Here is a 41,737-nt window from a genome sequence, read left to right as displayed (position 1 = left end):
AACTTTTTGGGTTCGTCCCCTGGCCGCCGGGGATCAGGCCGTCACACGCCCGCGGGCTCCGGCTCCTCGGAAGCCGACGTCGGCTGAGCGGGCAGCTTCGCCTGCCGCTTCGCCTCGCGCTTCTTCGCCCGGCGCTCCTTGCGCAGTTCGAGCATCGCGTAGAGCGTCGGGACCAGGAGCAGGGTCAGCAGGGTCGACGTGATCAGACCGCCGATCACGACCACCGCCAGCGGCTGGGCTATGAAGCCGCCCTCGCCGGTGACGCCCAGGGCCATCGGGAGCAGGGCGAAGATGGTCGCCAGGGCCGTCATGAGGATGGGGCGCAGCCGGTGGCGGCCGCCTTCGACGACCGCCTCGACGACGCCGTAACCCTGCCTGCGGTACTGGTTGATGAGGTCGATCAGCACGATCGCGTTCGTCACCACGATGCCGATCAGCATCAGCATGCCGATCATCGCGGGGACGCCCATCGGGGTGCCCGTCGCGACCAGGAGGCCGATGGCGCCGGTGGCCGCGAAGGGGATGGAGACCAGCAGGATCAGCGGCTGGACCAGCGAGCGGAACGTCGCGACCAGCAGCATGAAGACGATCGCGATGGCCGCCAGCATCGCCAGGCCCAGATTCGCGAACGCCTCGTCCTGGTCCTCGGAGACACCGCCGATCGCGGCCGTGGCGCCCTCCGGGAGGTCCAGCGAGTTGATCTTCGACTGGAGGTCCGTGCTCACCGCGCCGGTGTTGTCGCCGGTCGGCCGGGCCGTGATGGTGGCCGCGCGCTGGCCGTCGATACGGGTCATCGACACCGGCCCGTCGACCATCCGGACCGTGGCGATGTCGGACAGCTTCACCGGGCCGAGGCGCAGCGCCTTCAGTTCGGCCAGCGTCTCGGCCGGCTTCGCCGACCTGATGACGACGTCGCGCTCGGTGTCGTCCAGGGTCGCCTTGGCGGCGGTGGTGCCCTTGACCGCCTGGGCGACGGCCGCGCCGAGGGTGGTGTCGTTGAAGCCGGCCGCGGCGGCCTTGTCGTTGGCCCTGACCGAGATCCGCGGCACGCTCTGCGCCAGGTCGCTGGTGACGTCGGTGACGTCGTCCAGACCGGCGACCGTCTTGCGGACCTCCTCGGCGGCCTCGCGCAGCACGCCCGCGTCGGCGGCCTTCACGACCACGCTGAGGTCCTGGCTGCCGAAGCCGTCACCGGCCGCGATGGTCGTCGTACCGATGCCGGACAGCTTCTTCAGGCCGTCCTCGATACGGCTCTGCACCTCGTCGTACGACGCCGAGTCCTCCAGCATCACCTGGTACGAGGCCTGGTTGGTGTCCGTGCCACCGCCGAAGGCCGCCATGAAGCCGGACGAGCCGACGGTGACCTGGTAGTCCTTCACGCCCTCGACGGAGCCGAGCAGCTTCTCGACCTTCTTCGCCTGCTCGTCGGTCGCCGCCAGGCTGGTGCCGGGCTTCAACTCCTGCTTAACGGTGAGGACTTCCTGCTCGCCCTGGTCGAAGAAGTTGGTCTTCAGCAGCGGCGCCATGCCGAACGTGCCGATGAGGATCACGATCGCGAGCGCCACGCTGGTGAGACGGCGGCGGGTCGCGAAGCGCAGGACGGGGACGTAGAGGCGCTGGAGGCGGCTCTTGGCCTCCTTCTCCTCAGCCAGGCGGCGGGCCTCGTCGGCGTCCTCGGGCGTGCCCTTGGGGGCGCGCAGGAACCAGTACGACAGGACGGGTACGACCGTCAGCGAGACCAGCAGCGACGCGAGCAGCGCGGCCGTCACGGTCAGGCTGAACGAGCCGAACAGCTCGCCCACCATGCCGCCGGTCAGTCCGATCGGGAGGAAGACGGCGACGGTGGTGAGGGTCGAGGAGGTGACCGCGCCCGCGACCTCGCGGACCGCCTTGAGAATGGCCTCCTCGCGCTCCTCGCCGTAGCCGAGGTGCCGCTTGATGTTCTCCAGGACCACGATCGAGTCGTCGACGACCCGGCCGATGGCGATGGTGAGCGCGCCGAGCGTCAGCATGTTGAGCGACAGGTCGCGCGTCCACAGGACGATCAGGGCCAGCACCACCGACAGCGGGATGGAGACCGCGGTCACCAGCGTCGAGCGGATCGACGCCAGGAAGACCAGGATGACGAGGACCGCGAAGAGCAGGCCGAGCCCGCCCTCGGTGGTCAGACCCGAGATGGACTTGGAGACCGCCGGGCCCTGGTCGCTGACGACCGTGATCGTGGAGCCGGTGCCCAAGTCCTTGCGCATGTCGGTGAGTTGGTCCTCGACCGCGTTGGAGATGGCGACCGCGCTGCCGTCCTGGTCCATGGTGACGCTCACGGCGAGGCTGGGCTTGCCGTCGGTGCGGGTGAGGGAGTCGGCGGTGGCCTGCTCCTGCTCGACGTCCGCCACGTCGGCGAGGCGCACCGGATCGCCGCCGGCCTCGCCGGTGACCATCAGGTCCTGGATCTGCTTCAGGGAGGTGAAGCCGCCGCCGACCTGGACGGTGCGGTTGTTGCCCGCCTCGTCGAAGGAGCCGGCCGGGACGGTCGCACCGCCCGCCTGGAGCGCCTGGGACAGGGCCTGCGAACTGAGGCCCGCCTTGGCGAGCTTCGCCTCGTCCGGGGTGACGGTGACCTGGAGGTCGCGTACGCCGTCGACGGTGACCTGTCCGACGCCGTCGATGTCCTTCAGGTCCGGTACGACGGTCCGGTCGAGCCGGTCGGCGAGGGCCTGCTGGTCCTGGTCGGAGGTGACGGCGAGGACAACGGTCGGGATGTCGTCCGTGGAACCGGCGACGACCTGCGGGTCCACATCGTCCGGGAGCTGGACGCGGGCGCGGTTGACGGCCTGCTGGACGTCGGCGACGAGCTGCTTGGTGTCATTGCCGTAGTCGAAGGAGGCCATGATCAGGGCGTTGCCCTCGCTGGCCGTGGAGGTGACACCGGTGATGGCGTCGACGCCTTCGAGCGCGTCCTCGATGGGTTCGACGACCTGCTTCTCGACCACGTCCGGGGACGCGCCCTGGTACGGGGCGAGCACGGACACCATGGGAAGTTCGATGGAGGGCAGCAACTGCTGCTTGAGCTGCGGGATCGCGATCGCTCCGAAAGCGAGCGCGACGATCGACATCAGCCCTATGAGGGCCCGTTGCGCGAGGCTGAATTTTGACAGCCAGGACATGGGTCAGCGTCTCTCTTCTGTGGCCTGAGCGGAGGAAGGGGCGCATGTGAGCGCCCACCCCTACACCCTGAGCCATCGCCGGACGGTGATCCGTCGACCCTGGGTCCCGTTCCTTATCTCTCGCCTACTCCGGCCGCAGTACGACCGGGCGGCAGTCACTCCACCCTTGGACGTACCAGCCCCGACTCGTACGCGATCACCACGAGCTGGGCCCGGTCCCGGGCGCCGAGCTTGGCCATGGCCCGGTTGACGTGCGTCTTCACGGTCAGCGGGCTGACTTCGAGGCGTTCGGCGATCTCGTCGTTAGAATGCCCGCCGGCGACCTGCACCAGCACCTCGCGCTCGCGCCCGGTGAGCGCGGCGAGGCGTTCGGCGCGGGCGGGGTCGCGCTCGTCGTCCGCCGCGTCGCCCTGGGCGAGGAAGCGGGCGATCAGGCCCTTGGTGGCGGCCGGGGACAGCAGCGCCTCACCGCCGGCCGCGATCCGGATCGCGTTGAGGAGTTCCTCGGGTTCGGAGCCCTTGCCGAGGAAGCCGGAGGCGCCCGCGCGCAGCGACTGCACCACGTAGTCATCGACCTCGAACGTCGTCAGGATCACCACCCGGACCTGCGCGAGGCTCGGGTCGGCGCCGATCATGCGGGTGGCCGCGAGTCCGTCCGTACCCGGCATGCGGATGTCCATCAGGACGACGTCGGCGCGCTGTTCCTTGGCCAGCCGCACCGCCTCCGCACCGTCGGACGCCTCGCCCACCACCTCCATGTCGGGCTCGGAGTCGACGAGCACACGAAAGGCGCTGCGGAGCAGCGCCTGGTCGTCGGCGAGCAGGACACGGATGGTCATACGGAGTCCTTCGCTGGGCTGGTGCGGGTCTTGACCGGCAGGATCGCATGCACACGGAAACCGCCGCCGTACCGGGGACCGGTGGTGAGGGTGCCGCTCAGGGCGCTGACCCGCTCCCGCATCCCGATCAGCCCGTGTCCGCCGCCGGCCTCGGGGGCGTCGTCCTCCCCGGCGCCGTTGTCGAGCACCGTGATCTCGATGTTCTCTCCCACGCGTACGACGCTGACCTCGGCCTTGGCCTCGGTGCCGGCGTGCTTCTGCACATTGGTGAGGGCTTCCTGGATGACGCGGTAGGCGGCCAGGTCGACGGCGGCGGGCAGCGCGGTGCCGTGGTCGGCGCGGGCGACCTCGACATGCAGTCCGGCGCTGCGGAAGGTGCCGACGAGTTCGTCGAGCCGGACCAGGCCGGGCGCGGGTTCGGTGGGCGCCTCGGGGTCGTCGGACTGCCGCAACAGGCCGACGGTGGCGCGGAGTTCGTTGAGTGCGGAGCGGCTGGCCTCGCGTACGTGGGCCAGGGCCTCCTTGGCCTGGTCGGGCCGCTTGTCCATGACATGGGCGGCGACTCCGGCCTGCACATTGACGAGCGCGATGTGGTGGGCGACCACGTCATGCAGGTCCCGGGCGATCCGCAGCCGCTCCTCGGCGACCCGGCGGCGGGCCTCCTCCTCACGGGTGCGCTCGGCCCGCTCGGCGCGCTCCCGTATGGCGTGCACGACCGCACGCCGGCTGCGGACCGCGTCGCCGGCGGTGGCGCCGATGCCGGTCCAGGCGAGGACGCCGAGGTTTTCCTGGGCGTACCAGGGGAGCGGTCCCGCGAGCATGGCGGAGCCGGTCAACACGGTCATGGTGAGCAGGCCGACGCGCCAGGTGGTGTGCCGGTCGGTGCGGGCGGCGACGGTGTAGAGCGCGATGACCGCGGACATGGCGACGGGGGCGCGCGGGTCGCCGGTGACGGACTCGATGAGCGCGAGGGCGCCGGTGAAGGCGAGGACCGTCTTGGGGGCGCGGCGGCGGAAGACCAGGGCGGCGGCGCCGAGCGTGATGAGGACCAGGCTGAGGGCGTCGGGGCTGCGCAGGCTCCAGGTGACGCTGTCCTTGCCCCGTGGGTCCACGAAGGAGCCGGCCACCATACAGGCGAGCACGGCGGCCGCGAGCGCCGCGTCGAGCGCCAGCGGGTGCGCTTGGAGGTGACGCCGGGCACGCTCGATGGTGGTCACGCTTGTCAACGGTACCGGCGTCGGTACCGAGGTCGCTGGGGGCTCCGCCCCCAGCCCCCCGGGCCTGTGCCCACCCGCCACCCGACTCGGTCGGTCATGAGGTGAGCACCTCAGCCCGGGATCAAGCCGTCGTCGCTCAGCATCTCCCGGACCTCCTCCAGTGTCGCGTCCGGGGACGGCAGGATCAGTTCTGAGGGTTCCAGGGACTCGTCCGGCAGGGGTTCGCCCAGTTCGCGGACCTTCTGGAGGAGGGCGTGGAGAGTGGCGCGGAAGCCTGGGCCGTCGCCGCTCTCCATCTCCTGAAGGAGTTCGTCGTCCAGCTTGTTCAGCTCGGTGAAGTGGCTGTCGGCCAGCCTCACCTGCCCCTCCCCCATGATCCGTACGATCATGTCGCCCTCCGTATGGCGATTACTGCTTGTCGAAGCGCGGGGTGTCCTGTGGCTGCTGCTGGGACTGCGACTGGTCCTTGCCGCCCTCGATGGCCTGCTGCGACGAGGAGCCGCCGGCCAGCTCGGCCTTCATGCGCTGCAGTTCCAGCTCTACATCCGTACCACCGGAGAGGCGGTCCAGCTCGGCCTGGATGTCGTCCTTGTGCATGCCGGACTGGTCGTCGAGGGCACCGGAGGCGAGAAGCTCGTCGATCGCGCCGGCGCGGGCCTGGAGCTGTGCGGTCTTGTCCTCGGCACGCTGGATGGCCATGCCGACGTCGCCCATCTCCTCGGAGATGCCGGAGAAGGCCTCGCCGATCCGGGTCTGGGCCTGGGCCGCGGTGTAGGTGGCCTTGATGGTCTCCTTCTTCGTACGGAAGGCGTCGACCTTGGCCTGGAGGCGCTGGGCTGCCAGGGTGAGCTTCTCCTCCTCGCCCTGGAGGGTCGCGTGCTGCGTCTCGAGGTCCGTCACCTGCTGCTGGAGGGCGGCACGGCGGGACAGCGCCTCGCGCGCCAGGTCCTCGCGGCCGAGGGCGAGCGCCTTGCGGCCCTGGTCCTCCAGCTTGGTGGACTGCGACTGGAGCTGGTTGAGCTGCAACTCCAGGCGCTTGCGCGAGGTCGCCACGTCGGCGACACCGCGGCGGACCTTCTGGAGCAGCTCCAGCTGCTTCTGGTACGAGTAATCGAGGGTTTCGCGCGGGTCCTCGGCCCGGTCAAGGGCCTTGTTCGCCTTCGCGCGGAAGATCATCCCCATACGCTTCATGACACCGCTCATGGGCTTCGCGCGCCCCCTTCTGACGGACTACATCCAGCTCCTGCGACAGAACCCACAGTACGGGCCCTGCTTCTATTACCGCACTGTTCGGGGACGGATGCGCTCATCCCCAAGGACGACTGCGGTCGGCCCCGCTCCGGCGTAGGGAGTAGGTGACCCCTGAGAGCGACCCCCGAGAGCAGCGCCCCTTCTGTCCCCACTAATACGACTGGTGTTGCGGGATCGTTCCCCGTGGGGCTGGGGTCCATGCCCGGGACCCCGTACCCTTGGGTTTTGTGTTCCGTAGCCGTGCCAAGGATGAGAAGGCCGCGAACGCCGACAAGGCGTCGCTGACCGACTCCACTCAGACCCGTGACCCGCAGGCCCCGAAGGGCAGGCCCACTCCCAAGCGGAGTGAGGCCCAGTCCCAGCGCCGCAGCGTCGCCAATACGTCGATGACCCGCAAGGACGCCGCCAAGCGTCAGCGCGAGGATCGCCGTGCCGCCCTGGACAAGCAGCGCCAGGCGCTGGCCGGCGGTGACGAGCGCTATCTGCCCGCGCGTGACAAGGGGCCGGTGCGCAAGTACGCGCGGGCCTTCATCGACTCGCGGTTCAACGTCGCGGAGTTCTTCCTGCCGATGGCGGTGATCATCCTCGTGCTGAGCATGGTGCGGGTGGCCTCGCTGCAGAACATCGCTCTGCTGCTGTGGCTGGTCGTGATCGTGCTGATCGTGCTCGACTCGATCGCCACGGGCTACCGCCTGAAGAAGGGTCTGGCCGAGCGCTTCCCGGACGAGAACAAGCGCGGGGCCGTCGCCTACGCGCTGATGCGCTCTCTCCAGATGCGCCGGCTCCGGCTGCCGAAGCCGCAGGTCAAGCGCGGGGAGCGGCCCTGACCGGCACGGCTTCGTTCTCGGGGGGCGCGGCGGATGCCTGGCTGAGCAAGCTGGGCGGGCTGCGTGACGTCGTACGCCAGGAGCTGGTGGCCCGCCAGCTCGACGAGCAGATAGCCGGCCGGTTCCCGGTCGGACAGAGGCTGCGTGTGCTCGATGTGGGGATGGGCCAGGGCACGCAGGCGCTGCGGCTGGCCCGGGCCGGACATCAGGTGACCGGGGTCGAGCAGGATCCGAAGATGATCTCCGTGGCGCGGGAGGCCCTGTCCGCCGAGCCGGAGGGAATCCGGGAGCGGATGCGGATCGTCCAGGGCGACGGCCGTGACACCGGCGTGCATTTCCTCCCGGGCAGTTTCGACGTGGTGTTGTGTCATGGCGTGCTCATGTACGTCGACGAGCCCGACCCGCTGCTGGCGGGGCTGGCCCGGATGCTCGCCCAGGGCGGTCTGCTGTCGCTGCTGGTGCGCAACGCGGACGCGCTGGCGATGCGGCCGGGCCTGTCCGGCGACTGGGCGGGCGCACTGGGCGCCTTCGACACGGTGTCCTACCGGAACCGGCTCGGGCTCGACGTCCGTGCGGACCGGCTGGACGCGCTGACCGGGACGCTGGCCGGGATCGGGGCGCCGCTGCACGCCTGGTACGGCGTGCGGATCTTCACGGACACGGCTGCGGACGGGGCCGGGACGCCCGGCGACATCGACGCGCTGCTGGCCGTGGAGGAGCGGGCTGGGCGGACGGATCCGTATCGGCGTGTCGCCGCGCTGCTGCATCTGTGCGGGGTGCGGGGCTAAGCGCGCCGGTCGGGGTGCCACGATGGGCCGTCTGGCGTCTGCGGCTCCGTCGTGGCTGGTCGCGCCCACGCGGCGGTAGCCGCAAATCGAAACAGCCCCGCGCCCCTTTGGGGCGCGCTGCCGCCAGGCCCTCAGCCCGTTCGGGTCAACAACGGGAGCCGGACAATCACCCCGACGCGAGACTCGGGGCATGGACGCTTCTCGTATTCGTGCCCTGCGGCTCGTCGCCGCGCTCGCTTGCTCGCTGGCGCTCGTCTCCGGTTGTTCCGACTCCGGGTCGTCCGGGTCGTCGGAGTCGGAGAAGACCACCAAGCAGGCCGCCGTGCCGGCCGTGGACAGCGAGTTGCAGGACGACTACACGAGGGTGATCAAGGACGTTCTGCCGTCGGTCGTGCAGATCCAGGCCCAAAACGATCTGGGCTCCGGGGTGGTGTACGACAACCAGGGCCACATCGTCACCAACGCGCATGTCGTCGGGGACGAGAAGACCTTCCAGGTGACGACCGCCAACAGCGAGGACGTGCTGACCGCCAGGCTCGTCTACGCGTACCCGGAGCAGGACCTCGCCGTCATCAAGCTGAACGACGTACCGGACGGTCTCAAGGCCGCGAAGTTCGGGGACTCCGCGAAGGTCGAGGTCGGGCAGATCGTCCTCGCGATGGGCTCGCCGCTCGGGCTGTCGTCGAGCGTGACGCAGGGGATCGTGTCGGCGACCGGACGGACCGTCAGCGAGGGGCAGTCCGGCGGCGGTACGGGCGCGACCATCGCGAACATGGTGCAGACGTCGGCCGCCATCAACCCCGGCAACAGCGGCGGCGCCCTGGTGAACCTCGACGGCGAGGTCATCGGCATCCCGACGCTCGCCGCCACCGACCCCAACGTCGGGGACGCCGCGGCGCCCGGCATCGGGTTCGCGATCCCCGCGTCGATGGTGAAGACGGTCGCCGACCAGATCATCAAGGACGGCAAGGTGACGGACTCGGGCCGGGCCGCGCTCGGCATCACCGGCCGTACGGTCGTCGACGCCGACTACCAGGTCGCCGGGGTCGCGGTCGTCGCGGTGACGAACGGCGGGGCGGCCGACCAGGCGGGCCTGGAGGCCGGGGACATCATCACCCAGCTCGGCGACACCGAGATCACCACCATCACCTCGCTGTCGGAGGCGCTGGCCAGGCAGAAGCCGGGTGACAAGACGACGGTGACGTTCACGCGCAACGACGCCGAGAAGACGGTGGATGTGACGCTGGGTGAGCAGTGAGGAGGGGCGGCCGGTGTACGGTCGCCCCTCCCCCGTCCGTCTTACGCGTCCGCGGCGTGCAGGCTCATCGGGCCGTAGATCTCCGTGGCGTCCTCGAACAGGCGCACCTGGTCCGCACCGCCGGCGAGCAGGTCTTTCCAGTACTCGCCGAGCCAGGACTCGGCGTCTCCCTGCGTGGTGAACTCCTCGGGCTGCACCGCGGGCTGGACCTCCGCGCCGTCGGCCTTCTCGAATCGCCACGTCCATAGGGCCATGTGCGCCTCCCGTGTTTGAGCGGTTACGGAGCAGAAGCGTATGCGGTTGTTCGTTGTCTGCGGCTCGGTGGGGGCTTGTCGCGCAGTTCCCCGCGCCCCTTAACGGCGTCTCCGTCACGCAAGATCAGCAGAGACCGGCGAAAATCAACTTCGTGGACGTGACTCTGCTCGGTACCGGTGCCCCCGCGGGGCTGCCCCGCCCCGACTGTCCCTGTGCGGTCTGTGCTGCCGCGCTCGGGCCGGATGCGCGGGCGGCTACCGCGTTGCTCGTGGACGGGGTGCTGCTGATTGATCTGACGCCCGGTGCGGCGTTTGCGGCCGCTCGGGCCGGACGGTCGCTCGGGGGTGTGCGGCAGGTGTTGTTGTCGCATCCGCATGATGGGCCGGCCGTGGAGGTGCCGGCCGGGGTGCCGGGGCCGGGGCGGGTGCCGGATGGGCGGGAGCTGGCGTTGTTGACGGGGCATCGGGTGCGGGCCGTGGCGATGGACGCGGGCGGTACGGGGTATGCGGTGACCGGGCCGGATGGGCACCGGCTGCTGTATGTGCCGCCGGGCAGTGCGCCGGCCGGGCTGGAGGAGGGGGACGGAGAGGCGTACGACATGGTCGTGGCCGATGTCGTGGGGCGGCCGGACACGTTGGCACGGCTGCGGGCGGTGGGGGCGGTCGGGCCGACGACGGATGTGATCGCCGCGCATCTGGATCATGACGTACCGCCGGGGAGAGAGCTGCGGCGGCGGCTCGCGGCGGCCGGGGCGCGGGCCGTGCCGGACGGGACGACGCTGGTCGTGGGCGTGTACGAGGACGTACCGGATGTGCCGCGGCGGACGCTGGTGCTGGGTGGGGCGCGGTCGGGGAAGTCCGTGGAGGCCGAGCGGCGGCTGGAGGCGTTTCCCGATGTGCTGTATGTCGCCACCGGCGGCACGCGGGACGAGGACAGCGAGTGGGCCGCGCGGGTGGCCGCGCATCGGGAGCGGCGGCCCGGGTCCTGGCGTACGGCGGAGACGTGTGACCTGGTGCCGTTGCTTCAGGCCGATGGGCCGCCGTTGCTGATCGACTGTCTGTCGCTGTGGCTGACGGATGCGATGGACTCCGTCGGGGCGTGGGACGACGCGGTGTGGGCCGACGGGGGTGAGCGGGCCTTGCGGGAGCGGGTGCGGGAGTTGACCGGGGCGGTGCGGGCGGCGCGGCGGACCGTTGTCGCCGTGTCGAACGAGGTGGGGTCGGGGATCGTGCCGGCCACCGCCTCCGGGCGGCGGTACCGGGACGAGTTGGGGCGCTTGAACGCGGCGTTCGCGGGTGAGTGCGAGCAGGTGCTGCTGGTGGTGGCGGGGCAGGCGGTGGTGTTGCGGGGGTGAGCGGGGACTCAGGCCTTGCGGGCGATGAGTCTGTAGGTGGTGGAGAAGCGGGTGCGGCTCAGGGGTGGGGAGAGAGTGCAGCCGCGGGATTCCAGTTCCGTGCGGAGGTTGTCCAGGGGGATCAGATGGGTGTGGCCCGGGTGGGTCTGGGGGCGCCACCGCCTGCCCAGGAGAGCCGCGAGCGCGGACTGCGGGTTGGGGGTCTCGATCACCAGGTGGCCCCCGTGGCGGAGAAGCGTGAGCGCGGCCTGGAGTTCCGCACGGGGATCGGACGTGTGGTGCAGATGGTTGAGGAGGCTGACCACGTCGTAGCGCGCGCGGAGGATGGTCGTGATGTGTGGGTCCGGCAAGTTGCCGACGTAGGCCTCTTCGATGCGGTCCGCCCTGCGTGCCTGCACCACCACCGGGGTGGGGTCCAGTCCGTCGAAGGACGTGTACGGGAAGAGTTCCTGCGCCGTTTCCGGGAAGCCGGCGTCGCGCGTGCCCACGTCCAGCCAGCTCTCCGGCTCGGGCCTCAGGCGCAGCATCGCGAGGGCGGTGAGGCGGTGTTGGCGGCGGGTCGCGGAACAGGGCTTGACATGTTCTTCCAACAACCTGTCCTCGACAGGGCGTTGGGGGTTCTGGAACACGTGCGCGCAGTCCCGGCACTCGTCCACGGCGCTCGTACGGGCGCGGAGCAGTTTCGAACCGCACCATGGGCAGTCGTCGCGGCGTGCGGGTGGCATGGGCGGCTCCCCTGAGGACGTACGACATTCCACTGCAAAACGGAACGTATGGGATCGCGATCTTGGGTGCAATGACGTCGTGTGCGCGTGGTGGCCATGTGGCGCCGTTCCGTTCGATCGGGGCCGGTACTGTTCGGCGAATGAGCTCGCTTAATCTCGACGACTTCACCGATCTGATCGAGCGCCCCGACGGCGGGGTGCGCCGCGATGCGGAGGCGCGCCGGGAGCGTCAGATCGTGCCGCCCGGAGCACTGGGCCGCCTCGACGACCTGGGTGAGTGGCTGGCGGCGGCGCAGAGCGCCGTGCCGGTGCGGCCGATCGAACGGCCGCGGGTGGTGCTGTTCGCCGGCGACCACGGGGTCGCCGAACTGGGTGTCTCCGCGCGGCCCGCGGGCAGCGCCGGAGCGCTGGTGCGGGAGGTCCTGGAGGGCGGTCGGCCGGTCTCCGTCCTGGCCCGGCGGCTGGGCGTGCCCGTGCGGGTCGTGGACATGGCGCTGGACTGCGATCCGGAGACGCTGCCCGACGAGGTCGTACGGCATCGGGTACGGCGGGGCAGTGGACGTATCGACGTCGAGGACGCGCTGACGGCTGAGGAAGCCGAGGCCGCGTTCCGGGCCGGCGTCGCGGTGGCCGACGAAGAGGCCGACTCCGGTACGGATCTGGTGGTGCTCGGCGATGTGAGCGTGGGCGGGACCACGGCGGCCGGTGTGCTGGTCGCCGCGCTGTGCGGGACCGACGCGTCGGTCGTGACCGGGCGCGGAGGGCTCGCCATCGACGACCTCGCGTGGATGCGGAAGTGCGCGGCGATCCGCGATGCGTTGCGCCGGGCCCGGCCCGTGCTCGGCGATCAGTTGCAGCTGCTGGCGACGGTGGGCGGCGCCGACCTCGCCGCCATGACCGGGTTCCTGCTGCAGAGCGCGGTGCGGAAGACGCCGGTGATCCTGGACGGGGTCGTGGCGGCCGCCTGTGCGCTGGTGGGGCAGCGGATCGCGTTCCGGGCACCGGACTGGTGGCTGGCCGCGCACAGCAGCGGGGAGCCGGGCCAGGCGAAGGCGCTCGACCGCATGGCCCTCGAGCCGCTCCTCGACCAGGGCGTGACGGTGGGGGAAGGGGCGGGGGCGCTGCTGGCGCTACCGCTGGTGCAGGCCGCGGCGGCGTTGGCGGCGGAACTGCCGGAGAAGGCCGAGGAGCCCGAAGAGGCCCCGGAGGCCGAAGAGGCCGAGAAGGACGAGGGCGAGTAGGGGAAGGAAGGGGGCAAGACATGTGCCGCAATCGGTAAATTTGCCCCATATCATCCCTCCCTATGGGAGATGCCCGCGTTGATGTGAAGTCGGGATCCAGGAAAGGGCAGGGGGCGGTGGCCTCGCGGCGGGCCGCTGCCTTTGCCGTCTGGTATTTGCGGGTCGTCGCGTTCGTCAACTTCCTCAGTGCGGTGTGGGTGTCCTTCGGGCAGGACCTGCGGCGGCACAACCAGGAGAACTACTTCACGCCGTATCTGCTGACCGCCGGTTTCGCGTCCGGTGTGTTCACGGTGTTCCTGGCGATCACGATGCGGCGCCGCAAGCGGGCCGCGTGGATTCTGAACCTCGTGCTCAGCGGGCTGTTCCTGCTGCTGCTCGTCTTCGCGATGTTCTTCCCGGAGATCCGGCGGCATGCGCAGAACTGGGTGTCACTCGTCCTGACGGCCGCCTTCGTGGCGTCGCTGCTCGTCGGGCGGCGGGAGTTCTACGCCAAGGGCGACCGGTCCAACCCGAAGCTCGCCGCCGCCGTCGCGGTGGGCGGGCTGCTGGTCTGTTCGCTGCTGGCGGCGCTGCTGGTGACGGTCACCAACCAGGCGCACGACGAGCACCGTTCGACGTTCGCCGACCGCTGGTGGTACGGGACGCTGCGGCTCGTCTCGGTCGTCGCCGACGACTCCCGCTTCCCCGGCATCACCAGCCCCAATTGGGTCAACGTCACCATCAACGTGCTCAGCACGCTGCTCATCCTCGCCGTCTTCTACGCCGCCTTCCGCTCCCGGCGCGCCGTCGACCCGCTCACCGAGGACGACGAAGCACGGCTGCGGGCGCTGCTGGAGCGGCACGGCGAGCGTGACTCGCTCGGGTACTTCGCGCTGCGCCGGGAGAAGAGCGTCGTCTGGTCGCCGACCGGCAAGGCGGGCGTCGTCTACCGGGTCGTGAGCGGAGTGGCGCTGGCCTCCGGGGATCCGGTCGGCGACCCGGAGGCGTGGCCGGGCGCCATCGAGCCGTGGCTGGCCCAGGCGCGTGAGCACGGGTGGATCCCGGCCGTGATGGGGGCGAGCGAGGAGGCGGGGACCGTGTACGCGCGGCACGGGATGGACGCGCTGGAGCTCGGTGACGAGGCCGTGGTGGAGGTCGCCGAGTTCACGCTGGAGGGGCGGGCCATGCGGACCGTACGGCAGGCGTACAACCGGGTGAAGCGCGCCGGGTACGTCGTCCGCATCCGGCGGCACGAGGACATTCCGGCCGACGAGATGACGTACCTGCTGGAGCGCGCGGACGACTGGCGCGACGGGGCCACCGAGCGTGGTTTCAGCATGGCGCTCGGGCGGCTCGGGGATCCGGACGACGGACGGTGCGTGATGCTCGAATGCGCCGATGGCCAGGGCGAGTTGAAGGCGCTGCTGTCCTTCGTGCCCTGGGGGCCGCGCGGGCTCTCGCTCGACCTGATGCGGCGGGACCGGGACGCCGACAACGGGCTGATGGAGTTCATGGTGATCGAGCTGCTGAATCGCGCCCAGGAGATCCAGGTCACGCAGGTTTCGCTCAACTTCGCCATGTTCCGCTCGGTCTTCGAACGTGGTGCACGCCTCGGCGCCGGACCGGTGCTGAGGCTGTGGCGGTCGCTCCTCAGCTTCTTCTCGCGCTGGTGGCAGATCGAGTCGCTGTACCGCGCCAACGCCAAGTACCGACCCATCTGGGAACCGAGGTTCCTGCTCTTCGAGAAGAGCGCGGACCTGCCCCGCATCGGCATCGCCGCGGCCCGTGCGGAGGGATTCCTGGAGGCACCGGGACTGCCGAAGTGGATGCACCGCAAGCATCTTCAGACGCGTAGATGAGGTCGTGTACATGAGTACGCTCGCCCGCTGGGCCCGCGCCGAATGGGGACTGCTGTACGTCACCGTGCGCGGGGCGATCGCCGAGCGGCGATGGCGGGCGATTCCGATGACGATCGGTGCCGTGTGCCTGACGGCTGTGCTGCATTTCGTCCACAACCAGTCCTGGGGCTATGGGTTCGTCCAGGACGTGGGGGCCGTACGAGCCGAAGATCCCTTGTGGCTGGCGCTGCTGCGGACTCCGCTGTCGCTGTTCGTGCCCGCGCTGGATCTGCCGGTGTGGGGAGGCCTCGTACAGATCCTGCTGGTGTTCGGGATCGCCGAGAGCTGTCTGGGGTGGTGGCGCACGCTCGCCGTCGCGTACGCCGCCACGCTCGCCGGAACGCTGTACGCGCGCGTGGGCATCGCGCTCGGTCCGGGCGGGCTGCTGGGGCTGCCCGCGTCGGACGCGTATGTCGTGGACACGGGGCCGTCGGCGGCCGTGGTGGGGCTCGCCGTGTTCCTCGGCTGGCGTTACCGGGCGTATGTCACCGCGGGGGTGGTGATCGTGGCGATGGTGGTCGAGGTGCTGGTGAAGGAGAACCTGGCCGGCAAGGAGCATCTGGCGGCGATCGCGGGGGTGCTGGTGCTGTGTGCCGTGTGCGCGGTGCGTGCGGCGCGTCAGCGGCGGTCGGCCGAGCGGGCCGGTTCCACCGGATCGGGTTTGCCGCCGATCCAGTCCTGAATCCTGCGGCTGGGGCCCGCCCAGCGGCGGTCGTGGCGATAGGCACGGCGGAGGGACTTGGCGCGGGCACGGGGGCGGCGGCGGTAGAAGCGCTTGGCCCAGGGGGAACCGGGGCGGGCCAGACGGATCGTGCCGACCACGGCGATGAGCGGGACGATGACGCCGAAGATCGCGGTGCGGACCTTGCCCTTGCTCAGGGCGAGCAGCGAGAAGGCGAAGTTCGTGAGGACGGTGCCGATGACGGTGGAGCGGTTCTGCAGTTCGTCGTCGTCCAGGTCGTTGACGCCGAAGGGGGTGTAGCCGACGAGGACCAGGCCGACGAGGGCGGCGGTCAGCACCACGACCTCCACGCTCTTGCGGCCCGCTTCCGTCCAGTAGACGTCGTCGAGGTGGAGGATCAGCGCGAACTCGTCCAGGAGGAGGCCCGCGCCGATGCCGAAGATCACGGCGGCTAGGGCGGAGCCGAAGCCGCGGGTGCCGCCGGCTACCGCGCCGAAGCCGCCGATGACGGTGAGGACGACGCCGGGGACGACGTGATGGATGTGTACGCCGCCGGCCTCGACGTTGCCGAAGGGGCCCTTGCCTGCGCGGATCAGGCGGGTGATGAGGCGGGTGACGAGGAAGGTGACGACGAAGGCGGTCAGGGCGAGGAGCAGGGGGAGCTTGCCCGGTTCGATGATGTTGTGCTCCAGCCAGTTCCCCATGTGTGACAGTTTGCCCGGAGTTGGGGTGGCTGTCGTGTGGGTGCGGCGTGCGGGGGGTTGCGGGGCGGGTGGGTCGCGCGGCCCGGCGCTGGCGGGGTGCCTCCCCCAGAGGGGGGACCCCCAGCGCCCACCCGTGCCGCCCTAGGCGGCACGAATGCCCGCAGCATGGCGGGCCCGGGCGGCACGAATGCCCGCAGCTGGGCGGCTGTAGCCTTCCCTGATGTCCAGGATCCCGCCCCTGCATGGGCCTCGTTTTGCCTTTGGGACGCTCAGCGTGCTGCCTGTGAAGGTGACGCGGTGGGATCGGGGGGCTGCGCGGGGTGGCATGGTGTGGGCTCCGTCGGTCGGGGGCGTCGTGGGGGGTGCTGCGGCCGGGGTCGGGCTCCTGTTGCTGCTGCTTGGTGCCGCGCCCCTGCTCGCCGCCGTGGCCACCGTCGCCATGCCCGCCGTGCTCACCCGAGGGCTGCACCTCGACGGGCTGGCCGACACCGCCGACGGGCTCGGCAGCGGGAAGCCCGCGGAGGACGCGCTGCGGATCATGAAGCAGTCGGACATCGGGCCGTTCGGTGTGATCACGCTCGTGTTCGTGCTCCTCGCCCAGGTGGCCGCCCTGGCGGAGGCGTACGACGGCTCCTGGGCCCGGGGGGCCTTCGCCGCCGTCGTCTCCGCGACCGTCGGGCGGCTGGCGCTCACGACCGCCGCTCGGGCCGGGGTGCCCGCCGCGCGGCCGGAGGGGCTGGGGGCCGCGGTCGCCGGAGTCGTGCCGGTGCGCGGGGCGGTGCTGGTCGCCCTCGCGGTCACCGGCCTGGCGGCCGGCGTGGGCGCGGCTTTCGGGGCGTACGGCGTCGTCCAGGCGGGTGCCGCCGTCGTCCTCGCCCTTTCCGCTGCCGAGCTTCTGCTGCGGCACTGCGTCCGCCGCTTCGGCGGGGTCACCGGTGATGTCTTCGGCGGGCTCGAGGAGACGGCGGCGACGGCGGCGCTCGTCGTTCTGTCACTGGGCTGATACGAAATCCCGCTCGGCCCTTCGCTCCTACCGCTCCCGTCACTAGTCTCGTCCGCCGAAACCGACAAGTGACCGTCATCGGGGGGACGTCCATGCCGAAACTTCGCCGTACCACGGCCTGGCTCATCGACTTCGCTCTGGTGGTCGCGCTGGCCACCGGGCTCGCCATGCTCACCTTCCACCGGATATCCGCGCTCGTCACCGATGTACCCGAACTCGCCACGCGCAGCGGCTTCGACCTGCTGACCTCACGCGGGGACGTCATCGACGCCTCGGAGAACCTGGGGCTCTCCGTCTGGAACAAGTCGGTGCTCTACGTCGAGCAGGCCTTCGGGCTGCTGATCGTGGTCACCTTCCTGTACCAGTGGGCCTCGTTGACCTTCCTCGGCCGCACCCTCGGCAAGGCCCTGACGGGGCTGAAGGTCACCCCGCGCGCGGGACGCCGGGCCGCGCTGCGGGCCGCGGTCACCACCTCGGCGGACGTCGTCGTGTACGCCCTCGCCTGTGTCCTGCTGATCGAGGGCCAGTTCGTGCTCTCCGTGCTGGTGTGGGCCCTCGCCGTCGCCGTCTTCTTCTGCAACGCCCTGCCCGTCCTCGGCCCCAACTGCCGCTCCCTCGCCGACCGGCTGGCCGGCACGGAGGTCACGGGCCTCGGACTTGGCACGTCCGGGACGCCCCAGCCGGCCATCGGCACGTACGGCAACGCACCCCACGGCTGGTGAGCATCCGGAAGTTGCCATGACGCCACCGACGGGTGAACGCCCGCGGGCAGAGCGAACGCTCATACGCGCGTAGGCTCGGTCCCGGGTGTTCGCCGACAGGGTGAAGGCCCCGGACGAGTCCAACCCTCAGGCCAGGTCTAGGGTCGGCCGACGGGCCCGGTCGACCCACTCCCATCGGCCACAGCAACTTCACATTCGGAAGCGAGATATCACCACCGTGACTGCTCTCACTCTCAGCACCGCCGCGGCGCCCGGCCTGCGGGCCGACGCGATCGTGATCGGTGTCGCCAAGGGCGCCAAGGGACCCGTCGTCGCACCGGGCGCCGAGGCCGTGGACAAGGCTTACGACGGCAGGCTCGCCGGCGTCCTGGAGACCCTCGGTGCCTCCGGTGCCGAGGGCGAGGTGACGAAGCTCCCCGCGCCGTCGGGCTTCAAGGCACCGCTCGTGGTGGCGGTCGGCCTGGGCGCCGAGCCGGAGAAGGACGCCCAGTTCGACGGCGAGACGCTGCGCAAGGCCGCCGGTACGGCCGCCCGCGCCCTGGCCGGATCCAAGAAGGCCGCCTTCGCCCTGCCGCTCACGGACGCCGCCGACGCCGGTGCCGTCGCGGAGGGCGCGCTGCTGGGCGCGTACTCCTTCGACACGTACAAGGAGAACGGCAAGAGCGGCAAGGACGCGAAGAACGGCAAGGCGCCGCTCACCGAGGTCGCCCTGCTCGGCGGCAAGCCCCGCGACAAGGCGTACAAGGCGGCCGTCGAGCGTGCCACCGCCGTCTCCGAGGAGCTGAACCGCGCCCGCGACCTGATCAACACCCCGCCGAACGACCTCAACCCGGAGTCCTTCGCCGCCGTCGCCCAGACCGCGGCCAAGGAGCACGGCATCAAGGCGCAGGTGCTCGACGTGAAGGCCCTGGAGAAGGGCGGCTACGGCGGCATCCTGGGCGTCGGCGTGGGTTCCGCCGCCGGTCCCCGGCTGGTCAAGTTGTCGTACACGCACGCCAAGGCGAAGAAGCACCTCGCGTTCGTCGGCAAGGGCATCACCTACGACTCGGGCGGCATCTCGCTGAAGCCGGCGGGGCACAACGAGACGATGAAGTGCGACATGAGCGGTGCGGCGGCCGTCTTCGGCGCCGTCGTCGCCGCCGCGCGCCTCGGGCTCGAGGTCAATGTCACCGGCTGGCTGGCGCTGGCCGAGAACATGCCGTCGGGCACGGCGACGCGGCCGGGTGATGTGCTGCGGATGTACAGCGGCAAGACCGTGGAGGTGCTCAACACCGACGCGGAAGGGCGGCTTGTGCTCGCGGACGCGCTGTGGGCCGCGTCCGAGGAGAAGCCGGACGCGATTGTCGACGTGGCGACGCTGACCGGGGCGATGGTGCTGGCGCTGGGGAACCGGACGTTCGGGGTCATGGCCAACGACGAGGCGTTCCGTACGGCGATCGTCGAGGCATCGGAGGAGGTCGGGGAGGCGTCCTGGCCGATGCCGTTGCCGGATCACCTGCGTAAGGGGATGGACTCTCCTACCGCTGACATCGCGAACATGGGTGAGCGGATGGGGGGTGGGCTCGTCGCCGGTCTGTTCCTGCGGGAGTTCGTGGGTGAGGGGATCACCTGGGCGCACCTTGATATTGCTGGGCCTGCCTTCAATGAGCAGGGGCCCTTCGGGTACACGCCGAAGGGTGGCACTGGGTCGGCTGTGCGGACGTTGGTGCGGCTGGCGGAGCTGACGGCTTCTGGTGACCTGGGGTGATGTCCGCCTAGCAGCTCGGTCCAGCTTGTTGTGTGGCGACTGCAGGGGCGTGGGGGCTGGTCGCGCAGTTCCCCGCGCCCCTAGGTGCGTCACCTCGCCGTGCGCTGCAAGCGTGTGGCGTCTCACACCCCGGCCCCGCGTCTCGTCCTGTGCTGACAAGTGCGAAGATGGGGCACGGCAGGACAGGGCCCCCACCGAAGGGCCGAAGAGTAGCGGCCGGACACCAGCCGCCTGCCGGTCACCGCAGACCGGCGTACGGCGCACATGCATGGAGGACGTGACGTGGCGAACGACGCCAGCACCGTTTTCGACCTAGTGATCCTCGGCGGTGGTAGCGGTGGTTACGCCGCGGCCCTGCGCGGGGCGCAGCTGGGCCTGGACGTCGCCCTGATCGAGAAGGACAAGGTCGGCGGTACCTGCCTGCACCGGGGGTGCATCCCCACCAAGGCCCTGCTGCACGCGGGCGAGATCGCCGACCAGGCCCGCGAGAGCGAGCAGTTCGGTGTGAAGGCCACGTTCGAGGGCATCGACATCGCCGGGGTCCACAAGTACAAGGACGGCGTGATCGCCGGCCTGTACAAGGGTCTCCAGGGGCTCGTCGCCTCGCGCAAGGTCACCTACATCGAGGGTGAGGGGCGGCTCTCCTCCCCCACCTCCGTCGACGTCAACGGCCGGCGCGTCCAGGGCCGCCACGTGCTCCTCGCGACCGGCTCCGTGCCGAAGTCGCTGCCGGGCCTGGAGATCGACGGCAACCGCATCATCTCCTCCGACCACGCCCTCGTCCTGGACCGCGTGCCGCAGTCCGCGATCATCCTGGGCGGCGGTGTCATCGGCGTCGAGTTCGCCTCCGCCTGGAAGTCCTTCGGCTCCGACGTCACCGTCATCGAGGGCCTGAAGCACCTCGTCCCGGTCGAGGACGAGAACTCCTCCAAGCTTCTTGAGCGCGCGTTCCGCAAGCGCGGCATCAAGTTCAACCTGGGCACCTTCTTCTCGAAGGCCGAGTACACCGCGAACGGCGTCAAGGTCACCCTCGCCGACGGCAAGGAGTTCGAGGCCGAGGTCCTGCTCGTCGCCGTCGGCCGCGGCCCGGTCTCCGCCGGTCTCGGCTACGAGGAGCAGGGCGTCGCCATGGACCGCGGCTACGTCCTCGTCGACGAGTACATGCGCACCAACGTCCCGACCATCTCCGCCGTCGGCGACCTGGTCCCGACGCTCCAGCTCGCGCACGTCGGCTTCGCCGAGGGCATCCTGGTGGCGGAGCGTCTGGCCGGTCTGAAGACCGTTCCGATCGACTACGACGGTGTCCCGCGGGTGACCTACTGCCACCCCGAGGTCGCCTCCGTCGGCATCACCGAGGCCAAGGCCAAGGAGATCTACGGCGCGGACAAGGTCGTCGCTCTGAAGTACAACCTCGCGGGCAACGGCAAGAGCAAGATCCTGAACACCGCGGGCGAGATCAAGCTCGTCCAGGTCAAGGACGGTGCGGTGGTCGGCGTCCACATGGTCGGCGACCGCATGGGCGAGCAGGTCGGCGAGGCCCAGCTGATCTACAACTGGGAGGCGCTGCCGGCCGAGGTCGCCCAGCTCATCCACGCCCACCCGACGCAGAACGAGGCGCTCGGCGAGGCCCACCTGGCCCTGGCCGGCAAGCCGCTCCACTCGCACGACTGACCCTCGGTCGACGAAGCGACGACTCAGACTTCCGCAATTCGTAAGGAGCAACCGAAACCATGGCGGTTTCCGTAACCCTTCCGGCGCTCGGCGAGAGCGTCACCGAGGGCACTGTCACTCGCTGGCTGAAGGCCGAGGGTGAGCGCGTCGAGGCCGACGAGCCGCTGCTCGAGGTCTCCACCGACAAGGTCGACACCGAGATCCCCTCCCCCGCCGCCGGCGTCCTGGCCTCCATCAAGGTCGCCGAGGACGAGACGGTCGAGGTCGGCGCCGAGCTTGCCGTGATCGACGACGGCACGGGTGCTCCCGCTGCCGCCCCGGCCCCGGCGGCTGAGCCCGAGCCTGCCGCGGCTCCCGAGCCCGCCCCGGCCGCCGCTGCCCCGTCCACCGAGCAGGCCGCTCCGGCCCCCGCTCCCACCGCCGAGGCCGCCGCCGGCGCCGGTAGCGCCGAGGGCACGGACGTCGTCCTGCCCGCGCTCGGCGAGTCCGTCACCGAGGGCACCGTCACCCGCTGGCTGAAGTCGGTCGGTGACAGCGTCGAGGCCGACGAGCCGCTGCTGGAGGTGTCGACGGACAAGGTCGACACCGAGATCCCGGCGCCCACCTCCGGCACGCTGCTGGAGATCGTGGTCGGCGAGGACGAGACGGCCGAGGTCGGCGCCAAGCTGGCCGTCATCGGCGTCGCGGGTGCCGCTCCGGCGGCAGCCCCGGCTCCGGCGGCTCCGGCCCCCGCCGCCGCTGCCCCGGCTCCGGCGGCTCCCGCCGCCCCGGCTGCCCCCGCCGCTCCGGCCGCGCCCGCCGCTGCCGCCCCGGCTCCGGTCGCCCCCGCGGCTCCGGCCCCCGTGCCTGCCGCTCCGGCCCCGGTCACCCCGGCCGCTCCGGCTCCCGCCGCGCAGGCCACCGACGAGGGCGCCTACGTCACCCCGCTGGTGCGCAAGCTCGCCGCCGAGAACGGCGTCGACCTGGCCACCGTCAAGGGCACCGGCGTCGGCGGCCGTATCCGCAAGCAGGACGTCATCGCCGCCGCCGAGGCCGCGAAGGCCGCCGCCGCTGCCCCGGCCCCCGCCGCGGCTGCTCCGGCCGCCGCGAAGAAGGCACCGGCGCTGGAGGTCTCCCCGCTGCGTGGCCAGACCGTCAAGATGCCGCGCATCCGCAAGGTCATCGGCGACAACATGGTCAAGGCCCTGCACGAGCAGGCGCAGCTGTCCTCGGTCGTCGAGGTCGACGTCACCCGGCTGATGAAGCTGCGCGGCCGGGCCAAGGACGCGTTCGCGGCCCGTGAGGGCGTCAAGCTCTCCCCGATGCCGTTCTTCGTCAAGGCCGCGGCCCAGGCGCTGAAGGCGCACGCGCCCGTCAACGCCCGGATCAACGTGGACGAGGGGACCATCACCTACTTCGACACCGAGAACATCGGTATCGCGGTGGACTCCGAGAAGGGCCTGATGACCCCGGTCATCAAGAACGCCGGTGACCTCAACATCGCCGGTATCGCCAAGGCCACGGCCGACCTGGCGGGCAAGGTCCGGGCCAGCAAGATCACGCCGGACGAGCTGACGGGCGCGACGTTCACCATCTCCAACACCGGTTCGCGCGGCGCGCTCTTCGACACGATCATCGTGCCGCCGGGCCAGGTCGCGATCCTCGGCATCGGCGCCACGGTCAAGCGCCCGGCCGTCATCGAGACGGAGGAAGGCACGGTCATCGGCATCCGCGACATGACCTACCTGACCCTCTCCTACGACCACCGCCTGGTCGACGGCGCCGACGCGGCCCGTTACCTGACGGCGGTCAAGGCGATCCTGGAGGCAGGCGAGTTCGAGGTCGAGCTCGGCCTGTAAACGCCGCTCCGCTGCAACACATCGATGCCCTTGCCCGGGATTCCCGGGCAAGGGCATCGCCCTTAAGGGGCGCGGGGAACTGCGCGACAAGCCACGAACCACCCGCAGCCGCAGAACAACACAACGCACCGAGCTACTAGGCGCCCGACCCAACCCTCACACCGTGTAAGTCTCGTCTCACCTGCGCTGAAGCAACCCTGTCGGCCCTCCCAGCGGAGCGCACGCGCCTTATTGTCTAAACGTCAACGCGCTTAAGGAGCCCTCATGACCGCGCCCGTCGTCCACTCGCTGCGCGAACAGATCCGCGAGCACATCGTGGAAGGGATCGTCAGCGGGCGCTGGAAGCCGGGCGAGCGGATCGTGGAGCGGCGGATCGCGACCGAGCTGGAGGTCAGCCAGACGCCCGTGCGGGAGGCGCTGCGCGAGCTGGAGTCGCTGCGGCTGATCGAGTCGGCGCCCAACAAGGGCGTACGCGTGCGGAATCTGACCGCCGCCGACCTGGAGGAGAGCTACCCGGTCCGGGCCGGCCTGGAGGCGATCGCGGCCGAGCTGGCGGCGGAGCGGCTGGCGCAGGACTGCTCGGCCCTGGAGCCGCATGTCGCCGCCCTGTACGACGCCGACGCCGCGTCGGACGGCACGGCGCAGGTACGGCACACGGTCGGCTTCCACCGCGAGCTGGTACGGGCGGCCGGGAACTCGGTGCTGCTGCACACCTGGGAAGGGCTCGGCATCGAGGTGTTCACGGCGCTGTCGATCCGGTGGCTGGGGACGGTGCAGCAGTCGTACGCGGAGGAGCACGAGGAGCTGGTGCAGGCGTTCCGGCGCCGGGACCCGCGGATCGCCGAGATCGTGAAGGCGCATGTTCTCGGGTGCGCGCCGCGAGCCTGAGCGCGTCGGCGCTCACATGCATCCCCACCTGCGAAAACTCATCGAAATCACGGCACCCGGTGCCTCCACCGAAGACACCCCGTGCCGACTTTCTCGTGATCAAGAGGTTTTACATCTCAACCCTTTGATCGATCATCGATCAGGGAGTTAGAGTCACCGACGGGCTTCTACAGAGGCCCCACGCCCTGTCCTGCCAAAGACCAAGGGCACCCCCCTTCGACTGAGGAAGGCGGCGACATGACCGACCCCAACGCCATCCAGCCGAGCGAGCTCGACCAGCTCCCGGACCGCGATCCCGAGGAGACCGCCGAATGGCAGGCCTCCCTGGATGCCGTCACCAAGGCTGCCGGGCCGCACCGTGCGGCGTATCTGATGCGCCGCACCCTGGAGCGCGCGGAGGGCAACGGCATCGCGCTGCCCAAGCTGCTCGAGACCGACTACGTCAACACCATCCCCACCGCCGCCGAGCCCGCCGCACCGGGTGACGAGGCGATGGAGGCCCGGATCACCGCCTGGAACCGCTGGAACGCGGCCGCGATGGTCACCCGGGGCAGCAAATACGGCGTCGGCGGCCACATCGCCACCTTCGCCTCCGCCGCCTGGCTGTACGAGACCGGCTTCAACCACTTCTTCAAGGGCAAGGAGGCCGACGGGTCCGGCGACCAGCTCTACATCCAGGGCCACGCCTCCCCCGGCATCTACGCCCGCGCCTTCCTCGACGGCCGGCTGACCGAGCACCACCTCGACAACTTCCGCCGCGAGTCGGGCGGCAGCGGCCTCCCGTCGTACCCGCACCCGCGCCGGCTGCCCTGGCTGTGGGAGTTCCCGACCGTCTCCATGGGTCTCGGTCCGCTCTCCGCCATCTACCAGGCGCGCTTCAACCGCTACCTCACCAACCGCTCCATCAAGGACGTCTCCGCGTCCCACGTCTGGGCCTTCCTCGGCGACGGCGAGATGGACGAGCCCGAGTCGACGGCGGCCCTCGCGCTCGCCGCGCGTGAGGAGCTGGACAACCTCACCTTCGTCATCAACTGCAACCTGCAGCGGCTCGACGGCCCGGTCCGTGCGAACTTCAAGATCGTGCAGGAGCTGGAGGCGCAGTTCCGCGGCGCCGGCTGGAACGTCATCAAGACGCTGTGGGGTTCGGCCTGGGACGAGCTGTTCCAGCTCGACACGACCGGCGCGCTGGTACGACGGCTGCGCGAGGTACCGGACGCGCAGGTGCAGACGTACCAGACCCGTGACGCGGCCTATATCCGCCAGGACTTCTTCGGTGCCGACCCGGCGCTCGCCGAGATGGCGAAGCTGCTCAGCGACGACAAGATCCTGGAGATCTTCCACCTCTCCCGCGGTGGTCACGAGGCGCGCAAGGTGTACGCCGCGTACAAGGCCGCCGTCGAGCACAAGGGCGCGCCGACCGTGATCCTGGCCCAGACGGTCAAGGGCCACACCCTCGGTGAGGGCTTCGCGTCGAAGAACGCCAACCACCAGATGAAGAAGCTGACGGTGGACGAGTTCAAGCAGATGCGTGACCTGCTCGAACTCCCCGTCAAGGACAGCGACTTCGTCGACGGCGTGGTGCCTTACGGCCACCCCGGCGCCGACTCCCCCGAGGTCCGCTACCTCCAGGAGCGCCGCGCCGCCCTCGGCGGTCCGGCCCCGGCCCGCCGTACGCACGCCGTCGCCCCGCTGCCCGCGCCCGCCGAGAAGGCCTTCGCCTCCTTCGACAAGGGATCGGGCAGCCAGAACGTGGCCACCACCATGGCCTTCGTCCGGCTGGTCAAGGACCTGGTCCGTGACAAGGAGACGGGCAAGCGCTGGGTGCCGATCGTCCCGGACGAGGCGCGCACGTTCGGCATGGAGAGCCTCTTCCCCTCCCTCGGGATCTACTCCCCCAAGGGCCAGACGTACGAGCCGGTCGACCGCGACCAGCTGATGTACTACAAGGAGGCCAAGAACGGCCAGATCCTCAACGAGGGGATCACCGAGGCCGGTTCGATGGCCGACTTCATCGCCGCGTCGACGTCGTACTCGACGCACGGCGAGACGATGATCCCGTTCTACATCTTCTACTCGATGTTCGGCTGGCAGCGCACGGCCGACCAGATGTGGCAGCTCGGCGACCAGCTGGGCCGCGGCTTCCTGATCGGCGCGACGGCCGGTCGTACGACGCTGACGGGCGAGGGTCTGCAGCACGCGGACGGTCACTCGCCGGTGATCGCGGCGACGAACCCGGCGGCGCTGACGTACGACCCGGCGTTCGCGTACGAGGTCGCGGCGATCGTCAAGGACGGTCTGCGGCGGATGTACGGCGAGGCGGCGCCGGGTGAGGACCAGAACGTCTTCTACTACCTCACCGTCTACAACGAGCCGCTGCCGCAGCCCGCGAAGCCGTCCGGGCTCGGCATCGACGAGGGCATCGTCAAGGGCCTGTACCGCTTCAACACGGCGGAGTCGGCGGGTCTGTCGCCGGTCGCCAACGCCCCCCGGATCCAGCTGCTGGGTTCCGGTACGGCGATCCACTGGGCGCTGAAGGCGCAGAAGCTGCTCGCCGAGGAGTGGGGCGTCGCCGCCGATGTGTGGTCGGCGACCTCGTGGGGCGAGCTGCGGCGGGACGCGCTGGAGGCCGACGCGGCGCTGCTGCGGGGCGAGGAGCGGGTGCCGTACGTCCGTCAGGCGCTGCACGGCGCCGAGGGGCCGGTGCTGGCCGTCTCCGACTACATGCGCCAGGTCCCGGACCAGATCGCGCAGTGGATCGAGCAGGACTACTCCTCGCTGGGCGCGGACGGCTTCGGCCTCTCCGACACCCGCGACGCCGCCCGCCGCCACTTCGGCGTCGACGCCGAGTCCATCGTCGTGGCCGCGCTGGCCCAGCTGGCGCGTCGCGGCGAGGTCAAGGCGACGGCGGTGAAGGAGGCCCGGGAGCGGTACGGGTTGTAAGCAACCGTAGAGAAGCAGAGAAGGGGGACCGGCACTGGATCAGTGCCGGTCCCCTCACTGCATGATGAACCCATGCGCGCTGCCCGTCTCATCAAAATGGTGCTGCTGCTCCAGTCCCGGCCCTCCATGACCGCCGCCGAGCTGGCGACGGAGCTGGAGGTGTCCGAGCGGACCGTCACTCGAGATGCGCAGGCGTTGTCGGAGGCGGGGGTTCCGGTGTACGCGGATCGGGGGCGGGCCGGCGGGTACCGGCTGATCGGCGGGTACCGGACGCGGCTGACGGGGCTGCACCGCAGTGAGGCGGAGGCGCTGTTCCTGTCCGGCGTGCCGGGTGCGCTGCGGGAGATGGGGCTGGAGGACGCGGCCTCGGCGGCCCGGCTGAAGGTGTCGGCCGCGTTGCTGCCCTCCCTGCGCGACGCCTCCCGCACGGCGGCACAGCGGTTCCATCTGGACGCGCCGAACTGGTTCAAGGAGCCCGAGACCCCCGAACTGCTGCCGGTCGTCGCGGACGCGGTGTGGGACGACCGGCGGATCACCGCCCGCTACCGCAGGGACGCTGTCGTGGTCGAGCGGGAGCTGGAGCCGTACGGGCTCGTACTGAAGGCCGGCGTCTGGTACCTGTGCGCGCGAGCCGCCCCGCACGGCTCTCCCCGGGTCTACCGGATCGACCGGTTCCAGGCCGTCGCGACCGGTGCCGAGCGCTTCGTCCGCGACGAGGACTTCGATCTGCCCGGCTTCTGGGAGGAACGGGCCGAGCAGTTCGCGCGGTCCATCCTGCGTGCGCAGGTGGTCGTACGGCTGTCCGCGGACGGCGTGCGCAGACTGCCGCACGCCGTCGATCCGCTCGCCGCGCGGGAGGCGCTGGAGAAGGCGGACGCGCCGGACTCCGACGGACGGGTGACGGTGACGCTCCCCGTGGAGTCCGAGGACGTCGCTCACACCCAGCTGACGGCGCTCGGTCCGGAGGCCGAGGTGCTGGCTCCCGAGAGCCTGCGGGCGCGGTTCGCGGGGGACGCGGCGCGGCTGGCGGCGCTGTACGACCGATGACGCCGTACCACTCCTGACGCCGTCCCGCCCATAACAATCCGCCTCACTCCACGTGCGCCCCACCCCTCCAGGCACGATGCTTGACCCGTGATGGACGAGACGGAGTTCTGGGAGCTGGTCGACGCCAGCCGTGAGGCGGCCGAGGGCGACCCCGAGGAGCAGGCCGACCTGCTTGTGGAGCGGCTCCTCCAGCTCGACCCGGAGTCGGTCGTGGACTTCGCCCGTCACTTCGAGGCGCGCTACAACCGCGCGTACACCTGGGACCTGTGGGGCGCCGCCTGGGTGCTGCTCGACGGGGCGAGCGACGACGCGTTCGACTTCTTCCGGTGCTGGCTGATCGGACAGGGCCGGGAGTTGTACGAGGGTGCCGTGCACGATCCCGACTCGCTCGCCGATCTGCTGGACGACTTCGACGAGGAGCTCGACGGCGACGGCGAGGAGCTGGGCTACGCGGCCGACGAGGCCTACGAGCAGCTCACCGGGACCGTCGCTCCGGACCTCGGCATCCCGCCCGCGCCCTCGGAGCCCGAGGGCAGGCCGATCGACTTCGAGAACGAGCGGGCGCTGGCCGAGCGGTATCCCAAGCTGTGGGATAGGTTCCGGGACTGAAGGGACAGCGGGCTCACCCGGCGGTGCGCCGGCGTCCCGCGTCCGACGGGATGTACGCCTGTGTCTGCTGGTCCGCCCGCACCGCGTGGTGCATCGGGGCGGCGTTGGCCTGGTCGAGCGCCGACGCGGTGACCGCGGCCGGTCCCAGGACGACGGCCACGACCGCGCAGACCACGGCCCAGGGTCCGCGGGCGGTCCTGGACCGGCCGCCGGTGTTCTCCCTGGCTTCGGAGTGACTGCTGTTCATTTCTTCCCCACCTCCAGTCAGTGCGTGTGCATGACGATAGGAAGGCCGCCTCGGGACAACCCTTGAGACGGCTACGAGAAACCTGTGAGGGTCAGACCTTGACCCGGCCCGTGATCGCCTGCCTAGGGTGGCCCGTCCCGAAGAGGAGCACCCTGCCCATGACCAGCCCCTACGTGCGCGAGATCACGCGCGAGGACCATCTCGCCCACCTTCGGCTGCACCCCGACGCGAGCCATCTCCAGATCCCCGAGTGGGCCGATGTGAAGCCCGGCTGGCTCGGGCAGAGCGTCGGCTGGTTCGAGGGCGAATCGCTGGTCGCCACGGCGCTCCTGCTGTACCGCCCGCTGCCCGGCACCCGGCGCTTTCTCGCCTACCTCCCCGACGGCCCCGACATCGACTGGCGCACCCCGCGGCTGGAGCTGTGGCTGGACCCGCTCGTCGCGCACCTGGAGCGGGAGGGCGCGTTCGCGGTCCGGATCGGGCCGCCCGTGGTCGTACGGTGCTGGGATCCGTCGGTCGTCGCGGCGGGCGTCGCCGATCCCGCCGTACGGCATCTGCGGGAGCTGCCAGCGGCCGACATAGACGGGTTCGCGCTGGACGCCGGGGAGCGGCTGCGGCAGCTCGGGTGGCGGCGGTGCAAGGAGGACGAGGGCAGTGGTTTCGGCCTGGGGCAGCCGCGGTTCGGCTGCCTGATACCGCTCCAGGAGCGCTCGGTGGACGATCTGCGCGCCGCCCTCACCCCGCACTGGGAACAGGCCCTGCAGACGGCCGAGTCGGCGGGCGTCCGGGTCGTCACGGGCACCGGCGGCGACCTGCCCGAGTTCTACCGCCTGTACACCGCGACCGCAGCCCACGACGGCTTCAAGGCCCGCCCGCTGGACTACTTCCAGCGCATGTGGAAGGCCCTGAACGCCGAGGACGGCGACCGGGTGCGCCTCTATCTCGCCGAGTACGACGGCGAGGTCCTCTCCGCCGCCTTCATGATCAACGTCGGCTCCCGGTCCTGGCACTCGTACGCCGCCTCCGGCCGACGCGGCCGCCAACTGCGGCCCAGCAGCGCGCTGTTGTGGCGGATGCTGTACGACGCGTGGGCGGCCAACGCCGAGACGTACGACCTGCGCTCGATCACCCCCACCCTCACCGAGAGCCGGCTGCTCGGCCGGCTGCTGTTCAAGACGGGGGCGGGCGGCATGGCGGTGGAGTACCTCGGGGAGTGGGAGCGGCCGGTGGGCACCCAGGGCAAGGTGCTGCAGCGGGCGGTGAAGGCCTACCTGGGACGCAGGTGAATCAAGCCATTCACCTGCCCTGGAAGGAGGCCGCCGTCTGCCTGATCTGCGGGAGCAGCGCGCTGAGGGCGGCGCCCGGGCAGCTCGTCATGAAGCCGTCCTTGTGGCCCGCGAGGGCGGGGAGCCGGGCGGTCGTTCCGGCCGCGTACCGGCTGAGGCCGTTGCTGGAGACCAGCGGCACGTTCGCGCGGGGGTCGATTCCGGACAGGCCCAGTTTCCAGGCGGCGAGGCGGGCGATCGCGTCGGTCATGGCCTGCGGCACGGGCACGCCCGCCGTGAAGGTGCCGAGGGCGGCGATGCCGGTGGTGCCGTGGTTGAAGCCCTGGGTGTGGGCGCCGGTGACCGGGCGGTCGACGCCGCCCGCGCGGCCCTCGTAGATCGTGCCGCAGCGGTCGACGAGGAAGTTGTAGCCGATGTCGTCCCATTGGCGGGAGCCGGTCTGGCCCGCGTACAGGTGGCGGATGATCCGGGGCGCATCGGCGCAGGCGTAGCCGTTGGGCGAGTCCGTGTGGTGGACGAAGACGGCGACGACCTTGGGGTCGTAGCGCGGCGGCGGCTGGGTACGCCGCGCGCTGCCGTCCAGCCAGGCCGACCTCGGCACGATGTGCGGCTTCGCCGCGGAGTACGGCGTGGTGGCCGGCCGGGCCGCGACCGGCCGTGCGAACGCGGCGCCGGTCCGCTCCACACCACTCGCGCACAGCGCCAGCGCGGCGACCGCGGCCAGCCCGGGCACACAGCCGAGCAGCACCCGGACGGCAGCCGGTATGGGGACGGCGATGTGCGGTGTGCGTACGGCACGGCGTCTTCGCGACCCTCGTGCCCTTCGGAAGACACGCATGACCTCACTGTCGGCCGGATCCGTTCCGCCCGCGATGTGTGCTGTGCCACCTGGTGGAACCATCGTCCGGGTCCGGGACGTTTCTGCGGGTACACGCACGCGTGGCTGGGGGCTAAGGGGCCCTGGAGCGCCCCGAAGGGGCGCGGGGAACTGCGCGACCAGCCACGACGAACCCGCAGACGACCGACGGCCAACGCGGCACAACCCGCGGAGCGCATGGCTGATCACTGGGCCCCTCCCCCGCGTATTAAGGGGTCCGAGAGAAAGGCGGCCTGGTGGACCTGCTCGACATCCTGCTGTTGCTGCTGATCCTGGCCTACGCGGCGTCCGGCTACCGGCGCGGACTGGTGGCCGGCTGTGTCTCACTGGCCGGCTTCGTCGGCGGTGCGGTGATCGGCGTGTGGATCCTGCCGTGGATGGTGGACCTGGCGACGCCGGGTACGACGACGGCGACGATCACCGCCGTACTCACGGTGCTGGTCCCCGCGGTGGTCGGCCATGAACTGGCGGGCCGCCTCGCCCTGCGGCTGCGGCGGGAGCTGGATCAAGGGCCGCTGCGGGTGGCCGACGGAGTGGGCGGCGCCGTGGCGAACTCGGTGGCCGTGCTGATCGTGGCGTGGGTGGCCGCGAGCGTCCTGGGTGCCTCCTCGTCCCCGCTGGTCACCACCGCGATCCGGGACTCGCGGCTGCTCGGGGCGGTGCAGGACACCATGCCCGAAACGACCCCCACCTGGTTCTCCCGGGCCACGTCCGCGCTGACCGAGGCGGGCTTCCCGCAGGTCTTCAACCCGTTCGAGAGCGAGTCGACGGCCCAGGTCGCCGAACCCTCCGGCGACAGCGTCACCGCCAGCGCCACCAACGCCGCCAAGCTCAGCACCGTGAAGGTCGAGGGCGTGGCCGGCACCCAGGGCCGCGAGGGCAGCGGCTTCGTCTACGCGGACGAGCATGTGATGACCAACGCGCACGTGGTGGCCGGCATCGACGACCCGAGCGTCCGGGTCGGCGGGGTCGGGCGGTCGTACGAGTCGCGCGTCGTGCTCTTCGATCCGGACAAGGACGTGGCCGTGCTGTACGTGCCCGATCTGCGCGCCCCCGTCCTGCGGTTCGACGACGAGGCCGCGCGTGGCGAGGCGGCGGTGGTCGCGGGCTATCCGGAGGGCGGCGACCTCAACCTCCAGGCGGCGACCGTCGCCAACCGGGTGCAGGCGACCGGCCAGAACATCTACAACAACGACACGGTCACCCGTGAGATCTACTCGGTCCGCTCGACGGTCCGCCCCGGCAACTCCGGCGGCCCGCTGCTGACCACCGACGGCCGGGTGTACGGCGTCGTCTTCGCCCGCTCCACCTCGGACGCGCAGACGGGCTACGTCCTCACCGCCGACGAGGTCGCGGGGGACGCCCGCCGCGCTGCGGACGCGACGGCACCGGTGGACACGGGCGAGCTGGTCACGACGTAGTCGGGCGGAGCTACCCCAGACTGCGCCCCATGCAGACATCGTCCACGTACTCGCCGGCCAGGAAGAACTCCTCCGGCAGCACGCCCTCCACCGCGAACCCCTCCGACTCGTAGAGCTTGCGGGCCGCGGTGTTGTGGCCCAGGACGCGCAGGGTGATCCGGCGTGCCCCCTGCCGTCGTGCCTCGTCCTGCACGGCCCGCAGCAGCGCCCGCGCGACCCCGGCGCCGCGCGCCTCCTCCGCGACCGCAAGCCCCTGGATCTGGCGGACGTGGGAGTTGCACGCGAGCGGCGTCGGGAACCCCAGCCGGATATAGCCGACGACAGCCCCGTCGAGCTCGGCGACGAGATGGTCGCGCGGCCCGAACCGGTCGTTGTAGAAGGGCTCGTACGGCGGCTGGGGGCGCGGCTGGACGGAGTGCAGCGTCGACCAGGTGACCCGGTCGAGGCGGCCGAGCGTCTCTTCGTCGTCGAGGGTCGCGTGGCGTATGTACGGGACAGGCATGGCGGCCACCCTATGACGGCACCCCGATCCGGCTCTGCCCATGGCCCCGTCCGCGCTTTGTCGCACCCCTACGGTCATGCTGGACCCCATGGAGCGTTCGCGAATCGCGGTGGCCGGTGCGTCCGGTCTGATCGGCAGTGCCCTGGTGCGGTCCCTGACCGCGGATGGCCACGAGGTGGTACGCCTGGTGCGCCACGAGCCCCGGGCGAAGGACGAGGTCCACTGGGACCCGGAGGCACGGCGGGTGGACGCGGCCGGGCTCGCCGGATGCGACGCCGTGGTCAACCTCGCGGGCGCCGGGGTCGGCAGCCGGCGCTGGACGGACGCGTACAAGGCGAAGATCCGCCGCAGCCGGGTGCTGGGCACCTCGGCGCTGGCGGAGGCCATCGCCTCCCTGGACGATCCGCCGCGGGTCTTCGTCAACGGCAGCGCGATCGGCTTCTACGGCGAGACGGGCGACCGACCGGTCGACGAGAGCGCCCCGCACGGGGAGGGTTTCCTGCCCGAGCTGTGCGTGGAGTGGGAGGGCGCCGCGGCCCCCGCGCAGCAGGCGGGCGTACGAACGGTGTTCCCGCGCACGGGACTTGTGGTGTCCGGCAAGGGCGGGGCCTGGGGCAGGCTGTTCCCGCTCTTCAAGGCCGGGCTCGGCGGGCGGATGGGCGACGGACGGCAGTACTGGTCGTTCGTCTCGCTGCACGACGAGGTGGCCGCGATCCGCCATCTCATCGACACCGACGGGCTGTCCGGGCCGTTCAACGTGACCGCCCCGGAGCCGCTGACGAACCGTGAGATCACCGCGGCGATGGGACGCGTGCTGCACCGGCCGACCCTGTTCACGGTGCCCGCGCCCGTGCTGCGGACCGTGCTCGGCGAGATGGCCGGGGATGTGCTGGGCAGCGCGCGGGTGCGGCCGAACCGGCTGCTGGAATCGGGCTTCACCTTCGCGTTCCCGGACATCGAGGGAGCGATCCGCGCCGCACTGTGACGCTTACGGCCCCTTGCTGGCCGTATGCGACCGCTGTGCGACCGTGCCCGGTCGATGCGCGACTTCATTTGGCCGATCAGCGCCCTAACCTCAAGCCGAACTCGGGTATTCCCGGAGCCTGTTGGGGGCATGACGTCTCCACCGGCCGCGCAACCTCGAGGAGGGGCACGTGCTTGAGCCCGCGTACCAGGCGGACGTCGTCATCGTGGGAGCCGGGGTCGCCGGCCTCTCGGCGGCTCATCGGCTGACCAGCGCAGGAGTAACGACCGCGGTCCTGGAGGCCGCCCCTTACGTGGGCGGCCGGATGTCGACCGAGAAGGTCGACGGATTCCGGCTCGACCGCATCGGACAACTGCTGACGATGCCCTCGATGGCATATCCGGACCTCGGCCTCACCCCAGGGCTCGACGCGCTCGTCCTGCGCCCGTTCGCGCCGGGTGTCCTGCTGCACAGCGGCGGAGTGCGCCACCGCGCGGGCGCCCCGGCGAACGGAGGGGGCGCAAGGGGCGCACTCCACGCTGTGCGCGCCCTGGCGAGCGCCCCCTTGCCGAGCTCCGTGCGCGGTCTGGCCGGTGGCGCCTTGCCGACGTCCGCGCCCCTGGGCCGCAGCGCACCGCCAAGCACCTCCCGGAACCGGACGGCCGCCCCGCGCCCCCGGACCGGCGCCCCCCTCGGCACCGCCGTCGACCAGGCCCGCCTCGCCGCCTCGCTCGCCCGGCTCGCGGGCACGCCCGTCGAACGCCTGCTGTCCCGCCCCGAGTTGCCGGCCGCCGAGGCCCTCGCCGCCCGAGGCCTCCCCGCGCGCACGATCGACGGCTTCCTGCGTCCACTGCTCGCCGCCCTGCTGTGCGACCAGGAGCTGACCACGTCCAGCCGCTGCGCGGACCTCGCCCTGCGCGCCTTCGCCGGCGGCCGGCTGTGCGTACCGGAGGGCGGCGCCGAGATGCTGCCCGAGCTGCTGTCCCGGACGCTGCCGCCGGGCACCGTGCACACCGGCGTGCGCGTCACGTCGGTCGCCACGACCTCGGTGACCACCGCCGAGCACGGCGAGTTCCCCTGCCGGGCCGTCCTGGTGGCCACCGACGCCCGCACCGCCGCCGACCTCCTGCCCGGCCTGCGCGTCCCCGGCTTCCACCCGGTCACGGTGGTCCACCACACCACGGACGAGCCACCGGAGACCGGCCCCTCCCTCCTCCTCGACGCCGACCGCGGCGGCCCGGTGGCCCACACGGCGGTGGTCAGCGAGGTCGACCCCACCCGGGCCCCCGCAGGCCGCGCCCTGATCTCCTCGACGCTCCTCGGCACACCCCCACCGGACGCCGACACGGCCGTACGCTCGCACCTCTCCCGCCTCTACGGCACCCCCACCACCCGCTGGGAAACCCTCGCCGTCCACCACACAGCCGAGGCCGTCCCCACCATGAGCCCACCCCACGACCTACGCCGCCCCGTACGCCTCCTGGCAGGCCTGTACGTATGCGGCGACCACCGAGACACCAGCACGGTCCAGGGCGCACTCCACTCGGGCCACAGGGCATCGACGGCAATCCTCACGGACCTGGGAGCAACGGGGTCATTACACAGGGCGGACCCGCAACCGACAACGCAGGCCGCTTAAGAGCGCCCCTTCAGGGGCGCGGGGAACTGCGCGATCAACCACAACGGCGCCGCACCCGGCACACAACAGTCGGAGCTACGGCGCGTGCCCTACCCCAGCGCAGCGACCTTGTCCCGATACCCCCGAACCGGCGCCGCATCCTTATACGGCTCCAACCGCCGCTCAAAGTCCCGCACATACTCCACCGCCCGCACCGACCGCATCTCCGCCGCGGCCCCCGCCGCCTCCGCCCCCAACGTGCACGCCTGATCAAGCTCCCCCAGCCCAAGCCGCGCAGACGCAAGCACCACCCGGCAGAACAACCGACTGCGCGCATACGACGGCGCACGCAACTGCAACGACCGCTCCGCATGCTGAGCCGCCGCACGAAACTGCTGCAGATCCCGATGACAGTGCCCGAACTCATCGGCGAGCTGCGCCTCGTCGAAGAACCGCGCCCAGTGCGGAACCTCATCGCCGGGCCGAGCCGCCTCCAGCGCCCGCTCGGCCCGCACCAGCGACGCCGTACACGCCCGCACCTCACCGAGCACCCCGTGCCCACGCGCCTCGACCGCGTGCAGCAGCGCCTGCACGACGGGCGGCGCGGTCGTCCCGACCCCCTGCTGCGCCACCCGCGCCAGCTGTACGGCCTCCCGCCCGTGCCCGAGATAGACGGCCTGCCGGCTCATGGTGATCAGCACGAACGAGCCGTACGCCCGGTCCGCCGCCGCCTGGGCCAGCCGCAGCGCCTGCACGAAGTACCGCTGGGCCAGCCCGTGCGCGGCGATGTCGTACGACGTCCAGCCCGCGAGCCGGGTCAGATCGGCGGCGGCAGCGAACAGGCGGCGGCCGGTCTGCTCGCCGTATGTGCCGCGCAGCATCGGCTCGCACTCGTGCTCCAGATAGCGCACGAGGGCCTGCCGGGCGTGGCCGCCGCCGTACATGTCGTCCAGGGTGCGGAACAGCTCGCCGACCGAGCGGAGGGCGGCGATGTCACCTCCGGTGACCCGCTGGCCGGGGCCGCGATCGGCCTGGCCGCGCTGGCGGGGCAGGACCGGGCGGCCCTGCGCGGGGACCCGGGCGGGCTGCTCGCCGCGGGCCACCTTGTCGTCGGCGCGGCCGATCAGCCAGTCCCTGCTGGGCACGACGAGGCCGGCCGGGGTGAACGCGATCTTGCGCAGCTCGGCGTGGCTGCCGGAGTCCTTGCGCCACAGCCCGCTGACGATGTCGACGGCCTCCTCGGGGGTACCGGCGAATTCCAGCCCCGCGTACACCGGCGCACAGGCGTCGAGGCCGAGATCCTGGGCGGTGAGCCGCCGCCCGAGCCGCCGGGTGAACACCTCGGCGATCAGTGCGGGCGTCGTCCCTCGGGGCTGCTGGCCGCGCAGCCACCGGGTCACGGATGTCTTGTCGTATCTGAGGTCCAGCCCGTGTTCGAGTCCGAGCTGGTCCACTCGACGGGCGAGACCCGCGTTGGAGAACCCCGCTTCTGCGATGAGCGCGGCGAGCTGTCGGTTGGGAGTGCGCTGCGCGGGTCGTTCCGTCATCTGCGGTACGGTCTCCTGCCTTTCGGGCCTCGCGGAGGCCCTGCGCTGCCCGAAACGCCGGTGAGCAGCCTTTTTGGCCTCTGTGAACGGCGTGAATGTAGCGGAGAGTAAGCACTCCATCACACACTTCGCCGTGTATTCATCCGATCGTGTGAGGATTGCCCGCAGGACTGACGGGCATCGACCGGACGTACAGTGGCGTGGGCGCGTTAAGTGCCTGACACAGCCATCTTTGAGGGAGGCGCTTGCCGTGAGTGGGTTGCGGTTCGTCCGGATGGGATTCGGAGCGGACGCCGTCGAGTACCAGGAGGCGTGGGACGAGCAGCGCCGGGTGCACGCGGCGCGCTTCGCGGACGAGATCCCCGACACCGTGCTGCTCCTGGAGCACCCCCCGGTGTACACGGCGGGCCGCCGCACGGCCGACGACGAGCGCCCCCTCGACGGCACCCCGGTCATCGACGTGGACCGCGGCGGCAAGATCACCTGGCACGGACCGGGCCAGCTGGTGGGCTACCCCATCCAGAAGCTCCCGCGTCCGGTGGACGTCGTGGCGCATGTACGACGCCTGGAAGAGGCCCTGATCCGCACCTGTGCGGAGTTCGGCCTGGAGACCAGCCGGGTCGAGGGCCGCAGCGGAGTGTGGGTCCTCGGCGACCCGGTCGAGCTGCGCCCCTCACTCGGTGGGCTGTCCCTGGACTTCGATCCCCGGCTGCACGACGAGGAGTTCGACCCCCGCCTCAACGGCCCCGAGTACGCCCCCTCCAACGCCGGCCAGCGCCGCGAGGACCGCAAGATCGCCGCGATCGGCATCCGCGTGGCCAAGGGCGTGACGATGCATGGCTTCGCCCTGAACGTGAACCCGGACAACAAGTGGTTCGACCGCATCATCCCGTGCGGGATCCGCGACGCGGGCGTGGCCTCGCTGGCCGGCGAACTCGGGCGGGACGTGACGATCGCGGAGGTGCTGCCGGTCGTCGAACGGCACCTGAGGGACGTACTCGAGAACGCGGAGCTGAAGCCGCGGGAGATCGAGAAGGCGACCGCCTGAGGCCGGGAATCAGCCCTGTGACGATGGGGTTGGCCTCAGAGCAGGGCTGAGTATGCACGGGCGTACGCTGGTGTACGCCGAAGAATCGAAGCTACAGGGAGCCAGTGGTGTCCGCAGTCTCACCGGACGGACGCAAGATGCTGCGCCTGGAGGTCCGTAACAGTCAGACCCCCATCGAGCGCAAGCCCGAGTGGATCAAGACCCGGGCGAAAATGGGTCCCGAGTACACGAAGATGCAGAGCCTCGTGAAGAGCGAGGGCCTGCACACCGTCTGCCAGGAAGCCGGCTGCCCCAACATCTACGAGTGCTGGGAGGACCGCGAGGCCACCTTCCTCATCGGCGGCGACCAGTGCACCCGGCGCTGCGACTTCTGCCAGATCGACACCGGCAAGCCCGAGGCCCTCGACCGTGACGAGCCCCGCCGGGTCGGCGAGTCCGTGGTCACCATGGACCTCAACTACGCCACGATCACCGGCGTCGCCCGCGACGACCTGAAAGACGGCGGCGCCTGGCTGTACGCCGAGACGGTCCGCCAGATCCACGAGCAGACCGCCTCCCGCGAGGCCGGCCGCACCAAGGTCGAGCTGCTCGCCCCGGACTTCAACGCCGTACCGGAGCTGCTGGAGCAGGTCTTCGCCTCCCGCCCCGAGGTCTTCGCGCACAACGTCGAGACGGTCCCCCGGATCTTCAAGCGCATCCGCCCCGGCTTCCGCTACGAGCGCTCGCTCGCGGTCATCACCGCCGCCCGCGACTACGGCCTGGTCACCAAGTCGAACCTCATCCTCGGCATGGGCGAGACCCGCGAGGAGGTCAGCGAGGCGCTGCGGCAGCTGCACGACGCCGGCTGCGAGCTGGTCACCATCACGCAGTACCTGCGGCCGAGCGTCCGCCACCACCCGGTGGAGCGCTGGGTCAAGCCGATGGAGTTCGTGGAGCTGAAGGACGAGGCCGAGCAGATCGGCTTCTCGGGCGTCATGTCCGGCCCGCTGGTCCGCTCCTCGTACCGTGCCGGGCGGCTGTACCAGATGGCTGTCGAGAAGCGTGGCGCGTACGTCGCCTCGCAGGCCGTCTGACACATCGTCACCTGCCTTGCCCCACAAGGCGTGCGACAAGCGTGTGAATTCGCGCACAAGAAACTACCCACCGGTAGCACCGGAATCGACGCGGCTCTGAACGTCCTCGCAGATGGAGGCGTACATCAGGGCCGCGTCAGGGTTTTCGGCCCTCGCATCAAGGTTTCATTGGCGTTTGACCGGTCGGTCACGCCCTGGTAACACCATTCAGTGACGCTCGACTCACGCCACGTACACCCGCATCCGCTGCCATCCCGAGGGGGGACCTCCAAGATGCAGGCCGCGCCCGTTCGCGCCACCGCCATCCCGTCCGTCACCGACGCACTCCGCGCCGTCGAGTCACTGCTGATGAGCAGCGGCCAGCGCACCGCCCGTCGTAACGCCTGGACCTCCGTCCTGGAGGACCGCCGCCGCGCCAAGGACCGGGTCGAGGCGCAGCGCGTCCTGGAGCAGACCCTCGCCGGACGCTCCTGACCCGGCACCCCTGAAGCTCCCCCTCCCCTTCGTTCCGGGCACCGCCGTCGTCCGCGCTCCCGGAGCCACGTAGACTTCGTGGCATGGCGAGGAAGGACACGGCAGCGGATGCTGCGAACCCCGGGCGACTGAAGCAGATCGCTCTGACCTACAAGATGACCCGCAGGGCCGACAAGAAGATCGGTCTTGTACTCGCGGCAGTCGGAATCGTCACCCTCGGTGTCTTCCTCGCGATCGGTTTCTTGATCGGTTACCCCATTTACCTCGGCATCCTGGGCTTCTTGCTCGCCTTCCTCGCGATGGCGATCGTGTTCGGGCGCCGGGCCGAGCGGGCCGCCTTCGGGCAGATGGAGGGACAGCCGGGCGCGGCCGCGGCGGTGCTGGACAACGTCGGCCGGGGGTGGACGACGACCCCCGCGGTGGCGATGAACCGCAGCCAGGACGTGGTGCACCGCGCCGTCGGCAAGGCCGGCATCGTGCTGGTCGCCGAGGGCAACCCGAACCGGGTGAAGAGCCTGCTGGCCGCCGAGAAGAAGAAGATGAACCGCATCGTCGCGGACGTGCCGGTGCACGACATCATCGTCGGCACGGGCGAGGGCCAGGTCGAGCTGAAGAAGGTGCGGACCACCATGCTGAAGCTGCCGCGCGTGCTGACCGGCCCGCAGGTGACGGCCACCAACGACCGGCTGCGCGCCATGGGCGACCTGATGAGCAACATGCCGATGCCGAAGGGCCCGATGCCGAAGGGCATGAAGCTGCCGAAGGGCGGCCCGAAGGCCCGCTGACAGCAGAGGGAGCTCAGGCCAGCGTCCTGAAGTCCCGGTCGTAGTAGACCATCGGGGATCCTTCACCCAGCCGTACACCCGTCACCCGGCCGATCAGGACCGTATGGTCCCCGGCCGGGTGACGTGCGTGTGCCTCGCAGTCCAGCTCGGACAGGGCCTGCCTGACCGTCGGCAGTCCGCCGGGGCTGAGCCGCATCCCGCCGGCCGCGAACTTGTCGGTGCCCTTGGTGGCGAAGCGCAGTGCGAGCGGCTCGTGTACCGGGGTCAGCACGCTCACCGCGAAACGGTCGCAGCGCGCGAACGACCACGCCGAGTCGGCCGAGTTCGCCAGGCACACCAGGACCATCGGCGGCTCCAGCGACACCGAGCAGAAGGAACTGGCGGTGAATCCGCGCGGGGTGCCGTCCTCGCACCGGGTGGTCACCACCACGACGCCGGAGGGAAAGCGGGCCATCGCGGCCCGGAACTCCTCGGGCGCCACCAGCGCTTCCGCCAGGGCTAGGTCATCCAGGGCTACGTCATCCGGAATGGCCATGTCATCCGGAATGTCTATGTCCTGCTGCTCCGTCATGCGGCCGCACCACCTGTTGGCCTCGGCGACGACTCTCACTGACCGTGTTCGAGTGGGTATGTGATCGTCACCCGCGTTCAAGGTCGACTATGACGCCGCCACCCCTGCCCAGCAACCGGACGACGGCGTCAGCCGGGCCCGGTCCGACCGTCGCCGGACAGCGCCCAGGCGCCGTATGCCGCACCGGTGGACTCGAAGGAGAGCGCCACGTGGGAGGCGGCGCTGTTCACGTCCCGCCAGAAGCGCTGCACCGGGTCGGTGGCGGACTGTCCGGACGTCCCGCTGGTGCGGAAGACCCGGCCGACCGCCGAGACCAGCAGTTCCACCGCCAGCGCGAGATCCCGGGCCCCGCGGACCGCCGCCTCACCCTCCGGCGGGGTCTCCATGCCGTCGGCGACCGCCGCCGTACGCCGGACGAGGAGTTCCGCGGCGTCCACCTCGGCGGCCGAGCGGGCCAGGGAGACCTGCGTCGAGGGCATCTCGCGGACGGCCCGGCCCCGCCGGTCGACACGGGAGGCGGTCCGCTCGACCCAGGCACGCATCGCGCCCCGCACGGCACCGACCAGCGGGGCGGCGAACGGCAGTGAGTTCACGGCGTACATCGGCACGATGTGGCAGCGCGCGTCCGACGCGGGGGCCCGCCCGGCATGGACGGCGGAGCGTGCCAGGGTGCGGTG

Annotated in this window: 37 protein-coding genes and 1 pseudogene (1 of these 38 only partly in view); 24 read left to right on the top strand and 14 right to left on the bottom strand. The window is 70.9% G+C overall.

Going from position 1 to position 41,737, the window contains the following annotated elements; translation table 11 throughout:
• Positions 1-41 precede the first annotated feature (41 nt).
• From ACTWQO_RS31735 to ACTWQO_RS31715, 5 genes are all read right to left on the bottom strand, one after another.
• Complete coding sequence (locus ACTWQO_RS31735; RefSeq protein WP_443240816.1) at positions 42-3,164, bottom strand: efflux RND transporter permease subunit; 3,123 nt, start codon at positions 3,162-3,164, stop codon at positions 42-44.
• A gap of 155 nt (positions 3,165-3,319) precedes the next feature.
• Positions 3,320-4,003: a response regulator gene (locus ACTWQO_RS31730; RefSeq protein WP_443240815.1), complete on the bottom strand. Its 684-nt coding sequence runs from the start codon at positions 4,001-4,003 to the stop codon at positions 3,320-3,322.
• Positions 4,000-5,220, bottom strand: a complete 1,221-nt coding sequence (locus ACTWQO_RS31725; protein ID WP_443240814.1) for a sensor histidine kinase — start codon at positions 5,218-5,220, stop codon at positions 4,000-4,002. Before ACTWQO_RS31725 ends, ACTWQO_RS31730 begins: the two co-directional genes overlap by 4 nt.
• A 110-nt stretch (positions 5,221-5,330) precedes the next feature.
• Positions 5,331-5,609 (bottom strand): PspA-associated protein PspAA, encoded by a 279-nt coding sequence (gene pspAA, locus ACTWQO_RS31720; RefSeq protein ID WP_443240813.1) that lies wholly within the window; start codon positions 5,607-5,609, stop codon positions 5,331-5,333.
• A gap of 19 nt (positions 5,610-5,628) precedes the next feature.
• Entirely contained in the window at positions 5,629-6,396 is a 768-nt protein-coding gene (locus ACTWQO_RS31715) for a PspA/IM30 family protein (RefSeq protein ID WP_301987284.1), read from the bottom strand.
• 273 nt (positions 6,397-6,669) lie between these two features.
• Here ACTWQO_RS31715 and ACTWQO_RS31710 point away from each other — a divergent pair.
• The 3 genes and pseudogenes from ACTWQO_RS31710 to ACTWQO_RS31700 all read left to right on the top strand — a co-directional run bounded on the left by ACTWQO_RS31710 (position 6,670) and on the right by ACTWQO_RS31700 (position 9,344).
• Positions 6,670-7,298: pseudogene (locus ACTWQO_RS31710) on the top strand (DUF3043 domain-containing protein).
• 86 nt (positions 7,299-7,384) lie between these two features.
• Complete coding sequence (locus ACTWQO_RS31705) at positions 7,385-8,086, top strand: class I SAM-dependent methyltransferase (protein ID WP_443240812.1); 702 nt, start codon at positions 7,385-7,387, stop codon at positions 8,084-8,086.
• Between the two features lie 190 nt (positions 8,087-8,276).
• A complete protein-coding gene (locus ACTWQO_RS31700; RefSeq protein ID WP_443240811.1) occupies positions 8,277-9,344 on the top strand; it encodes a S1C family serine protease in 1,068 nt (355 codons plus the stop codon).
• A gap of 41 nt (positions 9,345-9,385) precedes the next feature.
• Here ACTWQO_RS31700 and ACTWQO_RS31695 read toward each other — a convergent pair whose 3' ends face one another.
• Positions 9,386-9,598, bottom strand: coding sequence for a hypothetical protein (locus ACTWQO_RS31695; protein ID WP_301979357.1), 213 nt, complete (start codon positions 9,596-9,598; stop codon positions 9,386-9,388).
• A gap of 152 nt (positions 9,599-9,750) precedes the next feature.
• Here ACTWQO_RS31695 and ACTWQO_RS31690 point away from each other — a divergent pair, with 152 nt between their 5' ends.
• Entirely contained in the window at positions 9,751-10,953 is a 1,203-nt protein-coding gene (locus ACTWQO_RS31690; RefSeq protein WP_443240810.1) for a bifunctional adenosylcobinamide kinase/adenosylcobinamide-phosphate guanylyltransferase, read from the top strand.
• An 8-nt stretch (positions 10,954-10,961) separates the two neighbouring features.
• Here the strand turns inward: ACTWQO_RS31690 and ACTWQO_RS31685 are convergent, their stop codons facing one another.
• The gene (locus ACTWQO_RS31685; RefSeq protein WP_443240809.1) at positions 10,962-11,678 is read right to left on the bottom strand and encodes a class I SAM-dependent methyltransferase; all 717 of its coding nucleotides are present in this window, start codon (positions 11,676-11,678) and stop codon (positions 10,962-10,964) included.
• A gap of 140 nt (positions 11,679-11,818) precedes the next feature.
• Here ACTWQO_RS31685 and cobT point away from each other — a divergent pair, with 140 nt between their 5' ends.
• The 3 genes from cobT (at position 11,819) to ACTWQO_RS31670 (ending at position 15,478) form a co-directional block, all read left to right on the top strand.
• Positions 11,819-12,919: a nicotinate-nucleotide--dimethylbenzimidazole phosphoribosyltransferase gene (cobT, locus tag ACTWQO_RS31680; RefSeq protein ID WP_443240808.1), complete on the top strand. Its 1,101-nt coding sequence runs from the start codon at positions 11,819-11,821 to the stop codon at positions 12,917-12,919.
• A 62-nt stretch (positions 12,920-12,981) separates the two neighbouring features.
• Positions 12,982-14,757, top strand: a complete 1,776-nt coding sequence (locus ACTWQO_RS31675) for a phosphatidylglycerol lysyltransferase domain-containing protein (RefSeq protein ID WP_443240807.1) — start codon at positions 12,982-12,984, stop codon at positions 14,755-14,757.
• 10 nt (positions 14,758-14,767) lie between these two features.
• Positions 14,768-15,478: a hypothetical protein gene (locus tag ACTWQO_RS31670; RefSeq protein ID WP_443240806.1), complete on the top strand. Its 711-nt coding sequence runs from the start codon at positions 14,768-14,770 to the stop codon at positions 15,476-15,478.
• On the opposite strand, the gene ACTWQO_RS31665 is transcribed toward ACTWQO_RS31670, so the two are convergent.
• On the bottom strand, positions 15,415-16,182 hold the full coding sequence (locus ACTWQO_RS31665) for a hypothetical protein (protein ID WP_443240805.1): 768 nt from the start codon (positions 16,180-16,182) through the stop codon (positions 15,415-15,417). The two genes, ACTWQO_RS31670 and ACTWQO_RS31665, sit on opposite strands and share 64 nt — an antisense overlap.
• 220 nt (positions 16,183-16,402) lie before the next feature.
• Here ACTWQO_RS31665 and ACTWQO_RS31660 point away from each other — a divergent pair, with 220 nt between their 5' ends.
• From ACTWQO_RS31660 to ACTWQO_RS31620, 9 genes are all read left to right on the top strand, one after another.
• Complete coding sequence (locus ACTWQO_RS31660) at positions 16,403-17,185, top strand: adenosylcobinamide-GDP ribazoletransferase (protein WP_443240804.1); 783 nt, start codon at positions 16,403-16,405, stop codon at positions 17,183-17,185.
• Between the two features lie 92 nt (positions 17,186-17,277).
• A complete protein-coding gene (locus tag ACTWQO_RS31655; RefSeq protein WP_443240803.1) occupies positions 17,278-17,907 on the top strand; it encodes an RDD family protein in 630 nt (209 codons plus the stop codon).
• Positions 17,908-18,124: 217 nt separating this feature from the next.
• Positions 18,125-19,654, top strand: coding sequence for a leucyl aminopeptidase (locus tag ACTWQO_RS31650; RefSeq protein ID WP_443240802.1), 1,530 nt, complete (start codon positions 18,125-18,127; stop codon positions 19,652-19,654).
• A 282-nt stretch (positions 19,655-19,936) separates the two neighbouring features.
• Positions 19,937-21,325, top strand: a complete 1,389-nt coding sequence (lpdA, locus tag ACTWQO_RS31645) for a dihydrolipoyl dehydrogenase (protein ID WP_210576219.1) — start codon at positions 19,937-19,939, stop codon at positions 21,323-21,325.
• 59 nt (positions 21,326-21,384) lie between these two features.
• Entirely contained in the window at positions 21,385-23,163 is a 1,779-nt protein-coding gene (gene sucB, locus ACTWQO_RS31640) for a 2-oxoglutarate dehydrogenase, E2 component, dihydrolipoamide succinyltransferase (RefSeq protein ID WP_443240801.1), read from the top strand.
• A 264-nt stretch (positions 23,164-23,427) separates the two neighbouring features.
• Positions 23,428-24,051: a GntR family transcriptional regulator gene (locus ACTWQO_RS31635; protein ID WP_362952781.1), complete on the top strand. Its 624-nt coding sequence runs from the start codon at positions 23,428-23,430 to the stop codon at positions 24,049-24,051.
• Between the two features lie 237 nt (positions 24,052-24,288).
• Positions 24,289-26,991, top strand: coding sequence for a pyruvate dehydrogenase (acetyl-transferring), homodimeric type (gene aceE, locus ACTWQO_RS31630; RefSeq protein WP_443240800.1), 2,703 nt, complete (start codon positions 24,289-24,291; stop codon positions 26,989-26,991).
• A gap of 72 nt (positions 26,992-27,063) precedes the next feature.
• Positions 27,064-28,038 (top strand): helix-turn-helix transcriptional regulator, encoded by a 975-nt coding sequence (locus tag ACTWQO_RS31625; RefSeq protein ID WP_443240799.1) that lies wholly within the window; start codon positions 27,064-27,066, stop codon positions 28,036-28,038.
• 90 nt (positions 28,039-28,128) lie between these two features.
• Positions 28,129-28,647 (top strand): DUF4240 domain-containing protein, encoded by a 519-nt coding sequence (locus ACTWQO_RS31620; RefSeq protein WP_443240820.1) that lies wholly within the window; start codon positions 28,129-28,131, stop codon positions 28,645-28,647.
• Between the two features lie 13 nt (positions 28,648-28,660).
• On the opposite strand, the gene ACTWQO_RS31615 is transcribed toward ACTWQO_RS31620, so the two are convergent.
• Positions 28,661-28,894 carry a hypothetical protein gene (locus ACTWQO_RS31615; RefSeq protein WP_443240798.1) on the bottom strand — a complete coding sequence of 78 codons (234 nt, stop codon included), beginning with the start codon at positions 28,892-28,894 and terminating at the stop codon, positions 28,661-28,663.
• A gap of 158 nt (positions 28,895-29,052) precedes the next feature.
• On the opposite strand from ACTWQO_RS31615, the gene ACTWQO_RS31610 reads away from it, so the two are divergent.
• Entirely contained in the window at positions 29,053-30,180 is a 1,128-nt protein-coding gene (locus ACTWQO_RS31610; protein WP_443240797.1) for a lipid II:glycine glycyltransferase FemX, read from the top strand.
• A 10-nt stretch (positions 30,181-30,190) separates the two neighbouring features.
• Here the strand turns inward: ACTWQO_RS31610 and ACTWQO_RS31605 are convergent, their stop codons facing one another.
• The gene (locus ACTWQO_RS31605) at positions 30,191-31,018 is read right to left on the bottom strand and encodes a peptidoglycan recognition protein family protein (RefSeq protein WP_443240796.1); all 828 of its coding nucleotides are present in this window, start codon (positions 31,016-31,018) and stop codon (positions 30,191-30,193) included.
• 275 nt (positions 31,019-31,293) lie between these two features.
• Between ACTWQO_RS31605 and ACTWQO_RS31600 the strand changes: the two genes are divergently transcribed.
• On the top strand, positions 31,294-32,478 hold the full coding sequence (locus ACTWQO_RS31600) for a MarP family serine protease (protein ID WP_443240795.1): 1,185 nt from the start codon (positions 31,294-31,296) through the stop codon (positions 32,476-32,478).
• 10 nt (positions 32,479-32,488) lie between these two features.
• Here ACTWQO_RS31600 and ACTWQO_RS31595 read toward each other — a convergent pair whose 3' ends face one another.
• Complete coding sequence (locus ACTWQO_RS31595; RefSeq protein WP_443240794.1) at positions 32,489-32,980, bottom strand: GNAT family N-acetyltransferase; 492 nt, start codon at positions 32,978-32,980, stop codon at positions 32,489-32,491.
• Between the two features lie 88 nt (positions 32,981-33,068).
• Here ACTWQO_RS31595 and ACTWQO_RS31590 point away from each other — a divergent pair, with 88 nt between their 5' ends.
• Positions 33,069-33,965 carry a TIGR01777 family oxidoreductase gene (locus ACTWQO_RS31590; protein ID WP_443240793.1) on the top strand — a complete coding sequence of 299 codons (897 nt, stop codon included), beginning with the start codon at positions 33,069-33,071 and terminating at the stop codon, positions 33,963-33,965.
• Positions 33,966-34,134: 169 nt separating this feature from the next.
• Positions 34,135-35,583, top strand: a complete 1,449-nt coding sequence (locus ACTWQO_RS31585) for an NAD(P)/FAD-dependent oxidoreductase (protein WP_443240792.1) — start codon at positions 34,135-34,137, stop codon at positions 35,581-35,583.
• A gap of 89 nt (positions 35,584-35,672) precedes the next feature.
• Here ACTWQO_RS31585 and ACTWQO_RS31580 read toward each other — a convergent pair whose 3' ends face one another.
• Positions 35,673-37,109 (bottom strand): regulator, encoded by a 1,437-nt coding sequence (locus tag ACTWQO_RS31580; RefSeq protein ID WP_443240791.1) that lies wholly within the window; start codon positions 37,107-37,109, stop codon positions 35,673-35,675.
• Between the two features lie 250 nt (positions 37,110-37,359).
• Here ACTWQO_RS31580 and lipB point away from each other — a divergent pair, with 250 nt between their 5' ends.
• The 4 genes from lipB to ACTWQO_RS31560 all read left to right on the top strand — a co-directional run bounded on the left by lipB (position 37,360) and on the right by ACTWQO_RS31560 (position 40,489).
• Complete coding sequence (gene lipB, locus ACTWQO_RS31575) at positions 37,360-38,157, top strand: lipoyl(octanoyl) transferase LipB (protein WP_443240790.1); 798 nt, start codon at positions 37,360-37,362, stop codon at positions 38,155-38,157.
• A gap of 107 nt (positions 38,158-38,264) precedes the next feature.
• Positions 38,265-39,230, top strand: a complete 966-nt coding sequence (gene lipA / locus ACTWQO_RS31570; RefSeq protein ID WP_443240789.1) for a lipoyl synthase — start codon at positions 38,265-38,267, stop codon at positions 39,228-39,230.
• 273 nt (positions 39,231-39,503) lie between these two features.
• Positions 39,504-39,704, top strand: coding sequence for an SCO2195 family GlnR-regulated protein (locus ACTWQO_RS31565; RefSeq protein ID WP_443240788.1), 201 nt, complete (start codon positions 39,504-39,506; stop codon positions 39,702-39,704).
• Between the two features lie 83 nt (positions 39,705-39,787).
• Positions 39,788-40,489 carry a DUF4191 domain-containing protein gene (locus ACTWQO_RS31560; protein WP_443240787.1) on the top strand — a complete coding sequence of 234 codons (702 nt, stop codon included), beginning with the start codon at positions 39,788-39,790 and terminating at the stop codon, positions 40,487-40,489.
• A 13-nt stretch (positions 40,490-40,502) separates the two neighbouring features.
• Here the strand turns inward: ACTWQO_RS31560 and ACTWQO_RS31555 are convergent, their stop codons facing one another.
• The gene (locus ACTWQO_RS31555; RefSeq protein WP_443240819.1) at positions 40,503-41,024 is read right to left on the bottom strand and encodes a flavin reductase family protein; all 522 of its coding nucleotides are present in this window, start codon (positions 41,022-41,024) and stop codon (positions 40,503-40,505) included.
• Positions 41,025-41,188: 164 nt separating this feature from the next.
• Positions 41,189-41,737 carry the 3' end of an acyl-CoA dehydrogenase family protein gene (locus tag ACTWQO_RS31550; protein WP_443240786.1) on the bottom strand. It continues 612 nt past the right edge of the window, so only the last 549 of its 1,161 coding nucleotides appear in the window; its start codon lies beyond the right edge, outside the window; its stop codon occupies positions 41,189-41,191.

This window comes from Streptomyces sp. 4N124, assembly GCF_052245395.1.
GTDB lineage: Bacteria > Actinomycetota > Actinomycetes > Streptomycetales > Streptomycetaceae > Streptomyces.
The sequence above is the reverse complement of the archived record's forward strand: the minus strand, read 5'-3'. Positions and strand labels throughout refer to the sequence as shown.

Excerpts from the sequence above, each read along its gene's own strand:
- ACTWQO_RS31735 (WP_443240816.1), bottom strand. The coding sequence starts at position 3,164 with ATGTCCTGGCTGTCAAAATTCAGCCTCGCGCAACGGGCCCTCATAGGG.
- ACTWQO_RS31730 (WP_443240815.1), bottom strand. The coding sequence starts at position 4,003 with ATGACCATCCGTGTCCTGCTCGCCGACGACCAGGCGCTGCTCCGCAGC.
- pspAA (WP_443240813.1), bottom strand. The coding sequence starts at position 5,609 with ATGATCGTACGGATCATGGGGGAGGGGCAGGTGAGGCTGGCCGACAGC.
- ACTWQO_RS31715 (WP_301987284.1), bottom strand. The coding sequence starts at position 6,396 with ATGATCTTCCGCGCGAAGGCGAACAAGGCCCTTGACCGGGCCGAGGAC.
- ACTWQO_RS31700 (WP_443240811.1), top strand. The coding sequence starts at position 8,277 with ATGGACGCTTCTCGTATTCGTGCCCTGCGGCTCGTCGCCGCGCTCGCT.
- ACTWQO_RS31695 (WP_301979357.1), bottom strand. The coding sequence starts at position 9,598 with ATGGCCCTATGGACGTGGCGATTCGAGAAGGCCGACGGCGCGGAGGTC.
- ACTWQO_RS31685 (WP_443240809.1), bottom strand. The coding sequence starts at position 11,678 with ATGCCACCCGCACGCCGCGACGACTGCCCATGGTGCGGTTCGAAACTG.
- cobT (WP_443240808.1), top strand. The coding sequence starts at position 11,819 with ATGAGCTCGCTTAATCTCGACGACTTCACCGATCTGATCGAGCGCCCC.
- ACTWQO_RS31675 (WP_443240807.1), top strand. The coding sequence starts at position 12,982 with ATGGGAGATGCCCGCGTTGATGTGAAGTCGGGATCCAGGAAAGGGCAG.
- ACTWQO_RS31670 (WP_443240806.1), top strand. The coding sequence starts at position 14,768 with ATGAGTACGCTCGCCCGCTGGGCCCGCGCCGAATGGGGACTGCTGTAC.
- ACTWQO_RS31665 (WP_443240805.1), bottom strand. The coding sequence starts at position 16,182 with ATGGGGAACTGGCTGGAGCACAACATCATCGAACCGGGCAAGCTCCCC.
- ACTWQO_RS31660 (WP_443240804.1), top strand. The coding sequence starts at position 16,403 with ATGTCCAGGATCCCGCCCCTGCATGGGCCTCGTTTTGCCTTTGGGACG.
- ACTWQO_RS31655 (WP_443240803.1), top strand. The coding sequence starts at position 17,278 with ATGCCGAAACTTCGCCGTACCACGGCCTGGCTCATCGACTTCGCTCTG.
- sucB (WP_443240801.1), top strand. The coding sequence starts at position 21,385 with ATGGCGGTTTCCGTAACCCTTCCGGCGCTCGGCGAGAGCGTCACCGAG.
- ACTWQO_RS31635 (WP_362952781.1), top strand. The coding sequence starts at position 23,428 with ATGACCGCGCCCGTCGTCCACTCGCTGCGCGAACAGATCCGCGAGCAC.
- aceE (WP_443240800.1), top strand. The coding sequence starts at position 24,289 with ATGACCGACCCCAACGCCATCCAGCCGAGCGAGCTCGACCAGCTCCCG.
- ACTWQO_RS31625 (WP_443240799.1), top strand. The coding sequence starts at position 27,064 with ATGCGCGCTGCCCGTCTCATCAAAATGGTGCTGCTGCTCCAGTCCCGG.
- ACTWQO_RS31620 (WP_443240820.1), top strand. The coding sequence starts at position 28,129 with ATGGACGAGACGGAGTTCTGGGAGCTGGTCGACGCCAGCCGTGAGGCG.
- ACTWQO_RS31615 (WP_443240798.1), bottom strand. The coding sequence starts at position 28,894 with ATGAACAGCAGTCACTCCGAAGCCAGGGAGAACACCGGCGGCCGGTCC.
- ACTWQO_RS31610 (WP_443240797.1), top strand. The coding sequence starts at position 29,053 with ATGACCAGCCCCTACGTGCGCGAGATCACGCGCGAGGACCATCTCGCC.
- ACTWQO_RS31605 (WP_443240796.1), bottom strand. The coding sequence starts at position 31,018 with ATGCGTGTCTTCCGAAGGGCACGAGGGTCGCGAAGACGCCGTGCCGTA.
- ACTWQO_RS31595 (WP_443240794.1), bottom strand. The coding sequence starts at position 32,980 with ATGCCTGTCCCGTACATACGCCACGCGACCCTCGACGACGAAGAGACG.
- ACTWQO_RS31590 (WP_443240793.1), top strand. The coding sequence starts at position 33,069 with ATGGAGCGTTCGCGAATCGCGGTGGCCGGTGCGTCCGGTCTGATCGGC.
- ACTWQO_RS31580 (WP_443240791.1), bottom strand. The coding sequence starts at position 37,109 with ATGACGGAACGACCCGCGCAGCGCACTCCCAACCGACAGCTCGCCGCG.
- ACTWQO_RS31565 (WP_443240788.1), top strand. The coding sequence starts at position 39,504 with ATGCAGGCCGCGCCCGTTCGCGCCACCGCCATCCCGTCCGTCACCGAC.
- ACTWQO_RS31560 (WP_443240787.1), top strand. The coding sequence starts at position 39,788 with ATGGCGAGGAAGGACACGGCAGCGGATGCTGCGAACCCCGGGCGACTG.
- ACTWQO_RS31555 (WP_443240819.1), bottom strand. The coding sequence starts at position 41,024 with ATGGCCATTCCGGATGACGTAGCCCTGGATGACCTAGCCCTGGCGGAA.